Here is a 55,929-nt window from a genome sequence, read left to right as displayed (position 1 = left end):
GCCGTAGATCGCACTGCCCGCCGCATTGACCCAGGTATCGATCCGACCGAACCGTTGCTGGGCATGGGCTGCCGCGGCGCGAACCGCGTCGGCATCGGTGACGTCCGCGGCGTAACAATCGGCGGTGCCGCCCGCCGCGGTGATCGTCCGTATGATCTCGCGCAGCGTCCCGTCGTCGCGCGCGACCAACATCACCCGCGCGCCCTGTTCCGCCGCCATCCGGGCGGTGGCGAGGCCGATCCCCGAGCTTGCGCCGGTCAGGACGATTACCTGGTCGGCTAAGGGTTTGGGCATGGCGGCCACGGTGATCTTCTCCTGACGGGGCATATGAACCCCAGCCCGTCCCGCGCGGTTCCGTTAACATTGTGTCATGAAGGGCGTATTGCTTGGCGGTCGTCGGGAACTCCGGCCGTGCACGGCGGGTTCGCGCCGCCATGACCGATCAGGACCGCCAGACCGCCGCGAGCAAATATCCCTTGCTCGCCCACCCCCATATCCAGCTGCATGGGACGGTCGACGACATGATGTACGCCCGCTTCAAGACGCAGCTGGCCGAGGCGCCGGTGGACGGGCCGCTCGTGGTGTCGCTGACCACGCTGGGCGGGGACCCTGAGATGGGGCGGGCGATGGGTGACGATATCCAGCTGCTGCGCGACTATACCGGGCGCGAGACGCTGTTTCTGGGCAAGGTCGCGGTCTATTCGGCGGGCGCGACCTTCATGGCGGCCTTCCCGGTCGAAAAGCGCTTTCTCACCCGGGGTACGCGCTTGATGCTGCACGAGCGTCTGATGAGCAGCAGCGTCCAGCTCTCCGGTCCGCTGACGACGCTGCCCGCGGTGCTGAAGGCGAAGCTGCATGAGATCGAGGAATCGATCAAGATTCAGGAGGAGGGGTTTCGCGAGATCGTGCGCGGATCGTCGGTCTCGTTCGAGGAGCTGTGCGAAAAGGCGCCTTCCAACTGGTATATCGAGGCGGAAGAGGCGCGGAGCCGTGGCCTGGTGCTCGACATCATCTGACGGTGCCAAAGGGGTTGCGTCCGCGGTCCGACAGGCATAACCGCAATTGCAGCATTTCGAAGGAGCGTCACGGCGATGGCCGAGTTCACCCTGCCCAAGAACAGCAAGGTCAAGGCGAAGGGCAAGGTCCATAAAGCGACCGGTGACGCCAAGCGGATCAAGACGTTCAAGGTCTACCGCTACGACCCCGACACGGGCGAGAACCCCCGCTACGACACGTTCGAGATCAACCTCGACGAATGTGGCCCGATGGTGCTCGACGCGCTGATCAAGATGAAGGCGGAGCAGGACAGCTCGCTCACCTTCCGCCGCTCGTGCCGTGAAGGCATTTGCGGATCGTGCTCGATGAACATCGATGGTCGCAACGGCCTCGCCTGCACCACGGCGATCGAGGACGTGAGGGGCGAGGTGAAGATCACCCCGCTGCCGTCGATGGACGTGATCAAGGATCTCGTCCCCGATTTCACGCACTTCTACGCGCAGTACAGCTCGATCAAGCCGTGGATGCAGACGGTCAGCCCGCCGCCCTCGGGCAAGGAGCGGCTGCAGTCGCCGGAGGATCGCGCGAAGCTCGACGGCCTTTACGAGTGCATCCTGTGCGCCTGCTGCTCGACGTCGTGCCCCAGCTATTGGTGGAATGCCGACAAGTTCCTGGGGCCGGCGATCCTGCTCCAGGCCTATCGCTGGCTGGCCGATAGCCGTGACGAAATGACGGGCGAGCGCCTCGATCAGCTGGAAGATCCCTTCCGCCTGTATCGCTGCCACACGATCATGAACTGCGCGAACACCTGCCCCAAGGGTCTCAACCCGGCCAAGGCGATCGCCGAGGTCAAGAAGATGGAAGCCGAGCGCATCCTGTAAGGATCGTGGACGCGCCGGAATCCCCCGTCTTCTCGTTCGACGACGATCCGGAGCTGCCCGGCTGGAAACGCTGGCAGCTTCGCTACGGGGGGCGGTTCAACTCGGCATTCGATCCGCTCCACGTTCGGGTGGAGGACGGTATCGCGCGCGTGCGGATTACGCCGCGCCGAGAGCATTCCAACATGCGCGACCATGTCCATGGCGGTGCGCTATTGGGGTTCATCGACATTGCGCTGTTCGCCGCGGCCCGCGGCCTGGGGGTGTTGCAGGCGGGCGGGGCGGTGACGCTCGATCTGTCCGCGCAGTTCATCGGCGGCAGCGCGATCGGCGAGCCCTTGGAGGCACGGATCGAGCTGCTCCGCGAGACCGGTCGGATGCTGTTCCTGCGCGGGCTGGTGGTGCAGGACGGATGGCCTACCGTCGCGAGCTTCACCGGCACCTTGCGCAAATCGACCCCGCCGCCGTCGTTGCGGTGATTTGCTATAACGTCGGTACTTCTCTCTTCGTCAACCCGGACGTGTTCCGGGGTCCACTCCGCGGCGAGGGGATTGGCTAGAGGCTCTAGCGCTACGCCCGCGGCCCGGTACATCCTTGAATACGTCCGGCGCGACGGTGGAGCGAATGGCCCGCGCAAAGACCATCACGAAAGCCTGACATGACCCAAGTCCTCGCCGCTTATGACGCGCTCATCGCCGCAGGCGAACTGCGCCCGGATGCGGAGCAGCGGGCCGCCGCCATCCGCCTCGATACGCTGGCCACCGAACTCGAAGCCCCGAAAAAGGCCGGCCTGTTCGCCCGCCTTACCGGCCGCGGCGGCACCGCGCCGCGCGGCGTCTATATGTTCGGCGATGTCGGGCGCGGCAAATCGATGCTGATGGACCTTTTCTTCGCGAACGTGGCGGTCGACCGGAAGCGCCGGGTTCACTTCTCGGAATTCATGCTCGAGGTTCACGGGCGCATCGCGATCGAGCGGCGCAAGGAAAGCGGCGATCCGATCGCCCCCGTCGCCGCAGCCCTCGCCGAGGAGACGCGGCTGCTGGCCTTCGACGAGATGATGGTCACCAACTCACCCGACGCGATGATCCTCAGTCGCCTGTTCACCGCGCTGATCGAGGCGGGCGTGACGATGGTCACGACCTCCAACCGCGCGCCGGGCGATCTCTATAAGAACGGCCTCAATCGCGAACACTTCCTGCCCTTCATCGCGTTGATCGAGGGGCGGCTGGACGTCGTGACGCTGAATGGTCCGATCGACTATCGCCGCGACCGGCTGGGCCAGCAGAACACCTGGCTGGTGCCCAACGGGCCGGAAGCGACCGCGAACCTGTCCGCGGCCTTCTTTCGCCTCACCGACCATGAGGTGACCGAGCCGATCCCCTCGGAGGATCTGGCCGTGCAGGGGCGTACGCTTCACGTGCCCAAGACGCTGAAGGGCGTCGCCGTCTTCTCGTTCAAGAAACTGTGCGGGGAAGCGCGGGGCGCGGCCGACTATCTCGCCATCGCCCGCCGCTATCACACCGTGATCCTCGTCGGCATTCCCCAGCTTGGCCCCGAAAACCGAAACGAGGCGGCACGCTTCGTCCAACTGATCGACGCGCTGTACGAACACAAAGTGAAGCTACTCGCCGCCGCAGACGCCGAACCGGATGCACTCTACCCCGAAGGCGATGGCCGTTTCGAATTCCAACGCACCGTCAGCCGCCTCGAAGAAATGCGATCCGAGACCTACCTGGCGCAGGGACACGGAGCAATCTGACGCGTGTGAGGCGTTCGCGAAGCCACGGTTCGGGTATTGCCGCGCACCAAAGGGCGAAACCCAGCGATAGTGCGCCAACCACCATCGATGCTAGACAATAAGGTGTCCCTGCCGCCGTCAGCCAAGCGATCACCACCGCCCCAGCGGCCTGATGGACTAGATAGAGTGGATAGGTCGCCATGCCGATGCGGGCGGCGTGCCTTGATGGCACTGTCCTAGCCATGGCGGGTTGGAGCCGTACCGCCAGCGCAACGACGACGACACCCGCGAGGAACACGGCGATCGGGAGGTACGGACCGATCGTCAGCTGGTAATCGCGTGCCACCGTTGTCGCCCGCACGACAATCTCGAAACAACACCCCCAAGCGAGCGCCAGAGAGAAGCCGGCAAGTTGCCACGACCAACTCTTGGTCGATAGACGATAGAGCACCGCGCCCAATGCGAAGAAGACGCCATGTGGCAGCAAGGTCAGCATGCGGGCACGCGTGGGAAAGGCGGGGTTGTCCGCGAAAGCAGCCTGCATCATCCAGTAATCTAGGCTGATAGCGCCTAGATATAGCACCGCCCTCCATACCCAACGATCGTTTCGCCTCAACGCGATGACTGTGGCGACCAATCCGTAGAAAACGATTTCTATGGCGAGGGTCCAGTAGGATCCGTCGATTTGGACGCCGATGGGCACGAAGGCCACCGCATCGACCCAGCCGTGCGCCACGGAACCGATATCGACGCCGGGGACCGTCAGTAGCAGCAAAGCGGTGGTGGTCGCGCAGATCCAGACGGCGGGGACGAGCCGCAGCACGCGCGCGCGGACGAACTGGCGCGTGTCGCGTCGTTCGGCCGTTCCGAGGATGACGTAGCCCGAAATAACGAAGAACAGCTCGACCCCGACCCACCCGAACCAGAGCCCGTTGACCGGCGCCGCGACGACGCCGGCAAGCGGGCGGGGCGGCGTGAGTGGAAAGGCGAAGCCGTAATGATATCCCACCACCATCGCCGCGCACGCAAAGCGGAGCACGTCGATCGCGGACAGGGCGCGATCCGGGCGGGAGGGCTGCGACATCACGCGCCCGCGGTATCGCAGAAGGGTTAACAACCCGCTCCGAAATCCAGCCCCATCCGCTTTATCGCTATTGCGAACCGTTATCGTCGATAAATCCGGCGAGCGAGTTTTAGGTGGTTGTGCCCCTGCCGTAACAGGCCTATGCGGCATGACCAATCACGCCTCGCCCCGTTGGGGCCAATGGAGTAGGATTGGAATGGCTCGCAAGAAGATCGCGCTGATCGGCGCCGGCAACATCGGCGGCACGCTCGCGCACCTCGCCGCGCTCAAGGGGCTGGGCGATATCGTCCTGTTCGACGTCGTCGAGGGTGTTCCCCAGGGCAAGGCACTCGACCTGTCGCAGTGCGGCCCGGTCGAGGGTTTCGACGCGAACATCAAGGGTTCCAACGACTACGCCGATATCGCGGACGCGGACGTCATCATCGTCACCGCCGGTGTCGCGCGCAAGCCCGGCATGAGCCGCGACGACCTGCTCGGCATCAACCTGAAGGTGATGAAGGCGGTCGGCGAGGGCATCCGCGACAACGCTCCCCACGCCTTCGTCATCTGCATCACCAACCCGCTCGACGCGATGGTCTGGGCGCTGCGCGAATTTTCGGGCCTCCCGGCGAACAAGGTCGTCGGCATGGCGGGCGTGCTCGACTCGGCGCGCTTCTCGCACTTCCTCGCCGAGGAGTTCGGCGTGTCGGTGAAGGACGTGAACACCTTCGTGCTCGGCGGCCACGGCGACACCATGGTCCCGGTGCTCGAATATTCGACCGTCAGCGGCATCCCGGTCAGCGACCTGATCGAGATGGGCTTCTCGACCAAGGAAAAGGTCGACGAGATCGTCAAGCGTACCCGCGGCGGCGGCGGCGAGATCGTCGCGCTGCTCAAGACCGGCTCGGCCTATTATGCGCCCGCCACCAGCGGCATCGCGATGGCCGAGGCGTATCTCTACGATCAGAAGCGCATCCTGCCTGCGGCCGCGCACCTGTCGGGTGAATATGGCATCGACAACCTCTATGTCGGCGTCCCCGTCGTGATCGGTGCCGGTGGCGTCGAGAAGGTCGTCGAGGTCAAGCTGTCGGACGAGGCGAAGGCGAACCTTCAGGTGTCGGTGGACGCGGTGAAGGAGCTGCTGGTCGCCTGCAAGGGTATCGACAGCACGCTGAACTAATGGCGATCTTCACGCTCCGTTGTGCTCCCGCGAAGGCGGGAGCCCAGTACTGGGTCCCCGCCTTCGCGGGAGCACATGGAGTCGTAGGATGACCAAAATCGGCTATGTCTACATCATGGCGAGCCGACTGAACGGAACGATATATTTAGGTGTCACGAGCGATCTGGCGAAGCGGGCCTATCACCACCGCAATGCCCTGATCGACGGGTTTACCAAGATATACGGTTGCAGGCTTCTGGTCTGGTATGAGGCCCATGACGAACTGGACAGTGCGCGGCTTCGCGAACGCCAGCTTAAGAAGTGGAACCGGGACTGGAAGCTGCGGCTGATCGAAGACAAGAATCCGGATTGGCTCGACCTGTACGAGTCATTGTTTTGAGCGATCGTGCTCCCGCGCAGGCGGGAGCCCAGGACTGGGTCCCCGCCTTCGCGGGGACACAAGGGAGTTGGGAGCTAAGATGAGCATCCTCGTCAACAAGAACACCAAGGTCATCACCCAGGGCATGACGGGTGAAACCGGCACGTTCCACACCCAGCAGGCGCTGGCGTATGGCACGCAGATGGTCGGCGGCGTGACGCCGGGCAAGGGCGGCACCGAGCATATCGGCCTGCCGGTCTTCAACACCGTCGCCGAAGCCAAGTCGAAGACGGGCGCCGATGCGTCGGTCATCTACGTGCCGCCGCCCTTCGCGGCCGACTCCATCCTGGAAGCGATCGACGCCGAGATCCCGCTGATCGTCGCGATCACCGAAGGCATTCCGGTCCTCGACATGGTCAAGGTGAAGCGCGCCCTGTCGGGTTCCAAGTCGCGCCTGATCGGCCCGAACTGCCCGGGCGTGCTGACGCCGGGTGAGTGCAAGATCGGCATCATGCCGGGTTCGATCTTCAAGAAGGGCTCGGTCGGCGTCGTCTCGCGCTCGGGTACGCTGACCTATGAGGCGGTGTTCCAGACCTCGAACGCTGGCCTGGGTCAGACGACCGCGGTCGGCATCGGCGGCGACCCCGTCAACGGCACCAACTTCATCGACGTGCTGGAGCTGTTCCTGGCCGATGACGAGACCCAGTCGATCATCATGATCGGCGAGATCGGCGGCGATGCGGAGGAGCAGGCGGCGCAGTTCCTGATCGACGAGGCGAAGCGCGGTCGCAAGAAGCCGATGGCGGGCTTCATCGCGGGTCGTACGGCGCCTCCGGGCCGTCGCATGGGCCATGCCGGCGCGATCGTGTCGGGTGGCAAGGGCGATGCGGAAAGCAAGATCGCGGCGATGGAAGCGGCCGGGATCAAGGTCGCGGCGTCGCCGAGCGAGCTGGGTTCGACCCTGCTGCAGGTGCTGAACAAGTAAATTCCCTCTCCCGGCGGGAGAGGGAGGGAGCGGCAGAGCCGCGGAAGGGTGAGGGCGGTAGCCTTCCCCTCGACCCTCACCCTCCCACCGCTCTGACGAGCGGCGGGCCCCTCCCTCTCCCGGTGGGAGAGGGGATTAGGAAGAAGACCATGGGCTACGAAGGTCAGGATTTCGGCGATATCGCGGCGGGCGTCAGCCCGGCGTTCATCGAGGCGCTCTATGCCAAATATCAGGCCGACCAGTCATCGGTCGATCTGGGCTGGCGCAGCTTCTTCGAAGGCCTGGAGGCCGGCACCGGCGGCCCGAGCTGGACCAACAAGCGCTGGCCGCTGACCACGACCGACGACCTGACCGCGGGGCTCGACCCGACGCAGATGGAGCCCGCGCCCAAACCCGCGAAGGGCGGCGGCAAGCCCGCGCCGGCGGCCGGCGCCGCCCCGTCCAAAGAGGACATCATCAAGGCGGCGGGCGACGCGATCCGCGCGCAGCTGCTGGTCCGTACCTATCGCGTCCGTGGCCATCTTGCCGCCAATCTCGATCCGCTCGGCCTGTCGCACCGCGACATGCCGGAGGATTTGCGCACCGAATATCACGGCTTCACCGATGCCGATATCGATCGCCCGGTCTACCTCGGCGGAACGCTCGGGTTCGAATGGGCGACCGTGCGCGAGCTGGTCGATACGCTGCGCCGCAATTACTGCGGCAACGTCGGCCTTGAGTACATGCACATCGTCGATGTCGAGGAGCGCCGCTTCCTGCAGGACCGCATGGAGGGCAAAGACAAGGCGATCGAGTTCAGCGTCGACGGCAAGCGCGCGATCCTGAGCAAGGTCATCGAGGCCGAGCAGTGGGAAAAGTTCCTCGGCAAGAAGTATGTCGGGACCAAGCGCTTCGGCCTCGACGGCGGCGAAAGCATGATCCCGGCGCTGGAAAGCGTCATCAAGTACGGCGGCCAGGCCGGCGTGCGCGAGATCGTATACGGCATGGCCCACCGCGGCCGCCTGAACGTGCTCGCCAATGTCATGGCGAAGCCGCTGCGCGTCATCTTCCACGAGTTCGCCGGCGGTTCGGCGCAGCCCGACGAGATCGGCGGTTCGGGTGACGTGAAGTATCACCTCGGCACTTCGACCGACCGTGAGTTCGACGGGCACAAGGTGCATATGTCGCTGGTCGCCAATCCGTCGCACCTCGAGGCAGCGGACCCGGTCGTGCTCGGCAAGACGCGTGCGATCCAGACGATCGCCAACGACCTCAAGGAACACAGCGCCTCGCTGCCCGTGCTGATCCACGGCGACGCGGCGTTCGCGGGCCAGGGCATCGTGTGGGAATGCCTCGGCTTCTCCGGCATCCGTGGTTACAACACCGGCGGCTGCGTCCACTTCATCATCAACAATCAGGTGGGCTTTACCACCAGCCCGCAGTTCGCGCGGTCGTCGCCCTATCCGTCGGATGTGGCCAAGGGCGTGCAGGCGCCGGTCTTCCACGTCAACGGCGACGATCCCGAGGCGGTGACCTTCGCCACCAAGATGGCGATCGAATTCCGCCAAAAGTTCCATCGCGACATCGTGATCGACATGTGGTGCTATCGCCGCTTCGGTCATAACGAGGGCGACGAGCCGGGCTTCACGCAGCCGCTGATGTACAACAAGATCCGTTCGCACCCCGGCGTCAGCGAAATCTACGGCAAGCGCCTGATCCAGGAAGGCGTGATCGACCAGGCGTGGATGGACGAGAAGGTCCACCAGTTCACGACGCTGCTGGAAGGCGAGTTCGAGGCGGGCGCGAGCTACAAGCCGAACAAGGCGGACTGGTTCGCGGGTCGCTGGACCGGCCTGTCGGCGCCGACCGACGGCGGCACTGAGCGGCGCAACGTCGAAACGGGCATCGAGATGAAGCTGTTCGACGCGCTGGGTCGTACGCTGACGACGGTGCCGGAGGGCATCCAGATCCACAAGACGCTGGGCCGCGTGCTCGACGCCAAGCGGCAGATGTTCAAGACCGGCGAGAATTTCGACTGGGCGACCGGCGAGGCATTGGCCTTCGGTTCGCTGCTGTCGGAAGGCTATGGCGTGCGCCTATCGGGTCAGGATTCGGGTCGTGGCACGTTCAGCCAGCGCCACGCGGTGTGGGTCGACCAGACCGACGAGCACAAGTATGTGCCGTTGACGACGGTGGAGCATGGCCGGTTCGAGGTGCTGGACAGCCCGCTCTCCGAATATGGCGTGCTCGGGTTCGAATATGGCTACGCGCTGGCGGACCCCAAGACGCTTGTCATGTGGGAGGCGCAGTTCGGCGACTTCGTCAACGGCGCGCAGATCATGATCGACCAGTTCATCGCGAGCGGTGAAGCCAAGTGGCTGCGCGCCAACGGCCTGGTGATGCTGCTGCCGCATGGCTACGAAGGGCAGGGGCCGGAGCATAGCTCGGCGCGTCCCGAGCGCTTCCTGCAGCTGTGTGCGCAGGACAATATCCAGGTGGCGAACTGCACCACCCCGGCCAACTACTTCCACCTGCTGCGCCGGCAGATGCACCGCAACTTCCGCAAGCCGCTGATCGTGATGACGCCGAAGTCGCTGCTCCGCCACAAGCTGGCGGTGTCGACGGCGGCCGAGTTCCAGGGCGACAGCCACTTCAAGCGCATCCTGTCCGACACCAATGGTGCGGCGGATGCCGATACGACGCGGCTGGTGCTGTGTACGGGCAAGGTCGCCTACGACCTGATCGAGGCTCGTAACGCCGCGGGCGATACCGGCACGCAGATTGTGCGGATCGAGCAACTCTATCCGTTCCCGGGCGATGCGCTCGCCCGCCGGATCGCGCGGATGCCGAACCTCAAGGACGTGGTCTGGGCGCAGGAAGAGCCGAAGAACAATGGGTACTGGTTCTTCGTCGAGCCGCTGATCGAGGAATCGCTGGCTCAGGCGCAGTGCGCGGTGAAGCGTGCCCGCTACGCGGGTCGTGCGGCGGCGGCGTCGCCCGCCACGGGTCTGATGAAGCGGCACACCGCCGAGCAGGGCGCGCTGGTCGCCGATGCGCTTGGCCATAATGTGCGCGAGGAAATCCGCCGGACCCGCAGCGAGGGCTCCACCACCACCGCCCGGCCGACCCAGTCCCCGAGCAGCTAACCACTTTCCCCGTTGAAGACCCCCTCCCCGGGGAGAAGGATGCAAGAGATGGCAACCGAAGTCACCGTTCCCGTTCTGGGCGAATCGATCACCGAAGCCACCGTCGGCGAATGGCTGAAGCAGCCCGGCGACCCCGTGAAGGCCGATGAGCCGATCGCGAGCCTTGAGACCGACAAGGTGTCGGTGGAAGTGCCCTCGCCGGTCGCCGGCGTGATGGGTCAGCATGCGGTGCAGGTTGGCGATACTGTGCAGGTCGGCGCGATGCTCGCGACGATCGAGGCGGGCGGTGGTGCGGCGGCGGCGCCTGCCGCTGCGCCGGCTCCGGCGGTGACCCCGGCTGCGCCTGCTCCGGCCGCTGCGGCACCGGCTGCGGCGCCTGAGGCATCGAGCGACTCGCCGGCGGCGCTGTCGCCGTCGGTTCGTCGTGCCGTGCTGGAATACGGACTTGATCCCGCGTCGATCACCGGCACCGGCAAGGACGGTCGCATTACCAAGGAAGACGTGGCCGCTGCCGCCGCTGCGAAGCCGGCCGCGACGGCGCAGGCGCCCGCTGCTGCTGCTCCGGCTGCCGCCGCTGCGGGCGGCCGCAAGGAAGAGCGCGTCAAGATGACGCGCCTGCGCCAGACGATCGCCAAGCGCCTGAAGGAAGCGCAGAACACCGCCGCGATGCTGACGACGTTCAACGACGTCGACATGACCGCGGTGATCGAGGCGCGTGCCAAGTATAAGGACCTGTTCGAGAAGAAGCACGGCGTCCGCCTGGGCTTCATGGGCTTCTTCGTGAAGGCGGCCACGATGGCGCTGAAGGACATTCCGTCCGTCAACGCCTCGATCGAGGGCGATGAGATCGTTTATCACGACTATGCCGATATCTCGGTCGCCGTATCGGCGCCGAACGGCCTGGTCGTGCCGGTCATCCGCGATGCGCAGGACCTGTCGGTCGCGGGCATCGAGAAGACGATCGGCGACTTCGGCCGCCGCGCCAAGGACGGCACGCTGAAGATGGACGAGATGAAGGGCGGCACCTTCACCATCTCCAACGGCGGTGTGTTCGGCTCGCTGATGTCGACCCCGATCATCAACCCGCCGCAGTCGGCGGTGCTGGGCCTCCATCGGATCGAGGATCGCCCGGTCGTGGTGAACGGCCAGGTCGTGGTGCGTCCGATGATGTATCTGGCGCTGTCGTATGACCACCGTCTAATCGATGGCCGCGAGGCGGTGACCTTCCTCGTCGCGCTGAAGAATGCGATCGAGGATCCGACGCGCATTCTGATCGACCTGTAAGTATCTATATAGACACGTCACCCCGGCGGAGGCCGGGGTCTTTCGCGGGGAGCATCGCTTCCTGCCGCACGAGATGCCAGCGTCCGCTGGCATGACGGTTGGAGGAAATGATGGCAGACTACGACTATGACGTCCTCGTGATCGGTGCCGGCCCTGGCGGCTATGTCGCGGCGATCCGCGCGGCGCAGCTGGGGCTGAAGACCGCCTGCGCCGAGGCGCGCGAGACGCTGGGCGGGACCTGCCTGAACGTCGGCTGCATTCCGTCGAAGGCGATGCTGCACGCATCGGAATATTTCGATGCGGCAGCCAATGGCGCGATGGCCAAGATGGGCATCAAGGTGACGCCCGAGCTGGACCTGGACGCGATGCACGGCCAGCGCCGCGACGCGGTGAAGCAGCTGACCGGCGGCATCGAATATCTGTTCAAGAAGAACAAGGTGACGTGGCTGAAGGGCCATGCGCGCTTCACCGGTAAGGACAGCGTCGAGGTCGCGGGCCAGACGGTGCGCGCCAAGAACATCGTGATCGCGACCGGCTCGTCGGTCACGCCGCTGCCGGGCGTGACGGTCGACCAGAAGGTCGTCGTCGACAGCACCGGCGCGCTCGAGCTGCCGAAGGTGCCCGAGCATATGGTCGTCATCGGCGGCGGTGTGATCGGCCTGGAGCTGGGCAGCGTGTGGCGCCGCCTGGGTGCGAAGGTGACGGTGGTCGAATATCTCGACCAGATCCTGCCGGGCTTCGATGGCGACGTGCGCAAGGAAGCGCAGAAGATCTTCAAGAAGCAGGGCATGGAGTTCAAGCTGTCGACCAAGGTGACGGGCGTCACCGTGGCGGGCGACACCGCGACCCTGACCGTCGAGCCCGCCGCGGGTGGCGCGGCCGAGACGATCACCGCCGATGCCGTGCTGCTGGCGATCGGTCGTAAGCCGAACACCGATGGCCTGAACCTCGAAGCCGCGGGCCTGTCGGTCAACGGCCGTGGACAGGTGGAGATCGACCACGACTTCGCGACCAGCGTGGCCGGTATCTGGGCGATCGGCGACGTCGCACCCGGCCTGATGCTCGCGCACAAGGCCGAGGACGAGGGCATTGCGGTCGCCGAGAACATCGCTGGCCTGACCGGCATCGTGAACCACGATGTGATCCCGAGCGTCGTCTACACGATGCCCGAGTTCGCCGGTGTCGGTCTGACCGAGGAAGCGGCCAAGGCCAAGGGCGAGATCAAGGTCGGCAAGTTCCCGATGATGGCGAACAGCCGCGCCAAGACCAACCACGAGCCGGACGGCTTCGTGAAGATCATCGCCGATGCGAAGACCGATCGCGTCGTCGGCGTCTGGGCGATCGCCAGCGTCGCCGGCACGATGATCGCGCAGGCAGCGCAGGCCATGGAGTTCGGCGCGACCAGCGAGGATATCGCCTACACGTGCCACGCCCACCCCACGCATTCCGAGGCGATCAAGGAAGCGGCGATGGCGGTGACGGGCAAGCCGATCCACATCTGATGTCGGACGGCGAGGGAGCAGAGCGTTCCCGCGCCGATCTGGAGGCCGAATGGCTGGAGCTGACGCGCGGGACCTTACCGGGTCTCGCGCGTTCGCGTGTCTGGCCGGTGCGGGCGGATCATTGCTTCCAGCGGATCTTGCTCGACGCGGTCGTCGGCGGGGTGTGGTATGATGCGGTTGCCGGACGGCCGGCGTATCGGTGTATCGATGGCGGGCTGCTAGCGCGGGCGGTGGCGTTGGGGCACGACGTCGTGGAGGGGTGGGCCGACCTAGCGGCGCTGAATCGACAATCGCTGGCGTGGCGGCGTGCGCGGAAGGGAAACCCCACACGCTCCGTCACTCCGGACTTGGTCCGGATTCCACCGGGCCGCGGGGGTAGCGTTTGAGCCTCCTGCCGTCCCGCTCGCCGCGGAGTGGACCCCGGAACGAGTCCGGGGTGACGGGGTGTTTGGGACGAGCGATGCGCGGGGAGGGGAGCCCCACACACTCCGTCACTCCGGACTTGGTCCGGACTCCACCGGGCCGCGGGGGTCGCGTTTAAGCCTTCTGCCGTCCCCCTCGCCGTGGAGTGGACCCCGGAACGAGTCCGGGGTGACGGGGTGTTTGGGGTAAGCGACGCGCGGAAGGGAAGCCCCACACGCGCCGTCACTCCGGACTTGGTCCGGAGTCCACCGGGCCGCGGGGGCCGCGTTTGAGCCTCCTGCCGTCCCCCTCGCCGCGGAGTGGACCCCGGAACGAGTCCGGGGTGACAGGGTGTTTGGGGCAAGCGATGCGCGGGGAGGGGAGCGGGGTGGCGGGGGAGTGGGGTAAGCGATCAGGCTGCCAGTTGGGTTTTCGCGATGCCCCGGATCATGTCTGCCGCCTTCTCCGCAATCATGATCGTCGGCGCGTTGGTGTTGCCGCTGACAAGGCTCGGCATCACCGAGGCATCCACCACGCGCAGGCCCGCGATGCCGCGCACTCGTAGCTGACCGTCCACCACTGCCATCGGGTCGCCTTCCGCCCCCATCTTGCAGGTGCCGATCGGGTGATAGATCGTCTCCGCCGTCTGGCGGACCCAGGCGTCGATCGCGGCATCGCCCCGTACGTCCGGCCCAGGTGCCAGTTCGGCGTCACGATAAGGATCGAGCGCCACCTGCGCCACTACGTCCCGGCCGATCGTCACCGCTTCACGTAGGACGCGGCGGTCTTCGGGCGTGCTGAGGTAATTCGCCTCGATCAGCGGATCGGCCAATGGGTCATCCGACACCAAACCGATGCGTCCGCGGCTTTCGGGGCGAAGCTGGCAGAGGTGGAGCGAGAAGCCGTCTTCGGTCGCCTTGACCTTGCCGTGGTCGCGCATGATCGCGAGCACCGCGTGAATTTGAATGTCCGGGTGGTCGAGGCCCTCACGCGAGGGGATGAAGGCGCCGGCTTCGAGAAAGTTCTGGCGCCCGACGCCCTTGCCGGTCAGCGCATAGCGGAGGCCGACGCCGAGTTGCCGCAGGCCCTTCACTTCGCTGAACACCGTGCGCAGGCCGCGGCTGCGCCAGTTCATGATGACGTCGAGATGATCCTGCAGGTTGCGCCCGACACCGGGTAGCTCATGCACCGTCTTGATACCGACGCCGCGCAGGTGCGCGGGATCGCCGATGCCCGACAGCTGTAGCAATTGCGGCGACTGGACTGCGCCCGTACACAGCAGGATTTCGCCGGAGGCGGTTGCCCGGCGCGGCTCGCGCCCGACCATATAGTCGACCGCGACCGCCCGGCCGCCCTGCACGTCGATCCGCGTGGTGCGCGCATCCGTCGCGATCGTCAGGTTCGGTCGGGCTAATGCGGGGAACAGATACGCCTCCGCCGCGGTCCAGCGCCGGCCGTTGGCGATGGTCAGGTCATAGGGGCCGAAGCCTTCGGGATGCGCGCCGTTGAAATCGTCGGTGATCGGATAGCCGGCCTGTCGCCCCGCGGCGATGAAGGCGGCGTTGAACGGGCTGTCGCTTTCGCCCGGCGAGACGCGCAGCGGGCCATCGGTCCCGTGCAGCGGCCCGCTGCGATGGTGCCCCTCCAGCTTGCGGAAATAGGGGAGGACGTCATCCCAGCCCCACCCGGCAAGGCCGGATTGCGCCCAGCGATCGTAATCGCGCGGATGGCCCCGCGAATAGATCATGCCGTTGATCGCCGAGCTGCCGCCCAGCCCCTTGCCGCGCGGCCACCACAGGCGCCGGTTGTCGAGGTGCGGTTCGGGCGCGGTCCAGAAGCCCCAATTGTGCTTGCTCTTCGTCTTGATCAATTCGCCGACGCCGGCCGGCATGCGGACGAGCAAGTCTCGATTGTGGCCACCGGCTTCGATCAGCAGCACGCGGACTGCGGGGTCTTCGGACAGGCGCGCCGCCATGACGCAGCCGGCCGAGCCGCCCCCTATGACGATATAGTCGAAGCCTTGGTCTGCCATGCTCTCTCCTCCTGCGCGGCCGTTTCGACCGTCGCATCCGTGGGTGTGCAGAGGAGCGCGATCAGCTCCTCCATCAATGCGGGCCGATCGAGATCGGGCGCGTGGACCTTGCCGAGCCCCAGCGTCATCAGCGCATAGCCGCGCACGCGTGCCTGATAAGGCGTGAGGCCGTTCGCCTCGAGGCAATGCGACAGGAAGGCGAGGACCTGCGCGTCGTTCCGTTCGACCGCAGCCTGCGCACGGTGATCGCTTTCGGCCCAGGCGCGCATCGCGAGTGAGAGACGGAACAGCCCCCGCCGGCGGACGATCTCGGCGAGCAGGCGGATGCGATCGACGGGATTTCGCTCCGCGTTCATGATCGTGTCGAGGATGCTGGCAAGATGCTCGCCCGCGAAATAGTCCGCCAGCCGGCCCTGATAGGCGTCGAAGTCGGTGAAATGGTGATAGAAGCTGCCGGTCGAAACGTTCAGCTCCGTGGCGAGCCGACGCAGCTTTAGCGCCCGCAGCCCGCCCCGCCGCAGAAGTGACTGTCCCGCCTCCAGCCAATCGCGTGGCGTAAGGTCCGTCGCGCGGAGCGTCCGGTCGGGGGCGGCGGTGGCCATAACCGATGTTATGCAGCTATTGCGCTGTGGTAAACCCCTTGGCGATGAGGGCGCGGGTGACGCCGTTGGTCCAGCCGAACCCGTCCTGCAGCGGGTATTCGCCGCCGCCGCCGGGCAGGCGCTGCACAACGTTGTACTTTTCCAGCAGCTTGCCGCTGGCGTCATATTCGCGGGTCACGCTGGCCAGCCAGTGGGCGGCGATCCGGCGGGCGAGGGTGGTTTCGCCATAGCGTTCGAGCCCCGTGATCGCGACCCATTGCAAGGGCGCCCAGCCGTTGGGATCGTCCCATTGCTGCCCGGTGTCCACCCGCGTGGTGCGCAGCCCGCCCTCGCCGATCAGCGGGGCCAGCGCCTTGGCAGTGGCTTGGGCGCGATCGGGCGTCGCGATGCCGACGAACAGAGGGAAGGCCATGGCGGCGGTGCGCCCGCGCGCGACCGTGTCCGCGTCCAGGTCGTAATCGGCATAATAGCCGGCGGCGTTCCACAGATGGCGGTTGATCGCCACCGCGCGGGCGTCTGCCGCCGCGGTGTAGCGGCTGGCGCAGGGATCGTCCTTCAGCGTCCGGCAGTTCGTCGCGATGCTGCGTTCGAGCCCGTAGAGCAGGCTGTTGAGATCGACCGGGACGACGCGCGTCGTACGGATCGTCGCCAGCGTCTTGCCATCGGCGAGCCAGCGCGAACTAAAGTCCCAGCCGCTCTCGGCGCCGGCGCGTAGATCGCGGTAAAGGACCTTGGCGTCGCGGCCGGGGTTCGCCTGTGCGAGCAGCGCGTCCTCGCGATAGCTTTCGTCGCGGGGATCGTCGCGGTCGTCCCAATAGCGGTTGAGCAGGCTGCCGTCGCTGAGGCGGACGACGCGGGCGTTCGCCTCGCCGGCCCGCAGGCCGTCGGCGCCGCGCATCCAGAAGTCATGCTCGGCACGCAGCCAGCGCGTCCGCTGCGCCAGCGTGTCGGCGCGCTTCGACATGCCGGCGATCAGGTAGAAGAAGGGCGGCTGCGAGCGGCTGAGATAATAGGTGCGCGTGCCGTTGGGGATGCGGCCGTAGCGATCGAGCAGGCTGCCGAAATCGACGATCATGTCCTCGACCAGATCCTGCCGCCCCGATGCCTGCAAGCCCAGCATCGTGAACCAGCTGTCCCAATAATACATTTCGCGAAACCGGCCGCCGGGGACGACGAAGCGCTTCGGCAACGGCAGCGCCGACGAACCTGGGGCAACGCTCGACAGGGTGCGCGTGAGCTGCGGCCACAGCGCATCGATATGCGCCGTGAGCGAGAGTTTGGCCGAGGGTGGCGGCACGGTCGGCGTGATCGGCAGGGTGAAGTTCGCCTGCACGAAGCCTTCGAGCGCCGCGCGATCCTTGCAGGCGCACTGGCGATAGGCCTTCATGATCGCGGCATCGCTGCGCCGCGGCTGGGCGTCGGCGAAGGTCTTCGAATCAGGGAAGACGCGCTGCATCTGCACCGCGCGGAACAACTCGCCGAAGCGCTGTGCGGGCGACAGCGGCGTGGCGGCGACGAGCAGCGTCGACAGGGCAAGCAGCAGCGGGCGGATCATCATCGGCTCTCCACGATGGTTCTACGGCTCAGCGAGACGCGGCGGGTCTGGCGATCGATACGCAGCACGATCTGGGCGTCGCCGTCGGCCAGGCAAAGTTCGAAACCGGGCGCGTCGTGCCAGCGGTCCGGCGTCATGACCTCGCCATCGAGCGCGCGCCAGTCGGCGTCGGCGTAGGGGGCGACGGCGTCCAGCCGGTTGGCGGCGCGAAAGGCGGCGAGGGCGGCGACGAAATCCTCGAGATCGCGGTCACGATTCTGCCAGTCGACCCAGCCGATCGCATTGTCCTGCGCATAGGCGTTGTTGTTGCCCTGCTGCGTGCGGCCAAATTCGTCGCCGGCGGTCAGCATGATCGTGCCGCGCGAGGCGAACAGCGTGGCGAGTAGCGCGCGAAGGTCGTCACGGCGGTGCTGGCGGACGGCGGGATCGTTGCTCGGCCCCTCGACGCCATTGTTCCAGCTGAGATTGTCGCCATGGCCATCACGATTGTCCTCGCCATTGGCGTGGTTGTGGCGCTCGGCATAGCTGACCAAATCGGAGAGCGTGAAGCCATCGTGCGCCGCGAGGAAGTTAACCGTGCGCGTGTCGCCAGGACCGAAGAGATCCGCCGATCCTGCGATGCGGGTGGCCAGCTCGCCTGCGCTGCCGTCGCCGCGCCAGAAGCGGCGGACGTCGTCGCGGTAGCGGTCGTTCCACTCCAGCCAGTGGTCGGGGAAGTGGCCGAGTTGATAGCCGCCGGGGCCGATGTCCCACGGCTCGGCGATCATGACGCGGCTGGCGAGCAAAGGGTCGGCGGCGATCTCTACAAAGATCGGCGCATGGGGATCGAAGCTAGGGCCGCGGGCGAGGATCGTCGCGAGGTCGAAACGGAAGCCGTCGACCCCGCACCGGGCGAAATGGCGCAGGCTGTCGAGGATCAGCGCGCGAACCTCGGGTCGGCTGCAATCGAGCGTGTTACCCGTGCCGGTGTCGTTGACGAGGCTGCCCTCGGGCGCGTGCGCGTAATAGAGCGCCTCATCGAACCCGCGCAGCGACAATGTCGGGCCGAGGCGGTCGCTCTCGCCCGTGTGGTTGAAGACCATGTCGAGGATCACCCCGATCCCAGCGCTGCGGAGGGCGGCCACCGTTTCGACCAGTTCGGCGACGCCGCCGGGGGCGAGCCGCGGGTCGATCGCCATCGGGACGACCGGGTTATAGCCCCAGCTGTTGGTGAGGCCGAGCGGCGGCAGGTGGCGTTCGTCGATCCATGCGACGATCGGCATCAGCTCGATCGCGGCGACGTTCAAGGTCTTGAGATGCGCGATGACAGCGGGGTGGGCGAGGGCGGCGATCGTGCCCCGCTGCGACTCCGGTACGTCCGGGTGCAGCATGGTGAAGCCGCGGACGTTGAGTTCGTAGATCAGGCCCCCGGGGGTAAAGAGGGGCGCGGCGACAGGTGCGGTAGGGGGCGGCGTGACGATGGCGCGGGGGACCAGCGCGGTCGTGTCGATACCCGGCTCGCCGAGGCACGGGTCGTAGCGGAACGCCCGGTCCAGCTGGATCGCATAGGGATCGACCAGCAGTTTCGCCGGGTCGGACGCAGCGCGATAGCCGTATCGGGTGCCCACGCCGACGCCTTCGACCTCCGCATGCCAGACGCCGTCCGCACCGGTCATGGGTATCTGCCGTTCGCCGGCATCGTCGAACAGGCAAAGCGTGACCGGGGTCGCGCTCCGCACGGCGAAACGGGTGCCGCCGTCAACGACTTCGGCGCCGATCGATACGCTCACGTGATGACGTCGGGCTCGGTGCGGCCGGTGTGGCGAACGATCCCGGCGATCGCATCCGCTGCGGCGACAATATCGGCCAGCATCTCGCCGGTATCGCGGTCAAGGTCGCCGTCGGCGGGTTCGTAGCGTTCGAGATAGACGCGCAATGTCGCGCCGCTAGTGCCCGTGCCCGACAGGCGGAAGACGACGCGGCTGCCACCGTCGAACAGGATGCGCACGCCCTGGTTGCGGCTGACCGATCCGTCGGTGGGATCGGTATAGGCAAAATCATCGGCTTCGGCGACGCGCAAGCCGGCAACCTGCGTGCCGGCGAGCGTATCGAGCCTGCCGCGCAGTTCGGCCATCAGCGCATCGGCGCGATCGCTCTCCACGCCTTCATAGTCATGACGGGCGTAAAAGTTGCGGCCGTAGGTCGCCCAGTGATCGCGCGCGATCGCATCGACCGATTGGCCGCGAACGGCGAGGATGTTGAGCCACAGCAGGACCGCCCACAGGCCGTCTTTTTCCCGCACGTGGTCGGACCCAGTGCCCGCGCTTTCTTCGCCGCAGATCGTCGCCATGCCGGCGTCGAGCAGATTGCCGAAGAACTTCCATCCCGTCGGCGTCTCGAAGATCGGCAGCCCCTTGGCCGCCGCGACGCGATCGGCGGCGGCGCTGGTCGGCATCGATCGGGCGATGCCCTTCAGCCCGTCGGCATAGCCCGGCGCAAGGTGGGCATTGGCGGCGAGCATCGCGAGGCTGTCGGATGGGGTCACGAACCGGCCGCGGCCGATGATAAGGTTGCGGTCGCCGTCACCGTCCGATGCGGCACCAAAATCGGGCGCATCAGGGGCCATCATCGTCTCGTACAACGCATGCGCGTGGACGAGATTGGGGTCGGGGTGATGGCCGCCGAAATCCTCCAGCGGCGTGCCGTTGCGCACCGTGCCCTTGGCGAAGCCCAGACGGTTTTCGAGGATTTCGGTCGCATAGGGGCCGGTAACCGCGCTCATCGCGTCGAATGCCATGGTCAGGCCGGCGGCACGAATGGCGTCGAAGTCGAACAGCCGCTCCATCAGGGCGGCATAATCGGCGACCGGATCGACGATCTCGACGGTCATATCGCCGACCTGCGTTTCGCCGATCGTGTCGAGGTCGACGTCCGCCGCGTCGACGGTCAGCCAGCGGTCGATGACCTTGGTACGCTGATACAGCGCTTCGGTGACGTTTTCGGGCGCGGGGCCGCCGTTGGCGATATTGTATTTGATGCCGAAATCCTCGGTCGGGCCGCCGGGATTATGGCTCGCCGACAAAACGAGGCCGCCCAGCGCCTTGCGGATGCGGATCATGTTGCTGGCGGCGGGCGTCGACAGAATGCCGCCACGGCCGATCACCGCTCGGCCGAAACCGTTGGCGGCGGCGATGCGGATCGCCTTCTGGATCACCTCGCGATTGAGGAAGCGGCCGTCACCGCCGATGACGAGCGTCGCGCCCTGCTTGCCGTCAATGACGTCGAACACCGACTGGACGAAATTCTCGGCGTAATTGGGTTGCTGGAACACCGTCACCTTTTTGCGGAGGCCCGAGGTGCCGGGCTTCTGGTCGGTGTAGGGCTGGGTCGGGCAGGTGCGGATCATGCGTGTCCTGTCAGGGTCTTATAGAGGTCGGCGTAACGGCGGCCGCTTTGGCCCCAGGAGAAATCGGCACGCATCCCGTTGCGCTGGAGGATGCACCATAGATCGGGCCGGGCATAAGCGGCAATCGCGCGGCGGATCGCGTGCGCGAGCGTGTGGTAGCCGGTCTCGCCATGCTGGAAACCGGTGGCGACGCCGGCGGCGAGCGCCGCTTCGTTTGCATCGATGACCGTGTCGGCAAGACCGCCCGTGCGCGCGACGATCGGCACGCAGCCATAAGCGAGTCCGTACAACTGGGTCAGGCCGCACGGTTCGAAGCGCGACGGGATCAGGATGGCGTCGGCGCCGCCTTGCAGCAGATGCGAGAGCGGCTCGTCATAGCCGATCTGCACGCCGATCCGGCCGGGATAGCGTGCGGCGGCGGCAAGGAATGCCGCCTCGAGATGCGCGTCGCCCGATCCGAGCAGCGCCAGCCGTCCGCCGAGCGCGACAAGTTCGTCGAGGCATTGCGTCAGGACATCCATGCCCTTCTGCCACGTCAGGCGGCTGATGACGGTAAACAGGGGGCCGTCCCCCGCTTCCAATCCGAATACGCTTTCGATCGCGCGCTTGTTCGCCTTGCGACGGCCGAGCGCGCGGGTGGTGTAACGGCTGGGGAGGGCGGCGTCGGTTTCCGGGTTCCAGACCGCGGGGTTGATGCCGTTGACGATGCCATGGACGCGGTCGCGGCGCGCTTCGATCAGGCCTTCGAGGCCCATGCCGAAGCGACCTTCGCGGATCTCAGCCGCATAGGTCGGGCTGACGGTGGTGATCGCGTCCGCGGCGGCGAGGCCTGCCTTCAGGAACCCGACGCCACCATAATATTCGACGCCGTCGATCGCATAGGCCATTGCGGGCAGGCCGAGGTCCGTGAACACCTCCGCGCCGAACTGGCCTTGGAAGGCGATATTGTGGACGGTCATCACGCTCGCCGGGCGGCGATCGGCGTGCAGGAAGCGGAGATAGGCGGGTGCCATTGCCGCCTGCCAGTCGTGCGCGTGGAGCAGGTCGAAGCGATAACCCGGCACCACGCCCGCCGCGATTTCGGCGGCCGCGAAGGCGAACGCTGCAAACCGCTGCCAGTCGTCGGTCTGGCCATAGAGTCCGCCGGGCCGTGCGAACAATTCCGGCGCGTCGAGCACCATCAGCGGATGCTCGCCGATGTGCGACGCCAGCAGCCGCGCCTCGACGCCGAGCAGATCGGGCCAGCGATGCACGACCGTCGCACCCTTCACCGCCTTGGCGAGCGCGGGATAGCCGGGGAGCAGCGTGGACGTTGCGATCCCATGCGGGCTGACCGCGTCGGGGAGGGCACCGACGACGTCCGCCAGCCCGCCGGTCTTCACCAGCGGGAAGGCTTCGGATGCGACCGAGAGGACCGACAGGGTCACAGCGCCAGGCGGTCGATCATCGGTTGGGTGATCAGGCAGATGCCCTTGTCGGTCCGGCGGAAGCGGCGGCTGTCGAGCTCCGGGTCCTCCCCGACGATGAGCCCGTCCGGGATGACGACGCCGCGATCGAGCACCACGCGCTTCAGGCGGGCGCCGCGGCCGATGTGGCAATAGGGCAGCACCACCGCCTCGTCCAAGGCAGAGAAGCTGTGCGCGCGCACGCCGGTCGACAGCAGGCTGCGATGGATCGACGAGCCCGACACGATGCAATTGCCCGAAACCAGGCTCGACACCGCCGACCCGCGCCGGCCCTCTTCGTCATGGACGAACTTGGCGGGTGGGGTGATCTCCGAATAGGTCCAGATGGGCCATTCGTGGTCGTAGACGTCGAGCTGCGGGATGACATCGGTGAGGTCGATATTGGCCTCCCAATAGGCGTCGACCGTGCCGACGTCGCGCCAATAGGCGGCGGGCTCCTCGCTGGTGCGCACGCAGCTTGCCGAGAAGCGGTGCGCCTGCGCCTTGCCGTGCTGGACGAGGTACGGAATGATGTCCTTGCCGAAATCGCGCGCGGAGCCAGGCGTGTCGGCGTCGCGGCGCAGTTGTTCGATCAGGAACTTCGTGCGGAAGACGTAGATGCCGAGGCTGGCGAGCGCGATGTCGGGCTGGCCCGGGATCGACGGCGGATCGGCAGGCTTTTCGACGAAGTCGATGATCCGGTCGGTCTCATCGACGTGCATCACGCCGAACGCGACCGCCTCCATCCGAGGAACCTCCATGCAGGCAACCGTGACGTCGGCGCCACTGTCGCAATGCTGCTGGAGCATCACTTCGTAATCCATCTTGTAGATGTGATCGCCGGCCAGGATCACCATATATTCGACGTCATAGGCCTCGATGATGTCGATGTTCTGGTAGACCGCGTCGGCGGTGCCTTCATACCATTGGAATTCGCTGATCCGCTGGCTGGCGGGCAGGATGTCGAAGCTTTCGTTGCGTTCGGGGCGCAGGAAGTTCCAGCCGCGCTGCAAGTGGCGGATCAGCGAATGCGCCTTGTACTGGGTCGCGACGCCGATGCGGCGGATGCCCGAATTGATCGCGTTCGACAGCGCGAAATCGATGATCCGGCTCTTGCCGCCGAAATAGACCGCGGGCTTGGCGCGCGTGTCGGTCAGTTCCATCAGCCGGCTGCCGCGCCCGCCCGCCAGCACATAGGCCATCGCGTCACGCGATAGCGGCTGTCCTCGTCTGTCTACCACCGGCATCCTCCTATTATCTGTCCGTCGACCGTCCTGCCCCTGGATCGGTCAACCGTCGTATTGCAGCATGATGGTCGCGAGCGGTGGCAGTGTCACCCATGCCGCGCCGTCCTTCGCGTCAACGCCCCCCATATTGCCGAGGCCGGAGCCCCAATAATGGTGCGCGTCGGAATTGATGATCTCGCGCCAGCGTCCGTCGTGCGGCAGCGGCACGCGATAGGGTGCGCGCGCAACCGGCGTCAGGTTGGCGATCACCGCCACCGGCTTCTCGCCCGGCGCCTTGCGGAGCCAGGCGAAGACCGAATTGGCGGCATCGTCGCCGATCAGCCATTCGAAGCCCTCGCCCTCGCAGTCGCGCGCATGCAGCGCGGGCGTCTCGCGATACAGGCGATTGAGGTCGCGGACGAGATTGCGAATCCCCTCGTGCGACGACGAACAGCGCAAATGCCAGTCGAGCGCCCGATCCTCGCTCCACTCCTGTCGCTGCGCGAACTCCTGGCCCATGAACAATAGCTTCTTGCCGGGATAGCCCCACATGAAGGCGTAATAGGCGCGCAGATTCGCGAACTGCTGCCAATCGTCACCGGCCATCTTGGCGAGCAGCGAACCCTTCCCGTGGACGACCTCGTCATGGCTGAGCGGCAGCACGAAGTTCTCGTCGAAGGCATAGACCAGGCCGAAGGTGATTTCGCCATGGTGATGCCGCCGGTGGATCGGTTCACGTGCGAAATACTGGAGCGTGTCGTGCATCCAGCCCATGTTCCACTTGAACCCGAAGCCCAGGTTGGTGCGCGGCCCGTCGTCGAAGGCGGGGGTGGAGACGCCGGGCCAGCTGGTCGATTCCTCGGCGACGGTGAACACGCCGTCGCGCTTGCCGTACACCGCGCGGTTCATGTCGCGCAGGAAATGTACGGCCTCCCAATTCTCGCGGCCACCTTCGTCGTTCGGGATCCACTCGCCGGCCTTGCGGCTGTAGTCGCGGTACAGCATCGAGGCGACGGCATCCACGCGCAGCCCGTCGACGTGATAGCGTTCGGTCCAGAACAAAGCGTTGTTGATCAGGAAGCTGCGCACCTCGCGCCGCCCGAAATTGTAGATTGCGGTATTCCAGTCGGGGTGGAAGCCGAGGCGCGGGTCTTCGTGTTCGTACAGCGCGGTGCCGTCGAACCGGGCGAGGCCGTGGACATCGACGGGGAAGTGCGCGGGCACCCAATCGAGCAACACGCCGATCCCCGCTTGATGCGCACCATCGACGAAGCGAGCGAAGCCGTCCGGATCGCCGAAGCGCGCGGACGGCGCGTATAATCCGGTGGTCTGGTAACCCCATGACGGATCATAGGGGTGTTCGCTGATCGGCATGAATTCGATATGGGTGAAGCCCATGTCGACGACATAGGGGATCAGCCGATCGGCGAGCGCGTCCCACGACAGATACCAGCCGTTTTCGTCGCGATCCCAGCTGCCGGCGTGGACCTCGTAGATGCTCATCGGGACGCGGCGTGGATCGAGCCGCGACCAGCTGTCGCGGTGAACTGCGTCGCCCCAGTCATGCGCGGACGGTGCAGTAGTGATCGACGCGGTCTTCGGGCGCAGTTCGGACTGGAAGGCGAAGGGGTCCGCCTTCAGCGGTTGCAGCGTGCCGTCCGGGCCGAGGATCGCGAACTTGTAGCTGCGGCCCGCACCGATATCAGGCAGGAAAATCTCCCAGACGCCGATGTCGGCGCGGCGGCGCATCACGTGGCGGGTATCGTTCCAATCGTTGAAGTCGCCGACCACCGACACGCGCTGCGCATTGGGCGCCCAGACGGCGAAGTGCATGCCGCTTGCGCCCTGATGCTCGATCAGATGCGCGCCCATCTTGTCGTAGAGGCGGAAATGCGACCCTTCCGCGATCAGATAATCGTCGGTGGGGCCGAGCACCGGGCCGAAGCTGTACGGGTCCGTGACCCACCATTCGGCGCCATAGCCCTGCGCGCGGTACTTCACCGGCTGCGGATCACCGTCGATCGCGCCTTCGAACAGTCCATTGTCGTCGACACGGTTCACGCGACCGAGCGAGGTGCCCGACAGGTCGTACGCTTCGGCCGTTTCGGCGCCGGGGATCAGCGTGCGCGCGAACGTACCGTTCGGACCCGCGAAGACACCCAGCAGTGAAAAGGGATCGTCGTGGCGCCCGGCGAGCAGGGCAGCGATGGCGCCACGCGGCGGCTTCACATCACGTTCCAGATGTCGCGCGCATATTCACCGATCGTGCGATCCGACGAAAACCAGCCCATATTGGCGACGTTGAGGACCGCCGATCGGCCCCATGCGGCAGGATCGCTCCAGCGCGCATCGACCATGCGTTGGGCGGCGGCATAGCCGTCGAAATCGGCGGCCAGCATGAACCAGTCGTGATCGCGAATGCCGTCCATCAGTCCCCCATAACGATTTGGATCGTCCGGAGAAAACACCCCAGAGGCGATTGCGTTCACCGCCTGCGCCAATTCGCGCGACGCGCCGATCGCGTCCGTACCGCGATAGCCGCTGGCCCGCTTGTCGGCGACCTCCTCTGCAGTCAGGCCGAAGATGAAGATGTTGTTGGCGCCGACATGGTCGCGGATCTCGATATTTGCGCCGTCGAGCGTGCCGATCGTCAGCGCGCCGTTGAGCGCAAACTTCATGTTGCCGGTGCCCGATGCCTCCATGCCCGCGGTCGAAATCTGTTCGGACAGGTCGGCCGCCGGAATGATGCGTTCGGCAAGGCTGACGTTGTAATTGGGGACGAAGGCGACCTTCAACAGATCGCCGACCGCGGGATCGGCGTTGATCCGCTTGGCGACGTCGTTCGCCAGTTTGATGATAAGCTTGGCGTTGTGGTAACTCGACGCCGCCTTGCCGGCGAACAGCTTGACGCGCGGCGTCCAGTCGCGTTCCGGGTGGCTGCGGATCTGGTCGTATAGCGCGACCGTCTCGACGATGCCGAGCAGCTGGCGCTTATACTCGTGGATGCGCTTGATCTGCACGTCGAAGATCGCATCGGGATCGAGCTTGAGCTCCATCGTGTCATGCAGATACTGGCTGAGCGCCACCTTGTTCGCGCGCTTCACCGCGGCGAAGCGATCGCGGAAGCTCGCATCGTCGGCGAAGGGAGCCAGCGCGGTGAGTGCCTGCGCATCGTCGCGGAAGCCGCCGCCGATCGCGCTCTCGATCAGATCGGTGAGCCCGGGATTGCACTGCTGCAACCAGCGCCGTGGGGTGATGCCGTTGGTCTTGTTGTTGATCCGATCCGGATAGAGACGGTGAAGGTCGGCGAAGACCGTCTTCTTCATCAGATCCGTATGCAGCGCGGCCACGCCGTTGACGCTGTGGCTGCCCGCAAAGGCGAGGTTGGCCATGCGGACGCGGCGCTCGCCGCCTTCGTCGATCAGGCTGATCGCGGCGATCGCGCGATCGTCGGCACCACTTTCGCGCGCCTCGCGCAGCAGCTTGGCATTGATCGCATAGACCAATTGCATGTGCCGCGGCAGCAGCCGTTCGAACAGCGGCAGCGGCCAGCTTTCCAGCGCCTCGGGCAGCAACGTGTGGTTCGTATAACCGAAGGTCTTGCGGGTGATGTCCCACGCCTCGTCGAAGGTCAGGCCGTGGAAATCCTTCAGCAGCCGCATCAGTTCGGCGACCGACACCGCGGGGTGCGTGTCGTTGAGCTGGATCGCGGCCTTGTCCGGCAGCGTGCGGATATCGCCGAAATACTGGACGTGGCGCCGGACGATGTCCTGGATCGAGGCGGAGGAGAAGAAATATTCCTGACGCAGCCGCAGCCCCTGGCCCGCAGGCGTGCTGTCATTGGGGTAGAGGACGCGGGTCAGCGTTTCCGCCCGAAGCTGCCCGGCGAGCGCGCCTTCGAAATCGCCGGCGTTGAACTGGTCCAGCTTGATCGGATCGAACGCGCGGGCGTTCCACAGCCGCAGCGTATTAACGCGCTTGCCGCGCCAGCCGACCATCGGCGTGTCGAAGGCGACCGCCTCCACCGCTTCGGCGGGCGACCAGTGGCTGCGGCCGTCGGCCAGCGTCGTCACCTCGCCGCCGAAACCGACAAAATAGGCGCTTTCCCGCCGCTCGAACTCCCACGGATTGCCGTGCGCCAGCCAGGTTTCCGGCAGCTCGACCTGCCAGCCATCGTCCAGCCGCTGGCGGAACATGCCGTTCACGTAGCGGATGCCATAGCCATAGGCCGGCAGGTCGAGGCTCGCGAGGCTCTCCATGAAACACGCGGCCAGTCGCCCGAGGCCGCCGTTGCCGAGGGCCGCGTCCGGCTCGATCTCTTCGATCACCGCCAGGTCGACGCCGAGCGACGCCAGCGCCTGCGCGACCTCGTCGTTATGCCGCAGGTTCGACAGGGCGTCGCGCAGCAACCGCCCGATCAGGAATTCGAGGCTGAGATAATAGACCCGCTTCGCGCCCGCCGCATGCGCTTCCTTGGTCGAGCGCATCCAGCGTTCGATGATCTCGTTCCGCAGTGTGAAGATCGTCGCCGCGAGCCAATCGTGCGGGCGGGCGGCCTGCCGGTCCTTGCCGATGCGATGGACGAGGGTGTCGACGATCTCGTTAGCGAGGTCTGGGGCGAGCGCATGGGTCTGCGCAGGGGTGGATGCGGCAGCTGGTTCGGTCACGATCGATCCGGGGAAGAAGAGGGATACGCTGCCGTAACTAAACGATAGGTGCTGGCGAAAGTCACCCTTTAAATGGCCGAAGTGGCATCACAGCATGCCGACCAGCAGCGTCAGATTGAGCCCGATGATGATCGCGGCGATCAGCCAAGCGAGCAGACGCAACCAACGCGGGCTGACGAAGCGGCCCATGACGCGCGACTGGCCGGTAAACAGGACCAGCGGCACGACGGCGAAGGGCAGTTGCAGGCTGAGGATCACCTGGCTCAGCACCAGTAGCCGGGTCGCACCGCCGTCGCCGCTCGCGCCAACAACGATCACCGCCGGCACGATCGCGAGCAGCCGCGTGACGAGGCGACGCAGCCAGACGGGCAGGCGGAGCTGGAGGAAGCCCTCCATCACGATCTGCCCGGCCAGCGTGCCGGTGACGGTGGAGTTCTGGCCGGACGCGAGCAGCGCGATGCCGAACACGACGCTCGCCGCGCCGACGCCCATCATCGGGGCAAGCAAACGATAGGCCTCATCGATCTCGGCGACTTCGGTGCGGCCCGCGGTGTGGAACACCGCTGCCGCCGTCACGAGGATGGCGGCGTTGATGAAGAAGGCGAGGCCCAGCGCGATCGTGCCGTCGATCGTCGCCATCCGCGCCGCCTCGGCCTTACCGGCGTCGGTGGCCTCGAAGGCGCGGGTCTGGACGATCGAGGAATGGAGGTAGAGGTTGTGCGGCATCACCGTCGCGCCGAGGATGCCGATCGCGAGGTACAATTTGGCTGGATCGGTGACGATGCCGGGGCTGGGGACGAGGCCCGCGAGCATCGCGCCGACGTCCGGCTTTGCGTGGAACAGCTCGAACGCGAAGCAGCCCGCGATGATGACGAGCAGCGCGATGATGAACGCTTCGATCTTGCGGAAACCATAGCGTTGCAGCGCCAGGATCAGGAACACGTCGAGCGAGGTCAGGATCACGCCCCAGACCAGCGGGATGCCGAACAGCAGCTTCAGCGCGATCGCCGTGCCCAGCACTTCGGCCAGGTCGCAGGCGATGATCGCGACCTCCGCCAGCGCCCACAGCGCGAACGACACCGGCCGGCTGTAATAGGCCCGGCAGGCCTGTGCGAGGTCGAGGCCGGAGGCGACGCCCAGTCGGGCCGAGAGCGCCTGCAACACGATCGCCATCAGGTTCGACAGCAGAATGACCGACAGCAAGGTGTAACCGAAGGCGGACCCGCCGGCGATGTCGGTCGCCCAATTGCCGGGGTCCATATAACCGACGGCGACGAGGAAGCCCGGCCCCATGAAGGCCGCCAGCCGCCGCCAGCCCGATCCGCCGGTCGGCACCGAGACGCTGCGATGGCTGCCGATCAGCGAGGGCGCGGGCGAGGTGGCGGGGGGCGTCATCTCCGCGGTCTGTGCGGCAAGCGCGTCACGACCGCAAGTGTCGCACGCGACGCGAAAAACTTCGTTGCGCGCTCGGCCGGCGGTTGGGTCAGACAGCCTTGATCGTCAGATAGACCAAGGTTTGGGTCAGCAGCATATAAGCGATCTCGCCGAACGACATCGGCCCCGCGACATCCGCTGTGCGCTTGCCCGCAAGACGGGCGTAATTGTAGTTGAGGATGCAGTTGCAGGCGAAGGCGAGCGTGTCATGCCGTTCGCCGAGCTGCTCAGCGAACAGCGTCTCATAATCCTTGATCGGCTTGGCGAAGCGATAGGTGATGTGGGGGAACACCGGCGCGAAAAACGTGACGTGGCCGGTGTCCGCCGCGATGCCGGCCGTCGCCACGTTTATCATCGCGCCGTTATAGTCGGCGACGAGCGGCAACCGCGTATCGATGCCATGGTCCGCGATATGGTCGATCAGGCGCTTGCGAACGCCATCGACGTAAACGTGTTCGACGGTGAAACCGGTATCGGCGCCGTCTTCGTCTCCGAAGGTCAGCGCTGGGCCGTCGCCGGGTTCGAACAGGTTGACGATATCGACGTCGGCATAATGGCTGTCGGGCAGCGCGACGTGCATGACCACGGCGTCGGTGCCGGAGATCTGCCCGGTCGCGCCGTCAATCACCTTGGGACTGTCGGTGTCGAGACGATCGAGCGCGGCCCCCGTGACCCAGCCGACCAGCGGGCGGCGGAACACCCCGGGCCATTCGCCGCTGCGCAGCGCGAACGCCTGATGCGCTGGGCTCTGCGAGGGCAGCAGGATGACGGTAAAGCCGTTGTCGGGGCCTCCGTCCGCCAGCGTCGACAGCGCATCGGCCGGCAGCAGGTGTTGCGCATGAACGGCCGCCATGTCTGGCAGGCGTTGCACGAAGATGCGGTCGCGATCGAATGTGCCGCCGGCTTCATGCGTCATGAAATAAGGGATGGTGCCGCCGATCCACCGGCCTTGCGGCAGCGCAGCGAGCAGCTGCTCTTCGCCGGCCAGCAGCAGGGCATCGCCAGCGGCGATCATCGCGCCGACCTCGTCAACGCTGTAGAGCGAACGGTCGGCGGCAGGCTGATCCGGGCTGTTGGTCATCGCGCGCTGGCCTCTGCGATGGTGGCATAATCAGGGGCCGCGAACCGGGCATTGTCGCGGAAGAAGGTGCGCAGTTCGGCAACGATGTCCGCCTTGTCGGCGGTTCCGTCGCGATAGGCATGCGTCAGTCGGATCATCAGGATCCGAAGGGCCAGGCAGCGATAGGTCGGCTTGATCTCGCCCAACAGCAGCCGATGCCACAAGGGATCGGAGGCTGGTGCGATATCGACTGTCGTTGTCATCAAGCCTCCTCTCGCGCAGCGTGCCTCTTCCGATGACCATACACTGATCTGTGTTAATCAGATGTAATCGCACGATCTTATTCGAAAACGTGCACCGTCACACCGGAGCGGCGTCGACGTCCGGCCCGGCGCCGTAATGATGCCAGGTGAAGATCGCGAGCGCCCCGCGATGCGGCCGCCACGCCTCGGCGAGCGCGCGAACCTGCTTTTCGGACGGGCGGGCGTCATGACCCAGCAGACGGCCGACCTCGATCTGCACGGCGAGGTCGCCGGCAGGCCAGATGTCGGGGCGCCCCTCCGCAAATAGGAGATAGATTTCGGCCGACCATCGCCCGATCCCCTTGACGCGGACGAGCTGCGCAATCGCCTCTTCGTCATCCTCGGGTAGCGCATCGAGGTTTAGGCGACCGCTCGTCACCTCCTCGGCAAGGCTGCGCGCATATCCCGCCTTCTGGCGCGAAAGCCCCGCCGCACGCAGCGTCTCGTCGCTGGCGGCGAGGATGGTATGCGGATCGCCCGGATCGCCCACCAGTGATTCGAGCTTGCGATAGACGGCATTCGCCGATGCGACGCTGACCTGTTGGCCGATGATCGTGCGCAGCAGTGTGATATAGCCCCGCGCGCGCAGCCGCGGCGGCGGATAGCCGACGCGGGCGAGCCCAGCGGCAAAGGCGGGTTCGGCGGCGGCGAGGGCGTCCATGCTCGCGCGGATTTGCTCGGCGCTCAGGCCCATGCTTGATCCTGGGGCGGTGGCGAGGCATGGCCCGCGGCAACTCTAGGGGAGATTATCATGCCCAAGCTTATCGTTGTCACGCGCGAGGGGGAAGAACGCGAAATCAACAGCGAGGCCGGTTTGTCGGTGATGGAAGTCATCCGCGACGCCGGCATCGACGAACTGCTGGCGCTGTGCGGCGGCTGCTGCAGCTGCGCGACCTGTCACGTCCATGTCGACCCGGCCTTCGCCGACCAATTGCCCGCGATGAGCCCGGACGAGGACGACCTGCTCGATTCGAGCGACGAGCGCAACGCGACGTCGCGCCTGTCGTGCCAGCTGCCGTTCACCGATGCGCTCGACGGCCTGAAGGTGACGATCGCCGGCGAGGATTGAGGGGCCCGGCATCCTAATGTCGTCATTCCCGCCTGCGCGGGGATGACGACGTTCACATGGCCTTATCGCGCCGCTACCGCATACAGTGCGATCGCCGCGGCGTTCGAGACGTTCAGGCTTTCCACCTTGTCGCTGATCGGCAGCTTGGCGAGTTCGTCGCAATGCGCCTCGGTATTCTGGCGCATGCCTTCGCCTTCCGCGCCGAGCACAATGCAGATGCGCTGCGTCCCCATTGCCTCGGCCAGCGTCTGATTGGCGTGGCCGGTCAGGCCGATGCGCCAGAAGCCGGCTTCGGCGATCTCTTCCAATGCGCGTGCCAGATTGACGACGCGGCACCACGGCACCGTTTCCAACGCACCCGAGGCCGAGCGCGCAACCGTGCCGCTTTCGGGCGGTGCGTGCCGGTCCTGCGTGACGATGCCCAGTGCGTCGAACGCCGCCGCCGAACGCAGGATCGCGCCGACATTGTGCGGGTCGGTCACCTGATCGAGCACGATCAGCGGGCGGTTGTCGTCCTTGCCCTCCATCAGCAGGTCGGCCAGCCACATCTCCTCGAGCGGTTCGACCTCGGCGACGAGGCCCTGGTGCGGCGCGTCCGATGGCACCAGCCGGCCGAGGTCCGCGGCGTCGGCATAGACGACCGGCATCGCGGGCGGCAGGTCGAGCGACGACAGCGCCTCGCGCGTGCCCCAGATCTTGCGCACGGTGCGGTTGGGGTTGGCGAGCGCCGCCGTCACCGGGTGGCGACCCCAGAATTTGGGGCGATTGGCGGTGCCCGTCGACGGGCGATGGCCGCGGCGCGCCATCAGCGCAGGCCGCCGGAAACGGAGGGGAAGGGGGCGTAAGTCATCGCCGGCCTGCTAGGCCGCGACGGCGGAGCACGCAAGCTGTGCAGCTTATGCACAGTTTTGTGGGCAAAGCGGCGTTGACAGGCGCGTCGCCCCACGCCAATAGGCCGCCTCGCTTCGGCGAAGCTCCCATCTGGACAGGTGGCCGAGTGGTTAAAGGCAGCAGACTGTAAATCTGCCCGTGCAAGCGTACGCTGGTTCGAATCCAGCCCTGTCCACCATCCTTCCCGACGCAGGGAAGGCCGATCCCCACCGCCGGATCGCTCTTCACCATCACAGCGACGTCGTCCCCAGCGGATGCCCGCGTGCATGCGGCGCACGCCGGAAAGACACTTATCTAGTTGAATCTACGGGCGTAACGACTGGAACGCTGGTTGCTACGTCGGGTTGGTGCCCCTCTTCTCGAGGGAGCTGAGGATGACCTATCCACGCGACGACGCGCCACCGACGACGTCGAAACATGGCGATGCCGCCGATGCTGCAACCGAATCGCTGATCAATGCCAAAGGCTCGTCCGCGATCGCAACGGCGGTGACGATCAATCGGCCGGTGGCCGAGGTCTATGCCTACTTCCGCGACTTCGCGAACCTGCCGAGCTTCATGGAGAATGTCGTCTCGATCGAGGTGACGCACGATAAGACCTCGCATTGGACCGTGAAGGCGCCCGCCGGCGCCACGGTGTCGTGGGACGCGCGGATCACGCAGGAAGAACCGGATCGGCTGATCGCCTGGACGTCCGAGCCCGGTGCCGATGTGCCCAACTCGGGCCGGGTCACGTTCCGCGATGCGGGCCCGCGCGGGACGGTCGTCACCGCGACGATCGCTTATGATCCGCCCGGCGGGGTGATCGGCAAAGTCATCGCCAAGATGTTCCAGCGCGAACCCGCGATCCAGGCGCGTCGCGACCTGGCGCGCTTCAAGCAGCTGATGGAGGCGGGCGAGATCGCCACGCCCGCGATGACGCTCAAGCAATTCGAGGAGATGGGGCTGTGAAAGCGCTCGCATGGCACGGCAAGCATGACGTCCGCATGGATACGGTCGACGATCCCGAAATCGTCAACCCGCGCGATTGCATCATCAAGGTAACCTCCACCGCAATCTGTGGATCCGATCTGCATCTGTACGATGGCTATATTCCGACGATGAAGGCGGGGGATGTCCTGGGCCACGAGTTCATGGGCGAGGTGGTCGAGGTCGGCGCGAAGTCGACGCTGAAAAAGGGGCAGCGCGTCGTCGTGCCCTTCACCATCGCCTGCGGCAGCTGCTTTCATTGCGGCAAGCACCAATATTCCGCCTGTCCCAACGGCCTGCCCGCCGACAATCAGGATATCGCGCGCGAGCTGTACGGGCATGAGATGTCGGCGCTGTTTGGATACAGCCACATGACCGGCGGCTATGCGGGCGGTCAGGCCGAGTATGTCCGCGTACCGTTCAGCGATGTCGGGCCGATCGTCATCCCGGACGGTGTGGAGGACGACAAGGTGTTGTTCCTCAGCGACATCCTGCCGACCGGCTGGCAAGCGGCCGAATATGCGCAGATCGAACCCGGCGACACGGTCGCGGTCTGGGGCTGCGGGCCGGTGGGGCTGTTCGCGGTACAGTCGGCGTTCCTGATGGGGGCCGAGCGCGTCATCGCGATCGATCATTTCCCGAACCGGTTGGAGTTAGCCAAGCGCTTCGGGGCGGAGACGATCAATTTCGAAGATAGTGCGACCTATGACGCGCTGATGGAAATGACCGGTGGTATCGGTCCCGACGCGGTGATCGACGCGGTGGGGTTGGAGGCGCACGGGATGTTCGTCGACAACGTCATCGATCAGATCAAGGCGTCCACCTTCCTCGGCACCGATCGGCCGCATTCGATCCGCCAGGCGATCATCGCTTGCCGCAAGGGCGGACGCGTGTCGATGCCGGCGGTCTACGGGGGCTTCGTCGACAAGTTTCCGCTCGGCGCGTTCATGGAAAAGGGGCTGACGCTGAAGACCGGCCAGACCCACGTCCAGCATTACATGCCCGCACTCCTGAACGCGATCATGGAGGGCAAGATCGACACCGAATTCCTGATCTCTCACCGCATGCCGCTGATGGACGCGCCCAAGGGCTACAAGATGTTCAAGGACCAGCAGAATGAGACGACAAAGATCGTGCTGAAGCCCGGCATGACGGCCACCTCATAAGGAACGCGACATCATGGCACATCCCTTTGCGATCATTACCGGCGCCTCGACCGGCATCGGCTTCGAGCTCGCCACGCTGGCGGCCAAAAACGGCTATGACATTCTGGTCGTCGCGGACGAGCCGTTGATCGAGGCGGCGGCGGAGGACTTTCGCCAGTTCGGCACCGAGGTACGCTCCGTCGAGGCCGACCTGTCGACCCTGCAGGGTGTCGATGAACTGCTCGCGACCGCAGAGGGGCGGCCGGTGGACTTGCTGTGTGCCAATGCCGGCCGGGGACTTGGTCACGCCTTCCTCGATCAGCGTGTCGAAGATTGGCGCCGTGTGGTCGACACCAACATCGTCGGCACCAGCTATCTGTTGCAAAAGGTGCTGGCCGACATGGTCGCGCGCAATTCGGGCAAGGTGCTGGTGACCGGCTCGATCGCAGGCTACATCCCCGGTGCGTTCCAAGCGGTGTACAACGGCACCAAGGCGTTCGTGGATAGTTTCGTCGCCGCGATCCAGAACGAGATCAAGGACGCGGACGGCGTCTCGCTCACCAATCTGATGCCCGGCCCCGTCGACACCGAATTCTTCGCGCGCGGCGATATGCTCGACACGTCGGTCGGTAGCGATCCGAAGAAGAGCGACCCCGCCGACGTCGCCCGCGATGGCTGGGACGCGCTGATGGCCGGCAAGGCGCAGGTCGTGTCCGGCTGGAAAAACAAGATCCAGTCCGCCGTCGCGAACGTCACACCGAACGCCGTACTCGCGGAGCGCCACCGCGCCATGGCCGAGCCGGGAACGGCGAAGGACTGAACGACGAACGCTCGCGCCCATTATGCCGGAGCGCACCCGGCATAATGGGCGGCGCATGGGGAGGGATGGAGCGGGTAACGGGAATTGGGCGTTATCAGGTAAGTGCTGCGAGGCGCTTCTTGGCTGGTGTCAGTGCCGACGCAGTGCGCCCCGTAGCGAGACGGACTATCTCGTCCAAGCGGCCGGTGATCGAGACGGTTACGCCGCGACCGGATGGGTGTGGCGTGAGGACGATGCGATCGATCAGGGAGCGAAGACGGGGCACCGCCTCTAGGCGACTAGCGTCGTTCTCGCCGAGCGCGTCGTTCAGGGCCGCCACCTGTCGGCGATAGTCGTCGGCTAGGCCGGGGTGGAGGGCGATGACCGGTAAGGCGTCCAGATCCGCGAGCTGCGCCGCCAACGAGTCTCGATCGGCGCGGGCCTTCGCCAGCACTTCGCGAATCTCGCGGAAGTCGTCGGCGCCGCAGGCGACCGCCTCGATCAGGCGATCGACACGGCGCACAGCTTCCTCGTGGCGGCGCTCCATCTTGGCTCGCTCGCGTGTCGTCACCTGGGCGCGGCGCGCGTTTTCGACATGCCAAGCACGGACGTAGGAGGCGACCAGATCAGGGTGCAACAGCTCGTCCTGCAGACCGGCAAGCACCCGCTTCTCGAATTGCTGATTCGAGATCGAGCGGCCGTTCTCGCAGCCACGCCCGTCGCGGTACCGACCGCAACCCCACTGATCGCGGTTGTATTTGACCCAGCCGCCACCGCAGACGCCGCATTGACCCAAGCCTGACAGCAGATGCTTCGGCCGGCGTGTCTTGTCGAAGGGAATGCCCTGCAGGCGTTCTCTCATCGCCTGCGCGCTCGCCCAGAGAGCATCGTCGATGATGCGAAGGATGGGCACTTGCTCAACAACCCAATCCTTTTCAGGATTCGGCCGGATGACGGACCGCCTGGTCACGGGGTTCGCGATCTTGCTCGTGCGGTTGACGATCAGCTCGCCGATATAGAGGCGATTGTTGAGCATGCCGTTCTGGCGCTTCCGATCCCCTGAAATCGTCGTCGTGCGCCAAGTCTGACCTCGGGGCGCGGGCACACCCTCTGCGTTCAAGCGGGCGGCGATGGCCTTCGGGCTTTGGCCGCTGGCATACTCGGTGAAGATCCGCACCACTATCGCCGCCTGATCAGCGTCGATGGCCCGCAGGCCACGGATCAGCTCGCCCCGTTCGTCGAGCCGGTTGGCTCGGCTGTAGCCGTAGGCGATGCCGGCGGCAGCGCGGCCCTGCTGCACGGCGCCGCGCTGACCACGCTTCACGCGGGCGCCCAGGTCCTTCCGGAACCGTGCGTCCATCAGACCCTTGATGGTGCCGGTGATGTCATCGACCTCACCGTCCATCAGGGTGAAGATGCGAGCGCCTGCGAATTGGATGCGCTCGCGGATCGCAAAGGCGTCCCCTTGGTGCCGCGCGATGCGGTCTGTCGATTCCGTCAAAATCTGATCGATCCCGCCGGCATCGATCGCGGCGAGCATGGCGTTCAGGCCGGGACGTTGCGCCTCGCCGATCCCGGCCGCGCCGCTGATCGCATAGTCGGTAAATACGTCGACAATCGTCCACCCCTCGCGGTCCGCTCGTTCCCGGCAGACCGCGATCTGATCCTCAATCGACCGGCTGTTCTGCAGCTGGCTTGAGTAGCGGGCGTAGACGACGGTCCGCACGGCGCGGTTCCTTTGCAACAACCGACCGCTTTTGCGCGTCGGCATACCTTCTGGCAACATCGGCGCGGGCGAGCGCCTCCACGAAGGCGATCAGCTCGGGCGGCGGGGGCGCACGACTAGCCACCGGCGAACCGATCGAGGTCGTTGCCCCACACGTCCCAGCCCCCGCGCCGCTGGCGGGCGAACAGCTCGGCGTAGGGGCCGGCGTAGAGGCGCTGGACGTCGGCGTGCAGCTGGTCGGACTTGCGGCTGTGTTCGCGTACCGGCGCCTCGATCAGGTTGCGGATCGAGCGGGAGGTGACGCGCGGCTTGCCGATCGTGCCGACGAGGTAGAATTCGGCGGCCGAGCGGAAGACGTAGCCGGTGCCGAACGTCCACTTCCCGCCGCCTTTGGACCGTTTCGCCCAGGCGCCGGCGCTCTTGAAGGTGAAGCCCCATGCACGCATCAGCTCGATCGCGCGGTCGAGCAGCGGCGCCGTCGCCCACATGACAAGGGCGCAGTCGGGCGCGGCGAGGCGCGCGACGGGGAGCGCGGCCAGCTCGGCGATCGACATGCACGCATAGTGTGCGCTCGGGTTCTTCTTCTCGCCGGCCGTCGTGCGGTTGAGGAAGCGCCACGGTGGATCGGCGAGGATGACGCCATAGCGGCCGGGCGTCAGGCCAGCGAATGGCCAGCCGGCGGACGGTGCCGGCGCGAGCGGTGCGACGTCGGGCAAGGCGACCGGCTGGCGAGTCCGGTCGCCAAGATCGTCGGCGAATAGCTCCAAGGTGCCGGCACGATCGATGCGGCGGAGGGACGCGGTGCGGCGAGCGTTGGCGCTGTGGTGATCGCGATCATAGGCGAGGTGGCAGCGCTGGCACCAAGCGCGCAGCTCGTCGTCGCCCGATCGTTCGGGCTGATGGGTAGTGTGGCCGACGGTCAGAACGACGGTCGAGCGGGTGACGCTGTGCGGCTCGCCGTGTCGCTCTGGGCAGCGGCCGGCGTGATCGTGGCCGCATTCGCCCTGACATTCGCATCGACCGCCGGCGCGTTCGAAGCGGATGCGGCGGCTGATCTCCGGCCAATCCGCGGGATAACGGGCGAGGTTCTCGGGCGCGATCGGCATCAATCACCCTTTCCCGAGATGGCGGCTTCTATATCGAATTGCCGCTCGTCCGCTTCCTCCCGTCCGTAGCGGACGGCCAACACTACGTCGCACCACGTTAGGTGCTTGGTAGCGTCATGGTGGCGGGCAGCCGTGCCTTGGGCCTGCCCGCCAAACCAACGTGCATCGGGGCCATGGCAAACAAAGCATCCGGCCTGCACAATACGGCGGGTGATCGTCTGCCGCATCATGCGGCGTGCCGCCGGCGCGCGCGGTGGGCGTCGTAGCGTTCGCGGTAGAGCAGGTTCTGCAGGCGGATGCTTTCGGCCTCGGTCAGCGCGCGGGTGCGGCTGATCGCGTCGATGCGGGCGATCTCCTCGCCGCGCAGGGCGATGCGGTCGATGACGGGGCGGTACATCAGCGGTTCCCCTGGGCTTTGATGCTGGCGATCAGGATCACGATGGTGATGGGCGCACAGAGGATCGCGACGACGATGATCGCAGCGATCTTGAGGCGCGGGTGACGGGGGGCGGGCGCGGGTGTCATGCTGCGGCTCTCCAAAGGGTGGCGGACGGCACCGTGCGCGCGCGATCGGCCGCGGCGCGGTCGCGCAGCTCAATCGTCATGTCGGCGAGGAACCGGGGGGACGGATGGACGTCTTCGGACGCGATCAGCACGTCGACGGCGTCGGCGATCTCGCCGAGCAGATCGTCGTAGGGCGCGGCTTGCGCCGCGGCGCGGGCGTGGCGGGCGAAGGCGGCGAGCGTGTCGCGGCGTTCGTCGGCGGTCGAGCCGCCCTGTGCCGGATCGTCCAGCCACGGCTGATGCGGCTGCACCATCGCGATCAGCCACCAGTCGGTGGCGATGGCGCAGCTGATGCGCAGCGCGTTGCGCGCGACGTGCAGTTTCAGCGTGCCGGCCGCGATCAGGTCGGGGTAGCCGACGACGCGCTGATGATGGAGGTGGCCCGCGACCCAGGCAAGCTGGCGGCGATCGAAGCGGGGCTGCATCACAGCATCCCCAGCGAGATCATGTAGGTTTCGAGCAGCGCTGCGTTTTCCTGAAATTCCTCCTTCTTGAGCTTCCGGATTTTCAGGATGTCGCGCATCACCTTGTCGCTCCACCCGCGGCCCCTGGCCTCGGCGAAGACGTCCCGGCGATCGTCCTGCATGCCCTCGATCTCCTGATCGATGCGCTCGACGCGTTCGAGCAGGACGCGCAGCTCGTCAGCGGCCTGATTGCCGCCCGTGACCATCGGGTCGGGCACATGACGCGTTCGCGCCTTGGCGCCGCGCTTTGGCGGCACGTAGGGTGTGGGAACCAGGCGAGTTTCCCCGCCGGCACCGCGCACGCTGCGCAGGGTGAGCATGGTCATGCCCCCACCCCGATCGCGCGGGCTTCGTCGCGCAGCTCGCGCCACACGCGGAAGGTGGGGACGGCGCGAGGCATATCGGTGCAGATCGAACAGGCCGCGCCGTCGAGCGAGCAGAGGCCGTCGTCATGCGTGCAGGGGTCGGCGGCCGAGCAGCCGCAGCCGGTGCAGACGCGGGGGTGACGATCGGCGGGTTCGTCGGCGAGCTGGTGGTAGACGTCCGCATCGAGTGGGAAGATGCCGCCTAGGACGTCGATGATCGGCCGATACTTTGCACGGGCGCCGGGCAGCTCAAGCTGCTCGATCAACGTCAACGCCTGGGCCATGCAGTCGAACAGGCGGCGCGGGCGCCGGCCCCCGGCGAAGCGCCGAATCTGAATATCGTACAGGCGCCGGGCAACCTGCATTCGCGACAGGCCGGCGGCCTCGCGGCGCAGGGTGAGATAGCGATCGGCCGTCATGATCGTGGCGACAGCGTCGGATAGGCCGGTGCGACGAGACGGGATGCAGGCGTGCAACATGGTGGCTCCTTTCAGCGGGCGGGGGCGGCGGGTTGGTGGTCGGGGTTGCGGAAGACCCAGCAATTCACCGTCTTTTCGGTGAGGCGGCTGTTGGTGGCCTTCACGTCGACGAACTTGCGTCGCTTGCTGGTCTTGAGCAGGCGTTTCAGCTCGTTGGTGGAACAGGGCAGGCGCAGGCCGGCGTCGGCGCAGCGCTTCTCGAAATCGACCAAGCTGATCGCGTGGACGTCGGGGACGCGGCTGTGGTCGATGGCGCCGGCCTGGGCGGTGGCCGGGTGATTGAGATAGTCGAACCGCTCCCAGAACCACTCGACGTGCGGGTGATCGGTTTCCACCGCGCGCTGGCGCTCTTCGAGCATGGTGGTGATGAAGTCGTGCGCGCGGCCGACCTGATCGTCGGTGAGGTTGCGCACGACGATCCGCATGGCGTCGAGCATCGCGGCTAGCTGGGCGTGGTTCTTGGCGAGTCGCCCGTTGCGGATCGCCTTGTTGGCGAGCATCCGGGCTTCGTGGTGCTTGAACGCCTCGCGGTAGGTGGCGAGAATGTCGTCCTCGCGCCGGACGACGTGGACGATGAAGCCCGACACGTCCCCGACGTCGATCCGCGCGAGCTGCTCGCCCGCCGTCTTGCCGGCGACGCTGAACAGGCTCTTGTCGAAGTGGATCGCCATGATGCGCTCGCGCAGCGCCGGCGACGCTTCGACCGTGTCGTTCTGGGCGACGACGATCGCGCCGCGGAATGGCGGTTCGAACGTCTCCATGCCGCCGTTGGCGATGGCGCGGGTACGGACGGCGCGACCGTTGTAGGCGGTCTTCAGCTCGTCCCATTCGAACTTGCGGCCGTGGGGGGTATCCTGTCCGCGATCGGCCTCGATCAGCACGACGGGGAGGTTGCCGACTGACCCCAATGTGCGGGCGATACCGGCGTTGGTCGCCTTGGTCGGATCGAACCCCTCGTAATTGGAGCGGCCGAGCAGCTTCCACAGGAATTCGAGCAGTGTCGTCTTGCCGGTGCCGGGCAGGCCCGTCATTTCGAGGAAGGCGAGGCTATCCTGTTCGGCGCGGATGTGATCGGCGAAGAGCGACAGCGTCCAGAAGGCGAGGGCGACGATGCCCTTCACCCCGTAGGCGGTGACGAGCGGCGGCACCCAGGCGAGGTTGAGCCGGTCCGGTTCGTAGGTGATGCGCAGCAGCCGGTCGGTAGTGCGCAGCTTGACCGACTGCTTTCCCAGGACGAAATATTCGTCCTCGTTCGGCTCGTGGACCCGGCCGCGGTGTACGGCGATGTCGCCGAAGATCCACGCGCCGTGTTCCTTGGAATAGCCGGTGTGCTGGATCGCCTCGACCATGCGCAGCGCGCCCCATTGGAGCTGCATCAGGCGGTCGATCTGGAATTGTGACCCGGTCCACTGCGCGCCAGCCGCGATCGAGGCGAGGCGCTTCTTGAACTCGCCGTTCGTGCTGCAGGCGGACCCGGAGAAGGTCGCCTTGACGGTGTGGCGGCCCTTCGGGAAATCGATACGGAGGAAATAGGCGCCCTCTTCGATGTTCGGGTCGCGCTGAAAATAGAGGGTGCGGAAGACGCAGTTTGCGACTTCGTCAATGTCGACGGCCTGTTCCGCAGCCAGGTCCAGCCGCTCCTGCGGCGACATGTCCTTGATGTGGTCGAATTCGGGGTCGTTGCTGTCGTTCCACATCTGCTGGATCTGGTTGATCCGCTCGACGGAGAAGCTCGCCCATAGCTGCTTGCCGGCGAAGGTGAGGGGGAAGGAGGCGTAATGCTCCTTCCGGTAGATCAGCATCGCCTTTTCGGTGGCGCTGGCGGCGATTGTGACGTCGCCATTCCACAGGTAGCCGGCGAGATCCTCGGCGCCGAGCTGGTGCGCCTGATGCAGGTCGTTCCAGTCGTGCTTGTCACCCTCGCCATCGGGCCGGACCTGCGCGGCGCCGCATTCGAATCCTGCCTCGCGTGCCTTCTTGACGAATTCACGGGTGTAACGGACGCCGGCCGCGCCGACGTCATAGGCGAAGACGAGGCGCGGCGCGGAGCGGTTGGCATCGGCAGCGGCCTTGCGCAGCTCGTCGAGCGCGGTGGCCGGATAGTTGTTGCACGACAGGGTGCTGACGGCGATCGCGCCACGATCGCGGAAGGCGCTGGACTGATTGAGCGCGATGGCGTCGAAGATGCCCTCCGCGATCCAGACCTCTTCGGCTGCGGCGAGCGCCGCCATGGTGTGCGCCGGCATCGCCCACCACAGGCCGGTGTATTTGCATCCCCAGGCGAAGACGGCCTTCTTCTTACCGAACCGCGCGGGCTGATCGATCAGCCGTTCCCAATAGGTGTTGGGCGCGCCAGGCAGTGGGAAGCGCACGGTCGCCGAACTGATGTTGCGGTCGCGGTCGTGATAGACCTCCTGCGTGTAGCAGCCGCGCAGGCCCATGAGGTCGAAGCCGCGTGCGTGCTGCAGATAAGCATCGGCAGCAGCGTGCGGATTGGCTGGCGTCTGGACGTGGCGCTTCGACCAGTCGTCGAAGATCTCGGGATAGAGCGGCTTGACCGGGAACGTCTCGCCACAGCGGTTCTCGCGGCCACAGCGCAGGACGAAGGGCTTGTCCGCCCAGGTGAACAGCTCGCGCTTCTGGCAGGCGGGGCACTTCCCCTCCTGCAGATAGCGGCCCTTCTCCTTGAAGCCGTAATCCGACTTCAATTTGGCGAGGACCTCACGGAGAATATCGGGTTGCACGGGCGGGGCGATCTTTCGAGGCAAGCGGGTGGCGTTGCCGGAAGCGGGGGCTTTCGGCGGGCATCATGCGGAGCAGGGGCAGTGCGCGGCGCGGACGCCGCGGGGATCAGGTCATGGGCGGGGCGAGTGTCGCGCCGATCGTCGCGGCGATGTCGCCGTCGTCGTTGGCAGGCGAGCACGGGGCTTCGAGTGGCGGGCTATCGTCGTTCGCGGGTTTTGCGGGTGCGCCGCGCCACTCACCGAACGGTAGGCGCACGGCCGGATTCGGCTTCGCCGCGGGTCGGATGGTGCGGATGATCGAAAGCTGCGCAACAAAGGTGTGGCCACAGTCGATATTGTCGCAGGCCATGTGCAGGTCACGAACAAGATCGGTGACCTGTACGCTGGTGCGGACGATGCTTTTGGACGTGCAATGCGGGCATTGAATGCCGGGCATGCGGACGAGTTTCTTATTTGCCATGATGGCCCCCGGTATTCCCCGCGATCGACCCCGAGCCGGCCGGAAGGAATGGCGTGAGCCGCTTCAACAGCCGCTGTCCCGCGGCAATGAGCTGCCCGACCTCGGCGGACGCGCGGAGCGTCGACAGCGGCGAGGCATTCGAATGGGTGATCGCGATCGTGGCAGCGATGGCCTCGCCGCTCTCCGTGGCGACCTCCGCAATCGCCTCGACAAGCGCACGGCGGCACGCGTCCTGTGGTTCGCGCGCGGCTTGAAGGAGGAAGGCGTAGGCGTCGCCGAACGGAGTACCCTCGCCGCCTGCCGCCTGATAAGCGGCGTCGTAGGCGAGCGCCTGGGCAATGGTTGGTGTCGCGGCCGCGTCGTCCTGCGACCAGTATCGCACGGCGCGGGTCGTGCGTCGTGCCATCTGCGCGCAGGTCGGCCAGCCGAGGACACCTGCGACACGAGTCATGGCGGCGGGAAAGGTGAGAGGCGCGCGGAGCTGGGTCACTGGCCCGCGCTCCGCTTCATTACGGCGGGCAGATCGAATTGGTCGGCAAAAGGTGACGCCGCTACTTCCGAGTCATCGGTCCGGACGCCCTGATGGAGGACGTCAACCGGATAGATGTCGGGACGCAGCAAATGACGCGACACACCGCTTTCGGCTTCGATCGTGATGACATGCTCGGCGGGCAGTCGCTTGCCGCTCTGGAGCCATTTCCAGACGGCCGTCTGTGAAACGCCACAGAGGCGCGCGTAGGCAGACTGCGAGCCGATCGCCTCGACTGATGCCTTCAGCGCTTCGAATGGGGTGGTCCGCGTGTTCATGACAACCAGCTACAACCCGAGTTGTTGCTGTGTCAACATCTACATTTCCGTATCCGAAATAAACTTTAGTTGTAGGTGTTCGGAATGATCGTGATGGAGCGCTTGGCCGCGCAGATGCGGCACCTAGGCCTTAGCCAAGCGGAGCTGGCACGACGGGTGGGTATTTCGCAGCAGGCAATCGGCAAGCTTGTAAACGGTTCGTCGCGCAGCACCCCGAACATCGGCAAGATCGCGCAGGTTTTGGAGACGACGCCCGCCTATCTGGTCGGTCAAGTGGATGATCCCCACGAAGGGGCCATGCTACTGCCCACGGATGACGTGATAGCCGATCAGCTCGACCTCGTCGCAATTGACGAAATCGACCTGACGTTCGGCCTGGGCGAAACCTACACCGATCAGGTTCCGATTGAGGTGACCCCACGGCATTTCCCACGGGCATGGCTGGCGGCGCTCACCGACGCTCCGCCGTCCATGTTGGTGTTCGCCCGTGGTCGTGGCGACTCCATGATGCCGACTCTGATCGATGGCGACATCGTTCTGATCGATAAGTCGCAGACTGACTTTCGGCAGCAGGACGTGCTTTGGGCGCTCACTATGGGCGACGCAGCCATGATTAAGCGACTTCGCGTCCGTCCATCCGGTCGGATCGCGATCCTGTCAGACAATGCGACTGTTCCACAAGATGAGGTCATGCCGAGCGACATCAGGATCGTCGGCCGAGTGGTCTTCATTGGGCGCCGGATGTGAGGCAGGGGAGAGTTAAATTGCACAGGCTCGCGCGCATCATTCGCCCCGTGGCAGTGGTGGCATTCACCCTTGCTGCGGGATGCCAACGGCAGACCGTAGAAGATGGGAACGCCGGTGTGGCTGCTCGACAACCTAAGGTTAGGATTGTGACGGCTAACGATGTGGCCGATGCATTTAAAACTGCGGGCTTGCCGGTGGTCAACGTAGTCACAGTCACCGAGAAGTCCGACGACAACCACCTGCTCGGACGACCGGGCCAGTACACTAGCAAGATATTCTTCTACGACAATCGCCATCAAAAGTCTAAGATCGAAGGTGACGAACAAGGCGAAAACACGATTGAGGTGTTTCCAACTGCAATCGGTGCACAGCGTAGACGTGAATACGTTGAACGGGTGTCGAGTGGCATACCCTCTCTAACGCAATATCAATATACCAAGGGGCCGGTCCTTGTTCGGCTAGATCATGTTCTGCTGCCGCTGGAGGCTAAGCAATACGAAGCTGCTTTGGCGAAAATGGCCATCGGGTCGTAAAGCGCGCTACGCTGCTTCAAGGCTCAGTTTCGTAGTGAACCCAACGTCGCCGATGCTGTGTTGCACCTCGCTCACTATCCAGCCGATCGCATCGATCGCCGTTTTGTAGCCGATGACAGTCGCTTTCTGCTCGGGCGCAATATCGGGACGGCCGAGCAGCGTCAGTGACAGCGACACGGGTTCACGACCGGCCTTTGCCTGGGCGGCATTGGCGGCGTGTTGGGCGGCTTCTTCAGTGGGATACACCCGCGCGAGCTTCTTCGCGCCATCAACCTTGCCGGCGACGAACGTCTGCCGCTTGCCGGCGTTACGATCGTGCCACGTCGCGGCCACGCCGGGGACGTCATCGCGTTTCTGACGCGTGAATTGGTGAGCATCGCCCTGCCGCCGGCGGATGGTCAGAGCGGGTAGTGCCTTGCCGCTTGCAGTCGTGCCGGCGCCGATCGGCGAGAGGATCAGCGCGCCGCTTGCCACCTTGGCCACAGCGTCGTGTTCGCGGCCGATCCGGCGGATGAAGGCGAGGTCGCTTTCGCGGCTCTGAGCGGCGGTCGCGATGGGGATCGATGCGAGCGCGGAGGCGCAGCGGGGTTTGACGTGCAGGCGACCGGCGATCTGGGCGACGATCGCGCCGAGTGTTGTGTCGTGATACGTCCTCTCGCGGCGCGTCTTGCCGTCGCCGGCGAAATCTGCGGCACGGGCCTTGATCGTGATCGCGTCTGGCGGCCCGGCGTGGCTGACCTCGTCGACGATGAACCGGCCCTTGTCGACCAGGCCGACCGTAACGTCGCTGCCTGCCTTCCACCCGATCTGCAATTGCAGCGTCGCGCCGGTGACGGGCAGATCGAGCGCGCCGTCCGTATCGTCGAGGACGATGTCGAGCTGATCGGCCTCCCCACCGCGCTTTTCCGACAGGCCGATCGAGATGAGGCGGGGGCGGACCTTGTCGGTGATGTCGAGCAGCTGCAGGGCCTCGTCGAACAGGGTGCCGCGCAGGTCGGTGCCGCCCATGGTCAGACGGAAGTCGGGGATGTTGTTCATGCGCGCACCTCGTCATCGACGCGCAGCAGATTGAGGGTGAAGTCGATTCGCAGCGGCGTGCCGTCGGCCAGCAGGTGCTTGTAGCCTTCGTCGATGGTCTGAATGACGAAGGCGCCGTAGACGCGGCCGGTGCCGTCGACCAACGGCCATGCATCGCCGCTTGCCGCCATGGTGCGCAGCTCGTCGAGTGAGGCGATGCCGTCGCTCAATTCGGCAAAGGCGGTCCCACTGATTGCGATCGTCTCTTCGCCAGGGCCGACGTATTGGGTCGCATCGCGCGCGCCGATCCGCGGCGACGTGGCGTGCTTCCAAGACGCGCGTCGCTGCACCTCGTCATGTGCGAGCGTCGGGATGGCGAAGATGAACATGCCGATCGAGAGCAGCATCAGAAATCGTCCCGATCAGCGTAGGAGCCGCGGTTGCTTGATTGTCCCGCCATGGCCTTCGCCACCTCGCGCGCGACAGCCTGCGCGAGCGTCTGTTCGTTCTGACCAGGCGCACCATGGACGTGGATCGTGATCGGGGTCGGGGCGGCGGATCGCGATGCCTGCGCCTCCCCCCTCCCACCAGCGCGCGCGCCCGCCGCGCCCGCCGGTGCGGCGACGCCTGCGACGAGCGTGCCGGCTGCTATCGCTGACGTCATGCGGCGCGAGAGGCCATGGAGGCGGGCGACCGGCTGCCGTTCGCCATCCGCGATCCCGTTCGACAGGCCATCCATGAGGTAGCCCCCTAGACTCGCAAACACGCGCGAGGGGGAATGGATACCCATGACGCTCTTGAAGATGCGGATCGCACCCTGCGCGATGCCGCGGATGCGCGCGAACACGATGTTGGGATCAAGTCCGCCGAGCAGCCCGCGCAGGATCATCATGCCGGCGCTCTTGAGCATCGCGACGCCGGTGGTCGACAGCCAGTTGCCGGCCGCGATGAAGCTGTTGCGGATGCCGCCCCAGAAGGCGAACCATGCAGCCGTGATCTCTCCCCAGTGGTTCCACGCTGCGAAGAACAGTGCGACGGCGCCAGCGATGGCGAGCACCACGCCGATGATGGGCGCGAGGCCGATCGACGCCACGCCGCCTGCGACGCCCATGGCAACCAGACCAGCGTTCACGATCGCGATCGGCCCCATGATGCCGGCGAGTGCAATGGCGCCGGCGCCGAATACGACAAAAAGCGCGGCAAGTCCTGCCGCGCCGATAGCCGCATATTTCGCGAGCACAGGATGTCGCTGCGCCGCGCGGCCGATTGACTCGGCAAATGCCGTCGCCCGAACGGTCACGGCGTTGACGGTGGGCAGGAGCATGCTGCCAAGGGTGATGCCCAGCGCTTTGGCATTGATAGCCAGCTGCTTCGACTGCTCGGCCGAATCCTTCATGCGCTCGGCGAAGTCGCGATCGGTCGTGCCGCTCGCACCGGCCGCGCTCGCCCGAATGCGGCGATATTCTTCCATGTTCTGGATGAGGGGGCGCAGGCCTTGCTGCACCTGTGCGTCCTCGAACAAGAAGCCGATCTTGCCGAGATCCCCATTGGTTGCCTTGCTCGTCAATTCGGCGATGGCCTCCAGCGGCGTCTTACCCTCGGCATAGGCCTTCTTCAGCGCTTTGGGCAGGTCGATGCCGAATTTGGAGAAAGCCTTGATCGTCGCGGGTGAGGCGATCTTCTGGATGATGTTCGAAACGTTGGTCGCCGCGGTGGCGCTGTCACCCGCGCCCTTGCGCGCGATCTGCAGCGCGGCCGACAGGTCGGCGACCGCGCCAATGCCCGTCTGTCCGAGCGCCTGGTAGCCGGCTGTGAGGGCCGGAAATGCGCCAGCCATGTCCTTGATCTCGAAGGCGCCATCCTTGCCTGCCCTCGCCATGACGTCGATCACTCGCGCGGTCTGTTCGACCGGGACCTTAAGATTGTCGTTGGCGGCAAACGCTGCGGCTGACAGGTCCGCAATCTCCGCCTTGTAGGCGGTCGCGGCGCGGCCGATCGGCCGCATCATGGCGACCGCCTTATCCGTACCGAGGCCGAACCCCGCGAGGGTGTCGACGCCCTCCTGCAGGGCATCGGGAAGCTGATTGGCGGCCTTAGCGGCGCCGAGCAGTTCCTTCCCGAGCTGCACCGCCTTCACGCGCGGCATATCCGCCTTCTGCGCGATCGTCGTCATGGTCGATTCGTATTCCTGCGCCGCTTTCACGCCGGCCCAGATTCCCGATCCCATGGCAACGCCTGTTCCGATCGCTGCGGCGCCACTCGCGGCCATGTTCGCTGCCATGCCCTGCACGCGTGCGAACCGCTCGCGCGCGGCCGAGGCGCGGCGTTCGCGATCCGCCAGCTCTCGGACGCGGCGGCTTTGTTCCTCGATCTCGCGGTTCGCGCCGGCTGCCTGGGTGCGCAGTTCGCGTTCGTGGCGGGCGAGGTCGCTCGTGGCGATGCCGGCAGCGCGCAGACGCTCGCGCATATCGCGCAGCTGGATCGATTCCTGTTGATGCTGGCGCGTCAGCCGTTCCGCCTCTGCCTTCGCCTTGGCGAATTCGCGCGTCATGGCCCGCGTGGGCGAGGCGGTTTGGCCGATCTCACGCCCCAGCGCGGTGGCCCTCGCCTGGGCGGCGCGCATCGCGGCGCTAGACGACTGCATACCCGCCTTGAGCTGGCGGAAGCCGGCAAGGTCGGCCTGCGCACGCTCGATCTCCTTGAGGCGGTCACGCGTGGCCTTCAGCGCCTGAGCGGTTCGCGTAGATCCTGCCGCCATGTCGCGAAGGGGGCGGGTGACGCGGTCGCCCGCTTCGAGCAGCATGCGGATGCGCAGGTTACGATCGGCCATGTCGTCAGCTTTCCGGGTGGTGGCGTTTCGCCGCCTTGCTTCGCCAGCCCATCAGCTCGGACAGGCTCATCGGGTTCATGGCGGACGGCATCCATCCGAAGACGGTCGCGAGGTCCGCCATCGCCTCCTCTACGTCGTTGGGGAGACCGCCTCCTTCGCGGCTTTCGGCAGCAAAAAATCCATGACCTCGCCGCCAAGCTGCATAAAGTCGGACGGTGCCAGACGCGCGATGTCGGCCTTGTGCAGGATCGGCATGGTGATACGCGGGAGAACGGTTTCAAGCGCGCCGTAATCGAGCTGCGACAGCGCCATCAGCGTGACGCCGCGCAGCTCGCCGGCGTTAGGCGTGCGGATCTGTACGGTGGTGATCGGCTCGGCTTCTCCGCGCGTGAGAGGGACGTCGAGTGTGACGGTGCGCACGATAGCAGTGCTGGCGAGCGCGGCAGCGACAGTGGCGGTCATGGTGGGCGCTTTCGGTTTGATGCCTGGGGGGCGCCGGCGGGTCGATCCCGACGGCGGTAGGGCAGGGGACGTCAGTAAAGGCCGATGGCGGCGCGGATCTCGGCGCGGCGATCGACGCCATCGACGATCAGCGTGCCGGCGAGGACGTCGATCTCGATGAGGGTCACGCCGTTCCAGACGAGCTTGTAGTAGGCGATGGCGGTCTTGACCTTGAATTCGCCGGCCTCGCCGATCTTCTGCTCGCCCATGTCGATTTCTTCGTGCCGGCCGCGGATTTCGACCTCGACGGAATCGACCGCGCCGGTATCGTCCTGCTGATAGGCGCAGGCGAAGCGCAGGCCGACGCCGGTCGCGCTGGTGACGCCGTACTGCGCGAGGACGTCGCGCATGGGGCCGCCGAGCGTCCATTCGGCTTCCAGCGGCTCGGCACCGAGATCGACCTTGATGGGGCGATCCATGCCGCCGCCCCGCCAGTCTTCGAGTTTGCGGGTCAATTTGGGCAGGGTGAAGCTCTCGACCGCGCCGATGTAGGCGAGGCCGGCGTTGAAGAGCATCAGGTCCTTGAGCTTGCGGGGCATCCCCATGACGTGTTCCTTCGGTGTGAGGGGGCTGGCGGCGGTCAGCCGTTGGCGACGAGAGTGGCGAAGTCGGCGAGGAATTCGTCGCTGATCTCCTGCTCCAGCCCGAGGCCCTCCAACGGGGGAACGGGCGTGTAGCGGTAGCTGATGACGAGCTGCCCGGCCTTCAGGCTGGCGACGGGGTTCTTGTCGGCAGCGAATTCCGCCCGCGCCCCGAGGATGATGCCGGCGCGGGCGAGGGCGCGGAATTTCTCGTTAATCTCTTCTACGATCGCCTTGGCGAGGCCGGGAGTGAGGGGCTTGTCGGCCGCCCAAACGAGACCGGCGACGATGCTGTCGCCGAGGATCTGCGCGGTGCGCGTTGCCGATTCGAACGTGAAGTCGCTCGCCGGGTCCGCGCAGGTGCGGTTGCCCCAGAAGCGCAGCTCGCCGTTGATGCGGACGATCGTCGCCACCTGAGCGGCGCTGAGGATGGCGGCGTCGCAATCCGGATCGGAGATGTCGAAGCCGACGTCCTTGGTTATGCCGTCGACGCCCGCCAGCGGCACGTTGGACAGGGTCTTGTGCCACCCCTGCGTCTGATCGATCGCGGCGCGCAGGCCGAGCGCGTGCGCCACGGCGAAGCTGGCGACGTCGGCGCCGTTCGCGCCCAGCGGCATGGTAAGATCGGGCCAGATCAGCATCAGCTCGCGCTGGGTGAAGCCTTCGCGGTAGGCCGCGACGGCAATGCGATCAGCGCCGATCGCGGCGGCATAGGCCATGGCGCGCAGCCGCTTGGCGACGGTGGCGAGGGCGGTCGCGACGTCTTCCGTATCAAGACCGGGCGCGCCGATGATGCGGGGTCGCATGCCGATCTGCCCTTCGGCCGCGAGCAGCGCCTGCATGCCCGTCTTCACACCATCGACGTCGGTGCCGATTACTGCCGCCTCGGTTGCCGCTGCGTCGGCGCCGGGCGCGACGCGGACGACGACGACGGGAGCGCGCACCTGGGCGGCGATGGCCTGCAGCGCACTCTTGAGGGTGCCAGTCGCGCCAGCTGCGGCGATGGCGTCGGCGAGGACCGTCACCTTAACGGGCGTGTTGAGCGGGAACACCGCAGCATCCGCCGCGGGGGCGGTCGCGACGAGGCCGATGACAGCCGTCGCGACAGTCGCGATCGTCCGCTTGGAGCTGGCGACCTCAGTCACCTTGATACCGTGGAACATAGGCAATCCTTTCAGACGAGCGCGCGACGCGCGGTGACAGGGGTGGAGACGCTGAAGCTTGCGGCCGGGCCGGCGGTATCGGTGCGGCGGCCTGTGACGATCAGGCGGGCGGTGCCGGGCGCCTCGCCGCTTTCGAGAGCAACCCGCGCTATCCTTGCCCGGCGTTCCTGTCGGTAAAGCGCTAGCGCTGCTGCGGCGAACACTCGGATGCGGGTGGCATCGTTGAGCGGCTGATCGAGCAGCTCGGGGATGCGCGACCCATAGTCGCGGCGCCCGACGCGTGTACCGACGGGCGTGCCGAGGATGTCGCCGATCGACTGGCGGAGGTGATCGGCGCCCTCGCAGGGTTTTCCGGAGGAGCGGTCCATGCCGATCATTGCGGTGGTCCGGAGACCGCGGCGCCGGCCTGCACCTTCGTGTGGACGTGATCTTTGAGGCTCTTGCCCCCACCGACAACGTCCTGGTCTGCCGTGATCGTCTTTGTCGAACGGATCTCTCCCTCGACCGACAGATCGCCCTTCAACGAGGCGCCACCATCGGCGACGATCGCGATCTTGGCACCGGCCGGTAATGTAACCGTCAGTGTGTGACCTGCAGGATCGTAGCCGATGGCCGCGCCATCTTCGAAAACGATCCGCGTGGAACCGTCGTCCGCGGGGTGGGGGTTGGCGTCCGAACGAAGCGACCCGGTGACGATTGCGCGCAGCGTGTCGCCCTCCGGCGCGACCACGAGAACCTGTTCGCCGATGCTAGGCGGTGCCCATATGCGTGTCTTGCCCAGGCGGCTGGCGGCCCATGGGATTGGGCCGGTGATGAAGTCGTCCGCGAGCCGAACACGACATTTACCGGCGCCAAGGTCGATGCTTTCAATCAAACCCTCGCGAAGGATGTCGCCAATGAGGCGCTGAATGTCAGTCGGATCGGCCATGTCGATCCGACCATGCGCGGCCGTTGCAGGAGTGCGAGGGGGTGCTCTTGTAGAGACGCTCTCTACAAGAGCCCGCTATCAGCAGTCGCGCTGAATACCGGTCGCCTTTGCCAGCACTGCCTGCAGGTCGATCGCCTCCAGCTCCACTCGGATCTCGGGCGTCGGAGCATTGGCGACGGCCCGCTCGAGGCTATCAATGGCGCGCTGCAAATTATCGAGGAAGGCCTTCATGTCACGCTACTCCTTATCGGCGGCCCCAGTCGGCGCGCCGCAGCTGTGCCGGACAGAACCGGCCCTCGCCCTGCTTCACCAGCATGCCTACCGATGCGTAGACTGCGGTCGGGGCGGTGATCTTGACCGCGCCCCTGACGTAGCGCCACCCACCGGGTGCGGCGCTTGCCACCGGGATCGCCTCGACCTCCGTCCCGGCGATATCGTATAGGAAAAGCGCAAGCAGCGCGTCCGCGGCCGAGACATTGCGTAGCCATGCTTCGACGAGGAAGCGGTCACCCGGCCCCACGCGATCAGCCTTGGCCTTGAGATCTGCCAGCGCCGGGGCCTTGCTGGACGGCCCGTCCGGTCCTGCGGTAAATGGCCCGGCAGTGGCGAAGCCGCCTTCGCCATTGGCGATCGCGGTGAAGATAGACGAGGCGAACGCGCCAGTCGGCACGTCGGCCGACTGACCGTATCCCCCGCTTCCATACGAAATGAAGGGGTAGTGACCCTCGGTCGTATAGCCCTTCCGGTCAATTTCGCGCCGATCGAGCAGATCCGGGCTCTCGGTATCGAGATGGTAGACGTCTGCGGAATCAAGGCCATTGGGCATCCACCGCGTGCCGCGGAGGATGATCCTCTGCTGGCTATCGAGCGCAAGTTGCGCCCAATCGTCGATCTTCGAATTGATGATCTGAAATTCGATCGGCGGGGCGCCGGCATTAGCGATCAGCGGCTGAGCGGAGAAACTGCCGGTGCCGGGGTTCCGCTCCATCTTGTGGTCGACGATGGTGACCCGCGCCGAAGTGGCTGCGTCGATCGGGACGGTAAAGCCAGGGGTGAGCGATTGCGTATTGAGCGTCCGGCCGCCGTGGATCAGCAGGTAACCTGCCTTCACTTCGACCGGGACCGACAGCTCGGCGATGACGCCGTAGATGTGAACGACGCCCCCGGAAACGCGCGCGGCAACGCCGAGCGGGTCGATCGTATTCTGCAGCTCGCCGCCATAGATCATCAGGTGCCCGGCCATGGCCTCGAAGCAGCGATTGACACTGCTGTCGAAGCCGTCCGGCGGGCCGAGCTGCGCCCATTCCTCCGCATGCGCGACCAGATGCGCGCCGTACAGATTGATGAAGCCGTTTTCGTGATTGACGATGATCGGCACCTCAACGCCGCGAGGGCGATAGCCGAATATGTTGTTCTCGGACTGAGCATAATAGGTGCTGATCTCGCCCGGCATCTCGCCATAGATGATCCCGACCTTGGCGTAGTGAATGTCGAGGCCATAAATGTCGTTATGTTGCGACGCTTCACCAGCATTGTACCACCAAAGTCCGCAGCTATAATTCGGATTGAAATTGCAGTTGATTTTCACGCCGTATAGGCGCGTGTGCACTCCACCGAACTTGAGTACGCAATCGGTGGGGACAGTGGCCCCGCCTACCAGCTCGGCCTTGTGAAAGAACCAATGCGTCTCGCAACGGCCGGTGTGGAGCGTGGTGACCAGGTAGCGCCCTTCGGGAAAGGTCAGCGATCCGCCGTTGCGAGTGGCGTCGATCGCCGCCTGGATCGCGGCGGTGTCATCTGTGACACCGTCTCCGACCGCGCCGAAGTCCTTGACGCTGACGATATCGCCGAGCTTCGCATCGATCCGGCGACGGATCGATCGAGTGAGTCTGCCAAGGAAGGACAGGCTGCGAGCATCCGCCCGGACGAGTGCCCCCATGGTCAGCGGCACGCCGTCGAGCGCGACGATGAAGCCCTGGGCGATCTCGTCATATTGCTCGGACGTCGAATAGTCGCCGACCTGAAAGGTAAAGGTGCCGGCAAGAAGGCCGTCGTCGCTGCCTGATTCGGGCGCGAAGATGTACGACCGGTGGGTGATCGGCGCGGCGGTTAGCTCGGCTTTGGTGACATAGGTGCTGGCTGCTGCGCCGGTGTCACCGCGGTCGCCCTTGTACCAATACTGCAGGTATGGGGTAATAAGCGCGCGGAAAGCCGCCATCGTCGTGCGCTTGGTGTCCTGCCCCTGCACGATCGGCAGATGCTCGTCGCCCGTCAGAGCGTCAGCGACGTCCAATGCGGTGATCTTCGCCATCGTCAGACTTTCATGATGAAGAGCAGGGCCAGCGATGGCTGCGTGACGTCGACCGTGTGATCGTGGCTGCCGGCGCTGGCACTCTGGCCCTGAAGCGTCGCGCCATGGGTATGACCGGGATCCGCCGGCGCGACCGCGGAGATCACCGTGCCCGACCCATTGCCGGCCGCATCGGTTTTGGTCGTGGGATTGAGGGCGAAATTCGTCGCCGCTCGATCGGTCGTGCCGGAGACTGTGACGTCGTGACTGTGCGATCCGGCGGTCGCCGTCGTCTGCTGCGTCGCGCCGAAGGCGGAGCCTGCGGCATGCGTCCCGCTGGCGCCGACCGGCACGCGGTCGCGCAGATCGGGCGTCTTCACCGCTCCCAAGCCATCGCTGCGTTCGACTTGCCGGCCGTCGCAGATCGCCCAGCCGTCGGGTGCGGTCTCGGCGCTGCCGTACCACAGCATGATCGAGCCGATCGGCAGCACCCGTCGCAAATCGGCGGGGGTGACCGCGGTATCGGCTGAAAT

55 protein-coding genes and 1 tRNA gene (2 of these 56 only partly in view) are annotated in these 55,929 nt (G+C 65.9%); 17 read left to right on the top strand and 39 right to left on the bottom strand.

Features of this window, described 5'->3' with window-relative positions:
• Positions 1–294, bottom strand: the start of a protein-coding gene (locus SPHME3_RS0113220) for an SDR family oxidoreductase (protein WP_231292009.1). Its footprint begins 723 nt before the window's first position; only the first 294 of its 1,017 coding nucleotides appear in the window; its start codon is at positions 292–294; its stop codon lies beyond the left edge, outside the window.
• A gap of 140 nt (positions 295–434) precedes the next feature.
• Here SPHME3_RS0113220 and SPHME3_RS0113215 point away from each other — a divergent pair, with 140 nt between their 5' ends.
• The 4 genes from SPHME3_RS0113215 (at position 435) to zapE (ending at position 3,633) form a co-directional block, all read left to right on the top strand.
• Positions 435–1,016 carry a ClpP family protease gene (locus SPHME3_RS0113215; RefSeq protein WP_017978723.1) on the top strand — a complete coding sequence of 194 codons (582 nt, stop codon included), beginning with the start codon at positions 435–437 and terminating at the stop codon, positions 1,014–1,016.
• Positions 1,017–1,091: 75 nt separating this feature from the next.
• Positions 1,092–1,877 carry a succinate dehydrogenase iron-sulfur subunit gene (locus SPHME3_RS0113210; protein ID WP_017978724.1) on the top strand — a complete coding sequence of 262 codons (786 nt, stop codon included), beginning with the start codon at positions 1,092–1,094 and terminating at the stop codon, positions 1,875–1,877.
• A gap of 5 nt (positions 1,878–1,882) precedes the next feature.
• Entirely contained in the window at positions 1,883–2,353 is a 471-nt protein-coding gene (locus SPHME3_RS0113205) for a PaaI family thioesterase (RefSeq protein ID WP_017978725.1), read from the top strand.
• 179 nt (positions 2,354–2,532) lie between these two features.
• Positions 2,533–3,633, top strand: a complete 1,101-nt coding sequence (zapE, locus tag SPHME3_RS0113200) for a cell division protein ZapE (RefSeq protein ID WP_017978726.1) — start codon at positions 2,533–2,535, stop codon at positions 3,631–3,633.
• On the opposite strand, the gene SPHME3_RS0113195 is transcribed toward zapE, so the two are convergent.
• Positions 3,572–4,696, bottom strand: coding sequence for an acyltransferase family protein (locus SPHME3_RS0113195; RefSeq protein ID WP_017978727.1), 1,125 nt, complete (start codon positions 4,694–4,696; stop codon positions 3,572–3,574). The two genes, zapE and SPHME3_RS0113195, sit on opposite strands and share 62 nt — an antisense overlap.
• A 196-nt stretch (positions 4,697–4,892) precedes the next feature.
• On the opposite strand from SPHME3_RS0113195, the gene mdh reads away from it, so the two are divergent.
• The 6 genes from mdh (at position 4,893) to lpdA (ending at position 13,109) form a co-directional block, all read left to right on the top strand.
• Entirely contained in the window at positions 4,893–5,855 is a 963-nt protein-coding gene (gene mdh / locus SPHME3_RS0113190) for a malate dehydrogenase (RefSeq protein ID WP_017978728.1), read from the top strand.
• Between the two features lie 88 nt (positions 5,856–5,943).
• On the top strand, positions 5,944–6,234 hold the full coding sequence (locus SPHME3_RS0113185) for a GIY-YIG nuclease family protein (RefSeq protein WP_017978729.1): 291 nt from the start codon (positions 5,944–5,946) through the stop codon (positions 6,232–6,234).
• A 79-nt stretch (positions 6,235–6,313) separates the two neighbouring features.
• On the top strand, positions 6,314–7,198 hold the full coding sequence (gene sucD, locus SPHME3_RS0113180) for a succinate--CoA ligase subunit alpha (protein ID WP_017978730.1): 885 nt from the start codon (positions 6,314–6,316) through the stop codon (positions 7,196–7,198).
• Between the two features lie 149 nt (positions 7,199–7,347).
• The gene (locus SPHME3_RS0113175; RefSeq protein WP_017978731.1) at positions 7,348–10,323 is read left to right on the top strand and encodes a 2-oxoglutarate dehydrogenase E1 component; all 2,976 of its coding nucleotides are present in this window, start codon (positions 7,348–7,350) and stop codon (positions 10,321–10,323) included.
• Positions 10,324–10,371: 48 nt separating this feature from the next.
• Entirely contained in the window at positions 10,372–11,607 is a 1,236-nt protein-coding gene (gene odhB, locus SPHME3_RS0113170) for a 2-oxoglutarate dehydrogenase complex dihydrolipoyllysine-residue succinyltransferase (RefSeq protein ID WP_017978732.1), read from the top strand.
• A 110-nt stretch (positions 11,608–11,717) separates the two neighbouring features.
• Entirely contained in the window at positions 11,718–13,109 is a 1,392-nt protein-coding gene (gene lpdA, locus SPHME3_RS0113165) for a dihydrolipoyl dehydrogenase (RefSeq protein ID WP_024310536.1), read from the top strand.
• Positions 13,110–13,923: 814 nt separating this feature from the next.
• Here lpdA and SPHME3_RS0113155 read toward each other — a convergent pair.
• The 13 genes from SPHME3_RS0113155 to SPHME3_RS0113095 form a co-directional block, all read right to left on the bottom strand.
• Complete coding sequence (locus tag SPHME3_RS0113155) at positions 13,924–15,543, bottom strand: choline dehydrogenase (RefSeq protein WP_026189081.1); 1,620 nt, start codon at positions 15,541–15,543, stop codon at positions 13,924–13,926.
• Complete coding sequence (locus SPHME3_RS0113150) at positions 15,510–16,145, bottom strand: TetR/AcrR family transcriptional regulator (protein ID WP_017978736.1); 636 nt, start codon at positions 16,143–16,145, stop codon at positions 15,510–15,512. Before SPHME3_RS0113150 ends, SPHME3_RS0113155 begins: the two co-directional genes overlap by 34 nt.
• A gap of 16 nt (positions 16,146–16,161) precedes the next feature.
• Complete coding sequence (gene treA / locus SPHME3_RS0113145; protein ID WP_017978737.1) at positions 16,162–17,703, bottom strand: alpha,alpha-trehalase TreA; 1,542 nt, start codon at positions 17,701–17,703, stop codon at positions 16,162–16,164.
• Positions 17,700–19,469, bottom strand: coding sequence for a glycogen debranching protein GlgX (gene glgX / locus SPHME3_RS0113140; protein WP_017978738.1), 1,770 nt, complete (start codon positions 19,467–19,469; stop codon positions 17,700–17,702). Before glgX ends, treA begins: the two co-directional genes overlap by 4 nt.
• Positions 19,466–21,085, bottom strand: a complete 1,620-nt coding sequence (locus SPHME3_RS0113135) for an alpha-D-glucose phosphate-specific phosphoglucomutase (RefSeq protein WP_017978739.1) — start codon at positions 21,083–21,085, stop codon at positions 19,466–19,468. Before SPHME3_RS0113135 ends, glgX begins: the two co-directional genes overlap by 4 nt.
• A complete protein-coding gene (gene glgA / locus SPHME3_RS0113130) occupies positions 21,082–22,512 on the bottom strand; it encodes a glycogen synthase GlgA (protein ID WP_017978740.1) in 1,431 nt (476 codons plus the stop codon). The genes SPHME3_RS0113135 and glgA overlap by 4 nt, the downstream gene beginning before the upstream one ends.
• A complete protein-coding gene (gene glgC, locus SPHME3_RS0113125) occupies positions 22,509–23,771 on the bottom strand; it encodes a glucose-1-phosphate adenylyltransferase (protein ID WP_257785364.1) in 1,263 nt (420 codons plus the stop codon). Before glgC ends, glgA begins: the two co-directional genes overlap by 4 nt.
• A gap of 48 nt (positions 23,772–23,819) precedes the next feature.
• Complete coding sequence (glgB, locus tag SPHME3_RS0113120) at positions 23,820–25,985, bottom strand: 1,4-alpha-glucan branching protein GlgB (RefSeq protein WP_017978742.1); 2,166 nt, start codon at positions 25,983–25,985, stop codon at positions 23,820–23,822.
• A complete protein-coding gene (locus SPHME3_RS0113115) occupies positions 25,982–28,423 on the bottom strand; it encodes a glycogen/starch/alpha-glucan phosphorylase (RefSeq protein ID WP_017978743.1) in 2,442 nt (813 codons plus the stop codon). Before SPHME3_RS0113115 ends, glgB begins: the two co-directional genes overlap by 4 nt.
• Before the next feature lie 87 nt (positions 28,424–28,510).
• Entirely contained in the window at positions 28,511–29,818 is a 1,308-nt protein-coding gene (locus tag SPHME3_RS0113110; protein ID WP_017978744.1) for an Nramp family divalent metal transporter, read from the bottom strand.
• 88 nt (positions 29,819–29,906) lie between these two features.
• Positions 29,907–30,938, bottom strand: a complete 1,032-nt coding sequence (locus SPHME3_RS0113105) for a DUF6976 family protein (protein ID WP_017978745.1) — start codon at positions 30,936–30,938, stop codon at positions 29,907–29,909.
• Positions 30,935–31,180 (bottom strand): hypothetical protein, encoded by a 246-nt coding sequence (locus SPHME3_RS0113100; protein ID WP_020486490.1) that lies wholly within the window; start codon positions 31,178–31,180, stop codon positions 30,935–30,937. The genes SPHME3_RS0113105 and SPHME3_RS0113100 overlap by 4 nt, the downstream gene beginning before the upstream one ends.
• Before the next feature lie 97 nt (positions 31,181–31,277).
• Complete coding sequence (locus tag SPHME3_RS0113095) at positions 31,278–31,913, bottom strand: DNA-3-methyladenine glycosylase family protein (protein WP_017978747.1); 636 nt, start codon at positions 31,911–31,913, stop codon at positions 31,278–31,280.
• Positions 31,914–31,970: 57 nt separating this feature from the next.
• Here SPHME3_RS0113095 and SPHME3_RS0113090 point away from each other — a divergent pair, with 57 nt between their 5' ends.
• Positions 31,971–32,288 (top strand): 2Fe-2S iron-sulfur cluster-binding protein, encoded by a 318-nt coding sequence (locus tag SPHME3_RS0113090; protein ID WP_017978748.1) that lies wholly within the window; start codon positions 31,971–31,973, stop codon positions 32,286–32,288.
• Between the two features lie 62 nt (positions 32,289–32,350).
• On the opposite strand, the gene rlmB is transcribed toward SPHME3_RS0113090, so the two are convergent.
• Complete coding sequence (gene rlmB, locus SPHME3_RS0113085) at positions 32,351–33,094, bottom strand: 23S rRNA (guanosine(2251)-2'-O)-methyltransferase RlmB (protein WP_017978749.1); 744 nt, start codon at positions 33,092–33,094, stop codon at positions 32,351–32,353.
• Positions 33,095–33,271: 177 nt separating this feature from the next.
• On the opposite strand from rlmB, the gene SPHME3_RS0113080 reads away from it, so the two are divergent.
• The 4 genes from SPHME3_RS0113080 (at position 33,272) to SPHME3_RS0113065 (ending at position 36,112) form a co-directional block, all read left to right on the top strand.
• Positions 33,272–33,357, top strand: a tRNA-Tyr gene (locus SPHME3_RS0113080).
• 196 nt (positions 33,358–33,553) lie between these two features.
• Positions 33,554–34,129 carry an SRPBCC family protein gene (locus SPHME3_RS0113075; RefSeq protein WP_017978750.1) on the top strand — a complete coding sequence of 192 codons (576 nt, stop codon included), beginning with the start codon at positions 33,554–33,556 and terminating at the stop codon, positions 34,127–34,129.
• On the top strand, positions 34,126–35,313 hold the full coding sequence (locus tag SPHME3_RS0113070) for a zinc-dependent alcohol dehydrogenase (RefSeq protein WP_017978751.1): 1,188 nt from the start codon (positions 34,126–34,128) through the stop codon (positions 35,311–35,313). Before SPHME3_RS0113075 ends, SPHME3_RS0113070 begins: the two co-directional genes overlap by 4 nt.
• 13 nt (positions 35,314–35,326) lie before the next feature.
• Positions 35,327–36,112: an SDR family NAD(P)-dependent oxidoreductase gene (locus SPHME3_RS0113065; protein WP_017978752.1), complete on the top strand. Its 786-nt coding sequence runs from the start codon at positions 35,327–35,329 to the stop codon at positions 36,110–36,112.
• 94 nt (positions 36,113–36,206) lie between these two features.
• On the opposite strand, the gene SPHME3_RS0113060 is transcribed toward SPHME3_RS0113065, so the two are convergent.
• The 11 genes from SPHME3_RS0113060 to SPHME3_RS20090 all read right to left on the bottom strand — a co-directional run bounded on the left by SPHME3_RS0113060 (position 36,207) and on the right by SPHME3_RS20090 (position 44,806).
• On the bottom strand, positions 36,207–37,817 hold the full coding sequence (locus SPHME3_RS0113060) for a recombinase family protein (protein WP_196801619.1): 1,611 nt from the start codon (positions 37,815–37,817) through the stop codon (positions 36,207–36,209).
• A 116-nt stretch (positions 37,818–37,933) separates the two neighbouring features.
• On the bottom strand, positions 37,934–38,923 hold the full coding sequence (locus tag SPHME3_RS0113055) for an MT-A70 family methyltransferase (protein ID WP_018250809.1): 990 nt from the start codon (positions 38,921–38,923) through the stop codon (positions 37,934–37,936).
• Between the two features lie 226 nt (positions 38,924–39,149).
• Positions 39,150–39,320, bottom strand: a complete 171-nt coding sequence (locus SPHME3_RS21080; protein WP_018250807.1) for a hypothetical protein — start codon at positions 39,318–39,320, stop codon at positions 39,150–39,152.
• Positions 39,320–39,448: a hypothetical protein gene (locus SPHME3_RS21700; protein WP_018250806.1), complete on the bottom strand. Its 129-nt coding sequence runs from the start codon at positions 39,446–39,448 to the stop codon at positions 39,320–39,322. The genes SPHME3_RS21080 and SPHME3_RS21700 overlap by 1 nt, the downstream gene beginning before the upstream one ends.
• Positions 39,445–39,912, bottom strand: a complete 468-nt coding sequence (locus tag SPHME3_RS20110; RefSeq protein ID WP_018250805.1) for a hypothetical protein — start codon at positions 39,910–39,912, stop codon at positions 39,445–39,447. Before SPHME3_RS20110 ends, SPHME3_RS21700 begins: the two co-directional genes overlap by 4 nt.
• A complete protein-coding gene (locus SPHME3_RS0113035; protein WP_018250804.1) occupies positions 39,912–40,277 on the bottom strand; it encodes a DUF2312 domain-containing protein in 366 nt (121 codons plus the stop codon). The genes SPHME3_RS20110 and SPHME3_RS0113035 overlap by 1 nt, the downstream gene beginning before the upstream one ends.
• Positions 40,274–40,795 (bottom strand): hypothetical protein, encoded by a 522-nt coding sequence (locus SPHME3_RS20105; RefSeq protein WP_156021370.1) that lies wholly within the window; start codon positions 40,793–40,795, stop codon positions 40,274–40,276. Before SPHME3_RS20105 ends, SPHME3_RS0113035 begins: the two co-directional genes overlap by 4 nt.
• Before the next feature lie 11 nt (positions 40,796–40,806).
• Entirely contained in the window at positions 40,807–43,539 is a 2,733-nt protein-coding gene (locus SPHME3_RS0113025) for a toprim domain-containing protein (RefSeq protein ID WP_018250802.1), read from the bottom strand.
• A 106-nt stretch (positions 43,540–43,645) separates the two neighbouring features.
• Positions 43,646–43,975 (bottom strand): ogr/Delta-like zinc finger family protein, encoded by a 330-nt coding sequence (locus SPHME3_RS20100; protein WP_018250801.1) that lies wholly within the window; start codon positions 43,973–43,975, stop codon positions 43,646–43,648.
• A gap of 13 nt (positions 43,976–43,988) precedes the next feature.
• The gene (locus SPHME3_RS20095) at positions 43,989–44,489 is read right to left on the bottom strand and encodes a hypothetical protein (RefSeq protein WP_156021366.1); all 501 of its coding nucleotides are present in this window, start codon (positions 44,487–44,489) and stop codon (positions 43,989–43,991) included.
• Complete coding sequence (locus SPHME3_RS20090) at positions 44,486–44,806, bottom strand: transcriptional regulator (RefSeq protein WP_018250799.1); 321 nt, start codon at positions 44,804–44,806, stop codon at positions 44,486–44,488. The genes SPHME3_RS20095 and SPHME3_RS20090 overlap by 4 nt, the downstream gene beginning before the upstream one ends.
• A gap of 84 nt (positions 44,807–44,890) precedes the next feature.
• On the opposite strand from SPHME3_RS20090, the gene SPHME3_RS20720 reads away from it, so the two are divergent.
• Positions 44,891–45,553, top strand: a complete 663-nt coding sequence (locus SPHME3_RS20720; protein WP_018250798.1) for an XRE family transcriptional regulator — start codon at positions 44,891–44,893, stop codon at positions 45,551–45,553.
• Between the two features lie 17 nt (positions 45,554–45,570).
• Positions 45,571–46,086: a hypothetical protein gene (locus tag SPHME3_RS21075; protein WP_156021364.1), complete on the top strand. Its 516-nt coding sequence runs from the start codon at positions 45,571–45,573 to the stop codon at positions 46,084–46,086.
• A gap of 6 nt (positions 46,087–46,092) precedes the next feature.
• On the opposite strand, the gene SPHME3_RS0113000 is transcribed toward SPHME3_RS21075, so the two are convergent.
• The 12 genes from SPHME3_RS0113000 to SPHME3_RS0112945 form a co-directional block, all read right to left on the bottom strand.
• Entirely contained in the window at positions 46,093–47,124 is a 1,032-nt protein-coding gene (locus SPHME3_RS0113000) for a contractile injection system protein, VgrG/Pvc8 family (protein ID WP_018250797.1), read from the bottom strand.
• Positions 47,121–47,510, bottom strand: coding sequence for a phage tail protein (locus SPHME3_RS0112995; protein ID WP_018250796.1), 390 nt, complete (start codon positions 47,508–47,510; stop codon positions 47,121–47,123). Before SPHME3_RS0112995 ends, SPHME3_RS0113000 begins: the two co-directional genes overlap by 4 nt.
• On the bottom strand, positions 47,510–49,933 hold the full coding sequence (locus tag SPHME3_RS0112990) for a phage tail tape measure protein (protein ID WP_018250795.1): 2,424 nt from the start codon (positions 49,931–49,933) through the stop codon (positions 47,510–47,512). The genes SPHME3_RS0112995 and SPHME3_RS0112990 overlap by 1 nt, the downstream gene beginning before the upstream one ends.
• Positions 49,934–49,937: 4 nt before the next feature.
• Entirely contained in the window at positions 49,938–50,054 is a 117-nt protein-coding gene (locus tag SPHME3_RS0112985; RefSeq protein ID WP_018250794.1) for a GpE family phage tail protein, read from the bottom strand.
• An 8-nt stretch (positions 50,055–50,062) separates the two neighbouring features.
• On the bottom strand, positions 50,063–50,395 hold the full coding sequence (locus SPHME3_RS0112980; protein ID WP_018250793.1) for a phage tail assembly protein: 333 nt from the start codon (positions 50,393–50,395) through the stop codon (positions 50,063–50,065).
• Positions 50,396–50,466: 71 nt separating this feature from the next.
• Positions 50,467–50,979, bottom strand: coding sequence for a phage major tail tube protein (locus SPHME3_RS0112975; RefSeq protein WP_018250792.1), 513 nt, complete (start codon positions 50,977–50,979; stop codon positions 50,467–50,469).
• A gap of 35 nt (positions 50,980–51,014) precedes the next feature.
• Positions 51,015–52,178 (bottom strand): phage tail sheath subtilisin-like domain-containing protein, encoded by a 1,164-nt coding sequence (locus SPHME3_RS0112970; protein ID WP_018250791.1) that lies wholly within the window; start codon positions 52,176–52,178, stop codon positions 51,015–51,017.
• Positions 52,179–52,189: 11 nt separating this feature from the next.
• The gene (locus SPHME3_RS0112965; protein WP_330981718.1) at positions 52,190–52,546 is read right to left on the bottom strand and encodes a GPW/gp25 family protein; all 357 of its coding nucleotides are present in this window, start codon (positions 52,544–52,546) and stop codon (positions 52,190–52,192) included.
• Between the two features lie 5 nt (positions 52,547–52,551).
• Entirely contained in the window at positions 52,552–53,106 is a 555-nt protein-coding gene (locus tag SPHME3_RS0112960) for a phage baseplate assembly protein V (RefSeq protein ID WP_018250789.1), read from the bottom strand.
• 78 nt (positions 53,107–53,184) lie between these two features.
• Entirely contained in the window at positions 53,185–53,337 is a 153-nt protein-coding gene (locus SPHME3_RS21070; RefSeq protein ID WP_018250788.1) for a hypothetical protein, read from the bottom strand.
• 13 nt (positions 53,338–53,350) lie between these two features.
• Complete coding sequence (locus SPHME3_RS21695; protein WP_018250787.1) at positions 53,351–55,417, bottom strand: glycosyl hydrolase family 28-related protein; 2,067 nt, start codon at positions 55,415–55,417, stop codon at positions 53,351–53,353.
• Between the two features lie 2 nt (positions 55,418–55,419).
• Positions 55,420–55,929 carry the 3' portion of a tail fiber protein gene (locus SPHME3_RS0112945; RefSeq protein ID WP_018250786.1) on the bottom strand. Its footprint extends 480 nt past the window's final position, so only the last 510 of its 990 coding nucleotides appear in the window; its start codon lies off the right edge, out of view; its stop codon occupies positions 55,420–55,422.

The organism is Sphingomonas melonis DAPP-PG 224 (assembly GCF_000379045.1).
Classification (GTDB): Bacteria; Pseudomonadota; Alphaproteobacteria; order Sphingomonadales; family Sphingomonadaceae; genus Sphingomonas; species Sphingomonas aquatilis.
Note: the sequence above shows the minus strand (reverse complement) of the source record. Positions and strands in the feature narration are given on the sequence as shown.

Coding starts and splice junctions, on each gene's coding strand:
- SPHME3_RS0113195 (WP_017978727.1), bottom strand. CDS start 4,696: ATGTCGCAGCCCTCCCGCCCGGATCGCGCCCTGTCCGCGATCGACGTG.
- SPHME3_RS0112985 (WP_018250794.1), bottom strand. CDS start 50,054: ATGGCGGACCTCGCGACCGTCTTCGGATGGATGCCGTCCGCCATGAAC.
- SPHME3_RS0113105 (WP_017978745.1), bottom strand. CDS start 30,938: ATGACCAACAGCCCGGATCAGCCTGCCGCCGACCGTTCGCTCTACAGC.
- SPHME3_RS0112970 (WP_018250791.1), bottom strand. CDS start 52,178: ATGTTCCACGGTATCAAGGTGACTGAGGTCGCCAGCTCCAAGCGGACG.
- SPHME3_RS0113095 (WP_017978747.1), bottom strand. CDS start 31,913: ATGGGCCTGAGCGCCGAGCAAATCCGCGCGAGCATGGACGCCCTCGCC.
- treA (WP_017978737.1), bottom strand. CDS start 17,703: ATGATGATCCGCCCGCTGCTGCTTGCCCTGTCGACGCTGCTCGTCGCC.
- SPHME3_RS0112980 (WP_018250793.1), bottom strand. CDS start 50,395: ATGACCGCCACTGTCGCTGCCGCGCTCGCCAGCACTGCTATCGTGCGC.
- SPHME3_RS0113090 (WP_017978748.1), top strand. CDS start 31,971: ATGCCCAAGCTTATCGTTGTCACGCGCGAGGGGGAAGAACGCGAAATC.
- SPHME3_RS20105 (WP_156021370.1), bottom strand. CDS start 40,795: ATGTTGCACGCCTGCATCCCGTCTCGTCGCACCGGCCTATCCGACGCT.
- zapE (WP_017978726.1), top strand. CDS start 2,533: ATGACCCAAGTCCTCGCCGCTTATGACGCGCTCATCGCCGCAGGCGAA.
- rlmB (WP_017978749.1), bottom strand. CDS start 33,094: ATGGCGCGCCGCGGCCATCGCCCGTCGACGGGCACCGCCAATCGCCCC.
- SPHME3_RS0113175 (WP_017978731.1), top strand. CDS start 7,348: ATGGGCTACGAAGGTCAGGATTTCGGCGATATCGCGGCGGGCGTCAGC.
- SPHME3_RS0113075 (WP_017978750.1), top strand. CDS start 33,554: ATGACCTATCCACGCGACGACGCGCCACCGACGACGTCGAAACATGGC.
- SPHME3_RS0113135 (WP_017978739.1), bottom strand. CDS start 21,085: ATGATCCGCACCTGCCCGACCCAGCCCTACACCGACCAGAAGCCCGGC.
- SPHME3_RS0112965 (WP_330981718.1), bottom strand. CDS start 52,546: ATGGACCGCTCCTCCGGAAAACCCTGCGAGGGCGCCGATCACCTCCGC.
- SPHME3_RS0113100 (WP_020486490.1), bottom strand. CDS start 31,180: ATGACAACGACAGTCGATATCGCACCAGCCTCCGATCCCTTGTGGCAT.
- SPHME3_RS21700 (WP_018250806.1), bottom strand. CDS start 39,448: ATGACACCCGCGCCCGCCCCCCGTCACCCGCGCCTCAAGATCGCTGCG.
- SPHME3_RS20110 (WP_018250805.1), bottom strand. CDS start 39,912: ATGCAGCCCCGCTTCGATCGCCGCCAGCTTGCCTGGGTCGCGGGCCAC.
- SPHME3_RS0113150 (WP_017978736.1), bottom strand. CDS start 16,145: ATGGCCACCGCCGCCCCCGACCGGACGCTCCGCGCGACGGACCTTACG.
- SPHME3_RS0112995 (WP_018250796.1), bottom strand. CDS start 47,510: ATGCTGCTCTCGATCGGCATGTTCATCTTCGCCATCCCGACGCTCGCA.
- SPHME3_RS20090 (WP_018250799.1), bottom strand. CDS start 44,806: ATGAACACGCGGACCACCCCATTCGAAGCGCTGAAGGCATCAGTCGAG.
- sucD (WP_017978730.1), top strand. CDS start 6,314: ATGAGCATCCTCGTCAACAAGAACACCAAGGTCATCACCCAGGGCATG.
- SPHME3_RS0113215 (WP_017978723.1), top strand. CDS start 435: ATGACCGATCAGGACCGCCAGACCGCCGCGAGCAAATATCCCTTGCTC.
- SPHME3_RS0113155 (WP_026189081.1), bottom strand. CDS start 15,543: ATGGCAGACCAAGGCTTCGACTATATCGTCATAGGGGGCGGCTCGGCC.
- SPHME3_RS0113185 (WP_017978729.1), top strand. CDS start 5,944: ATGACCAAAATCGGCTATGTCTACATCATGGCGAGCCGACTGAACGGA.
- SPHME3_RS21695 (WP_018250787.1), bottom strand. CDS start 55,417: ATGGCGAAGATCACCGCATTGGACGTCGCTGACGCTCTGACGGGCGAC.
- SPHME3_RS0112960 (WP_018250789.1), bottom strand. CDS start 53,106: ATGGCCGATCCGACTGACATTCAGCGCCTCATTGGCGACATCCTTCGC.
- SPHME3_RS0113035 (WP_018250804.1), bottom strand. CDS start 40,277: ATGACCATGCTCACCCTGCGCAGCGTGCGCGGTGCCGGCGGGGAAACT.
- lpdA (WP_024310536.1), top strand. CDS start 11,718: ATGGCAGACTACGACTATGACGTCCTCGTGATCGGTGCCGGCCCTGGC.
- SPHME3_RS21080 (WP_018250807.1), bottom strand. CDS start 39,320: ATGTACCGCCCCGTCATCGACCGCATCGCCCTGCGCGGCGAGGAGATC.
- SPHME3_RS0113055 (WP_018250809.1), bottom strand. CDS start 38,923: ATGCCGATCGCGCCCGAGAACCTCGCCCGTTATCCCGCGGATTGGCCG.
- SPHME3_RS0112975 (WP_018250792.1), bottom strand. CDS start 50,979: ATGGGGATGCCCCGCAAGCTCAAGGACCTGATGCTCTTCAACGCCGGC.
- SPHME3_RS0113000 (WP_018250797.1), bottom strand. CDS start 47,124: ATGAACAACATCCCCGACTTCCGTCTGACCATGGGCGGCACCGACCTG.
- SPHME3_RS0113210 (WP_017978724.1), top strand. CDS start 1,092: ATGGCCGAGTTCACCCTGCCCAAGAACAGCAAGGTCAAGGCGAAGGGC.
- SPHME3_RS0113110 (WP_017978744.1), bottom strand. CDS start 29,818: ATGACGCCCCCCGCCACCTCGCCCGCGCCCTCGCTGATCGGCAGCCAT.
- SPHME3_RS0113065 (WP_017978752.1), top strand. CDS start 35,327: ATGGCACATCCCTTTGCGATCATTACCGGCGCCTCGACCGGCATCGGC.
- SPHME3_RS20100 (WP_018250801.1), bottom strand. CDS start 43,975: ATGCCCGGCATTCAATGCCCGCATTGCACGTCCAAAAGCATCGTCCGC.
- odhB (WP_017978732.1), top strand. CDS start 10,372: ATGGCAACCGAAGTCACCGTTCCCGTTCTGGGCGAATCGATCACCGAA.
- SPHME3_RS20720 (WP_018250798.1), top strand. CDS start 44,891: ATGATCGTGATGGAGCGCTTGGCCGCGCAGATGCGGCACCTAGGCCTT.
- mdh (WP_017978728.1), top strand. CDS start 4,893: ATGGCTCGCAAGAAGATCGCGCTGATCGGCGCCGGCAACATCGGCGGC.
- SPHME3_RS0112990 (WP_018250795.1), bottom strand. CDS start 49,933: ATGGCCGATCGTAACCTGCGCATCCGCATGCTGCTCGAAGCGGGCGAC.
- SPHME3_RS21070 (WP_018250788.1), bottom strand. CDS start 53,337: ATGAAGGCCTTCCTCGATAATTTGCAGCGCGCCATTGATAGCCTCGAG.